General features: G+C 68.0%; 49 protein-coding genes (2 of these 49 only partly in view). 25 read left to right on the top strand and 24 right to left on the bottom strand.

Annotated features, from left to right (window positions below; all coding sequences use genetic code 11):
• A protein-coding gene (locus tag AC23D4_RS17200; protein ID WP_472886800.1) for an ABC transporter substrate-binding protein crosses the window boundary here: on the top strand, positions 1 to 28 show its 3' end. Its footprint begins 1,121 nt before the window's first position; only the last 28 of its 1,149 coding nucleotides appear in the window; the start codon falls outside the window, past its left edge; its stop codon occupies positions 26 to 28.
• A 232-nt stretch (positions 29 to 260) separates the two neighbouring features.
• Here the strand turns inward: AC23D4_RS17200 and AC23D4_RS17195 are convergent, their stop codons facing one another.
• Positions 261 to 1,352, bottom strand: a complete 1,092-nt coding sequence (locus AC23D4_RS17195) for an AbrB family transcriptional regulator (RefSeq protein WP_472886799.1) — start codon at positions 1,350 to 1,352, stop codon at positions 261 to 263.
• A gap of 76 nt (positions 1,353 to 1,428) precedes the next feature.
• On the opposite strand from AC23D4_RS17195, the gene AC23D4_RS17190 reads away from it, so the two are divergent.
• Positions 1,429 to 2,289, top strand: a complete 861-nt coding sequence (locus tag AC23D4_RS17190) for a ChaN family lipoprotein (protein ID WP_487623636.1) — start codon at positions 1,429 to 1,431, stop codon at positions 2,287 to 2,289.
• A 146-nt stretch (positions 2,290 to 2,435) separates the two neighbouring features.
• On the opposite strand, the gene AC23D4_RS17185 is transcribed toward AC23D4_RS17190, so the two are convergent.
• The 3 genes from AC23D4_RS17185 to aptA are packed head-to-tail and all read right to left on the bottom strand — an operon-like array spanning position 2,436 to position 6,002.
• Complete coding sequence (locus AC23D4_RS17185; protein WP_472886797.1) at positions 2,436 to 3,527, bottom strand: zinc ribbon domain-containing protein; 1,092 nt, start codon at positions 3,525 to 3,527, stop codon at positions 2,436 to 2,438.
• A gap of 27 nt (positions 3,528 to 3,554) precedes the next feature.
• Positions 3,555 to 4,628, bottom strand: a complete 1,074-nt coding sequence (locus tag AC23D4_RS17180; protein WP_472886796.1) for an SPFH domain-containing protein — start codon at positions 4,626 to 4,628, stop codon at positions 3,555 to 3,557.
• A 33-nt stretch (positions 4,629 to 4,661) separates the two neighbouring features.
• Positions 4,662 to 6,002, bottom strand: a complete 1,341-nt coding sequence (aptA, locus tag AC23D4_RS17175) for an omega-aminotransferase AptA (RefSeq protein ID WP_472886795.1) — start codon at positions 6,000 to 6,002, stop codon at positions 4,662 to 4,664.
• 142 nt (positions 6,003 to 6,144) lie between these two features.
• Between aptA and purU the strand changes: the two genes are divergently transcribed.
• A complete protein-coding gene (purU, locus tag AC23D4_RS17170; protein ID WP_472886794.1) occupies positions 6,145 to 6,993 on the top strand; it encodes a formyltetrahydrofolate deformylase in 849 nt (282 codons plus the stop codon).
• Between the two features lie 121 nt (positions 6,994 to 7,114).
• Positions 7,115 to 7,984, top strand: coding sequence for a LysR substrate-binding domain-containing protein (locus tag AC23D4_RS17165; RefSeq protein WP_472886793.1), 870 nt, complete (start codon positions 7,115 to 7,117; stop codon positions 7,982 to 7,984).
• Here AC23D4_RS17165 and AC23D4_RS17160 read toward each other — a convergent pair whose 3' ends face one another.
• Positions 7,985 to 8,413, bottom strand: a complete 429-nt coding sequence (locus AC23D4_RS17160; RefSeq protein ID WP_472886792.1) for an Hsp20/alpha crystallin family protein — start codon at positions 8,411 to 8,413, stop codon at positions 7,985 to 7,987.
• A gap of 197 nt (positions 8,414 to 8,610) precedes the next feature.
• On the opposite strand from AC23D4_RS17160, the gene AC23D4_RS17155 reads away from it, so the two are divergent.
• Genes AC23D4_RS17155 through AC23D4_RS17145 form a run of 3 tightly spaced genes read left to right on the top strand, consistent with a single transcriptional unit; the run spans position 8,611 to position 14,124 of the window.
• On the top strand, positions 8,611 to 10,113 hold the full coding sequence (locus tag AC23D4_RS17155) for an FAD-linked oxidase C-terminal domain-containing protein (RefSeq protein WP_472886791.1): 1,503 nt from the start codon (positions 8,611 to 8,613) through the stop codon (positions 10,111 to 10,113).
• A 52-nt stretch (positions 10,114 to 10,165) separates the two neighbouring features.
• Positions 10,166 to 13,642: a PAS domain S-box protein gene (locus tag AC23D4_RS17150; protein ID WP_472886790.1), complete on the top strand. Its 3,477-nt coding sequence runs from the start codon at positions 10,166 to 10,168 to the stop codon at positions 13,640 to 13,642.
• A complete protein-coding gene (locus AC23D4_RS17145; RefSeq protein WP_472886789.1) occupies positions 13,639 to 14,124 on the top strand; it encodes a response regulator in 486 nt (161 codons plus the stop codon). Before AC23D4_RS17150 ends, AC23D4_RS17145 begins: the two co-directional genes overlap by 4 nt.
• A 39-nt stretch (positions 14,125 to 14,163) precedes the next feature.
• Here the strand turns inward: AC23D4_RS17145 and AC23D4_RS17140 are convergent, their stop codons facing one another.
• Positions 14,164 to 15,984 carry a carboxyl transferase domain-containing protein gene (locus AC23D4_RS17140; RefSeq protein WP_472887109.1) on the bottom strand — a complete coding sequence of 607 codons (1,821 nt, stop codon included), beginning with the start codon at positions 15,982 to 15,984 and terminating at the stop codon, positions 14,164 to 14,166.
• A 73-nt stretch (positions 15,985 to 16,057) separates the two neighbouring features.
• Complete coding sequence (locus AC23D4_RS17135; protein WP_472886788.1) at positions 16,058 to 19,036, bottom strand: L-glutamate gamma-semialdehyde dehydrogenase; 2,979 nt, start codon at positions 19,034 to 19,036, stop codon at positions 16,058 to 16,060.
• A 105-nt stretch (positions 19,037 to 19,141) separates the two neighbouring features.
• Between AC23D4_RS17135 and AC23D4_RS17130 the strand changes: the two genes are divergently transcribed.
• Both AC23D4_RS17130 and AC23D4_RS17125 read left to right on the top strand, forming a co-directional pair.
• Complete coding sequence (locus tag AC23D4_RS17130) at positions 19,142 to 19,615, top strand: Lrp/AsnC ligand binding domain-containing protein (protein WP_472886787.1); 474 nt, start codon at positions 19,142 to 19,144, stop codon at positions 19,613 to 19,615.
• A 59-nt stretch (positions 19,616 to 19,674) separates the two neighbouring features.
• A complete protein-coding gene (locus AC23D4_RS17125; RefSeq protein WP_472886786.1) occupies positions 19,675 to 20,232 on the top strand; it encodes a DUF3617 domain-containing protein in 558 nt (185 codons plus the stop codon).
• Between the two features lie 70 nt (positions 20,233 to 20,302).
• Here AC23D4_RS17125 and AC23D4_RS17120 read toward each other — a convergent pair whose 3' ends face one another.
• From AC23D4_RS17120 to AC23D4_RS17110, 3 genes are all read right to left on the bottom strand, one after another.
• A complete protein-coding gene (locus AC23D4_RS17120; RefSeq protein ID WP_472886785.1) occupies positions 20,303 to 21,850 on the bottom strand; it encodes a phosphatase domain-containing protein in 1,548 nt (515 codons plus the stop codon).
• An 8-nt stretch (positions 21,851 to 21,858) separates the two neighbouring features.
• Entirely contained in the window at positions 21,859 to 22,266 is a 408-nt protein-coding gene (locus AC23D4_RS17115; protein WP_305359957.1) for a hypothetical protein, read from the bottom strand.
• A gap of 110 nt (positions 22,267 to 22,376) precedes the next feature.
• Positions 22,377 to 23,105 (bottom strand): YggS family pyridoxal phosphate-dependent enzyme, encoded by a 729-nt coding sequence (locus AC23D4_RS17110; RefSeq protein WP_472886784.1) that lies wholly within the window; start codon positions 23,103 to 23,105, stop codon positions 22,377 to 22,379.
• A 37-nt stretch (positions 23,106 to 23,142) separates the two neighbouring features.
• On the opposite strand from AC23D4_RS17110, the gene AC23D4_RS17105 reads away from it, so the two are divergent.
• From AC23D4_RS17105 to AC23D4_RS17095, 3 genes are all read left to right on the top strand, one after another.
• Positions 23,143 to 24,186, top strand: a complete 1,044-nt coding sequence (locus AC23D4_RS17105; RefSeq protein WP_472886783.1) for a type IV pilus twitching motility protein PilT — start codon at positions 23,143 to 23,145, stop codon at positions 24,184 to 24,186.
• A gap of 200 nt (positions 24,187 to 24,386) precedes the next feature.
• The gene (locus tag AC23D4_RS17100; RefSeq protein ID WP_472886782.1) at positions 24,387 to 25,523 is read left to right on the top strand and encodes a PilT/PilU family type 4a pilus ATPase; all 1,137 of its coding nucleotides are present in this window, start codon (positions 24,387 to 24,389) and stop codon (positions 25,521 to 25,523) included.
• A gap of 172 nt (positions 25,524 to 25,695) precedes the next feature.
• Positions 25,696 to 26,598, top strand: a complete 903-nt coding sequence (locus AC23D4_RS17095) for an NAD(P)-dependent oxidoreductase (RefSeq protein WP_472886781.1) — start codon at positions 25,696 to 25,698, stop codon at positions 26,596 to 26,598.
• Between the two features lie 214 nt (positions 26,599 to 26,812).
• Here AC23D4_RS17095 and AC23D4_RS17090 read toward each other — a convergent pair whose 3' ends face one another.
• Genes AC23D4_RS17090 through AC23D4_RS17080 form a run of 3 tightly spaced genes read right to left on the bottom strand, consistent with a single transcriptional unit; the run spans position 26,813 to position 28,527 of the window.
• Positions 26,813 to 27,427 (bottom strand): BON domain-containing protein, encoded by a 615-nt coding sequence (locus tag AC23D4_RS17090; protein ID WP_472886780.1) that lies wholly within the window; start codon positions 27,425 to 27,427, stop codon positions 26,813 to 26,815.
• Positions 27,424 to 28,044 (bottom strand): SIS domain-containing protein, encoded by a 621-nt coding sequence (locus AC23D4_RS17085; protein ID WP_472886779.1) that lies wholly within the window; start codon positions 28,042 to 28,044, stop codon positions 27,424 to 27,426. Before AC23D4_RS17085 ends, AC23D4_RS17090 begins: the two co-directional genes overlap by 4 nt.
• 27 nt (positions 28,045 to 28,071) lie before the next feature.
• The gene (locus tag AC23D4_RS17080) at positions 28,072 to 28,527 is read right to left on the bottom strand and encodes a YraN family protein (protein WP_472886778.1); all 456 of its coding nucleotides are present in this window, start codon (positions 28,525 to 28,527) and stop codon (positions 28,072 to 28,074) included.
• Between AC23D4_RS17080 and rsmI the strand changes: the two genes are divergently transcribed.
• A complete protein-coding gene (rsmI, locus tag AC23D4_RS17075; RefSeq protein ID WP_472886777.1) occupies positions 28,527 to 29,462 on the top strand; it encodes a 16S rRNA (cytidine(1402)-2'-O)-methyltransferase in 936 nt (311 codons plus the stop codon). The two genes, AC23D4_RS17080 and rsmI, sit on opposite strands and share 1 nt — an antisense overlap.
• A gap of 30 nt (positions 29,463 to 29,492) precedes the next feature.
• Here the strand turns inward: rsmI and AC23D4_RS17070 are convergent, their stop codons facing one another.
• Positions 29,493 to 29,846, bottom strand: coding sequence for a hypothetical protein (locus AC23D4_RS17070; protein WP_472886776.1), 354 nt, complete (start codon positions 29,844 to 29,846; stop codon positions 29,493 to 29,495).
• Positions 29,847 to 30,073: 227 nt separating this feature from the next.
• On the opposite strand from AC23D4_RS17070, the gene AC23D4_RS17065 reads away from it, so the two are divergent.
• From AC23D4_RS17065 to AC23D4_RS17045, 5 genes are all read left to right on the top strand, one after another.
• Entirely contained in the window at positions 30,074 to 30,694 is a 621-nt protein-coding gene (locus tag AC23D4_RS17065) for a DUF502 domain-containing protein (RefSeq protein WP_472886775.1), read from the top strand.
• Positions 30,691 to 33,387 (top strand): bifunctional acetate--CoA ligase family protein/GNAT family N-acetyltransferase, encoded by a 2,697-nt coding sequence (locus AC23D4_RS17060; RefSeq protein WP_472886774.1) that lies wholly within the window; start codon positions 30,691 to 30,693, stop codon positions 33,385 to 33,387. The genes AC23D4_RS17065 and AC23D4_RS17060 overlap by 4 nt, the downstream gene beginning before the upstream one ends.
• Positions 33,388 to 33,466: 79 nt before the next feature.
• Positions 33,467 to 34,105, top strand: a complete 639-nt coding sequence (locus tag AC23D4_RS17055) for a dioxygenase family protein (RefSeq protein ID WP_472886773.1) — start codon at positions 33,467 to 33,469, stop codon at positions 34,103 to 34,105.
• Positions 34,106 to 34,167: 62 nt separating this feature from the next.
• Entirely contained in the window at positions 34,168 to 35,172 is a 1,005-nt protein-coding gene (locus tag AC23D4_RS17050) for a metal-dependent hydrolase (RefSeq protein WP_472886772.1), read from the top strand.
• Between the two features lie 106 nt (positions 35,173 to 35,278).
• Entirely contained in the window at positions 35,279 to 35,599 is a 321-nt protein-coding gene (locus tag AC23D4_RS17045) for an EthD family reductase (RefSeq protein ID WP_472886771.1), read from the top strand.
• A gap of 26 nt (positions 35,600 to 35,625) precedes the next feature.
• On the opposite strand, the gene AC23D4_RS17040 is transcribed toward AC23D4_RS17045, so the two are convergent.
• Both AC23D4_RS17040 and dinG read right to left on the bottom strand, forming a co-directional pair.
• Entirely contained in the window at positions 35,626 to 36,096 is a 471-nt protein-coding gene (locus AC23D4_RS17040) for a CopD family protein (protein WP_472886770.1), read from the bottom strand.
• Positions 36,097 to 36,170: 74 nt separating this feature from the next.
• Positions 36,171 to 38,513 carry an ATP-dependent DNA helicase DinG gene (dinG, locus tag AC23D4_RS17035; RefSeq protein WP_472886769.1) on the bottom strand — a complete coding sequence of 781 codons (2,343 nt, stop codon included), beginning with the start codon at positions 38,511 to 38,513 and terminating at the stop codon, positions 36,171 to 36,173.
• Positions 38,514 to 38,623: 110 nt separating this feature from the next.
• Between dinG and AC23D4_RS17030 the strand changes: the two genes are divergently transcribed.
• The 3 genes from AC23D4_RS17030 to AC23D4_RS17020 all read left to right on the top strand — a co-directional run bounded on the left by AC23D4_RS17030 (position 38,624) and on the right by AC23D4_RS17020 (position 42,088).
• A complete protein-coding gene (locus AC23D4_RS17030) occupies positions 38,624 to 39,724 on the top strand; it encodes a patatin-like phospholipase family protein (protein WP_472886768.1) in 1,101 nt (366 codons plus the stop codon).
• 61 nt (positions 39,725 to 39,785) lie between these two features.
• On the top strand, positions 39,786 to 41,216 hold the full coding sequence (locus AC23D4_RS17025) for a GntP family permease (protein WP_472886767.1): 1,431 nt from the start codon (positions 39,786 to 39,788) through the stop codon (positions 41,214 to 41,216).
• Complete coding sequence (locus AC23D4_RS17020) at positions 41,216 to 42,088, top strand: alpha/beta hydrolase (protein ID WP_472886766.1); 873 nt, start codon at positions 41,216 to 41,218, stop codon at positions 42,086 to 42,088. Before AC23D4_RS17025 ends, AC23D4_RS17020 begins: the two co-directional genes overlap by 1 nt.
• Positions 42,089 to 42,142: 54 nt before the next feature.
• On the opposite strand, the gene AC23D4_RS17015 is transcribed toward AC23D4_RS17020, so the two are convergent.
• The 4 genes from AC23D4_RS17015 to AC23D4_RS17000 all read right to left on the bottom strand — a co-directional run bounded on the left by AC23D4_RS17015 (position 42,143) and on the right by AC23D4_RS17000 (position 50,698).
• Positions 42,143 to 42,835 carry a MarC family protein gene (locus AC23D4_RS17015; protein ID WP_472886765.1) on the bottom strand — a complete coding sequence of 231 codons (693 nt, stop codon included), beginning with the start codon at positions 42,833 to 42,835 and terminating at the stop codon, positions 42,143 to 42,145.
• 15 nt (positions 42,836 to 42,850) lie between these two features.
• Positions 42,851 to 44,380, bottom strand: a complete 1,530-nt coding sequence (locus tag AC23D4_RS17010) for a BCCT family transporter (protein WP_472886764.1) — start codon at positions 44,378 to 44,380, stop codon at positions 42,851 to 42,853.
• 382 nt (positions 44,381 to 44,762) lie between these two features.
• On the bottom strand, positions 44,763 to 46,817 hold the full coding sequence (locus tag AC23D4_RS17005) for an ATP-binding protein (protein ID WP_472886763.1): 2,055 nt from the start codon (positions 46,815 to 46,817) through the stop codon (positions 44,763 to 44,765).
• A gap of 212 nt (positions 46,818 to 47,029) precedes the next feature.
• Entirely contained in the window at positions 47,030 to 50,698 is a 3,669-nt protein-coding gene (locus tag AC23D4_RS17000) for a class I SAM-dependent DNA methyltransferase (protein ID WP_472886762.1), read from the bottom strand.
• Positions 50,699 to 50,827: 129 nt separating this feature from the next.
• On the opposite strand from AC23D4_RS17000, the gene AC23D4_RS16995 reads away from it, so the two are divergent.
• Positions 50,828 to 52,006 carry an MFS transporter gene (locus AC23D4_RS16995; RefSeq protein ID WP_472886761.1) on the top strand — a complete coding sequence of 393 codons (1,179 nt, stop codon included), beginning with the start codon at positions 50,828 to 50,830 and terminating at the stop codon, positions 52,004 to 52,006.
• 12 nt (positions 52,007 to 52,018) lie between these two features.
• On the opposite strand, the gene AC23D4_RS16990 is transcribed toward AC23D4_RS16995, so the two are convergent.
• The 4 genes from AC23D4_RS16990 to AC23D4_RS16975 all read right to left on the bottom strand — a co-directional run bounded on the left by AC23D4_RS16990 (position 52,019) and on the right by AC23D4_RS16975 (position 54,763).
• Positions 52,019 to 53,065: a DMT family transporter gene (locus AC23D4_RS16990; RefSeq protein WP_472886760.1), complete on the bottom strand. Its 1,047-nt coding sequence runs from the start codon at positions 53,063 to 53,065 to the stop codon at positions 52,019 to 52,021.
• Complete coding sequence (locus tag AC23D4_RS16985; RefSeq protein ID WP_472886759.1) at positions 53,065 to 53,415, bottom strand: DUF6488 family protein; 351 nt, start codon at positions 53,413 to 53,415, stop codon at positions 53,065 to 53,067. Before AC23D4_RS16985 ends, AC23D4_RS16990 begins: the two co-directional genes overlap by 1 nt.
• 51 nt (positions 53,416 to 53,466) lie before the next feature.
• Positions 53,467 to 54,255 (bottom strand): HupE/UreJ family protein, encoded by a 789-nt coding sequence (locus AC23D4_RS16980; RefSeq protein WP_472886758.1) that lies wholly within the window; start codon positions 54,253 to 54,255, stop codon positions 53,467 to 53,469.
• Between the two features lie 112 nt (positions 54,256 to 54,367).
• Positions 54,368 to 54,763: a hypothetical protein gene (locus AC23D4_RS16975; protein ID WP_472886757.1), complete on the bottom strand. Its 396-nt coding sequence runs from the start codon at positions 54,761 to 54,763 to the stop codon at positions 54,368 to 54,370.
• 79 nt (positions 54,764 to 54,842) lie between these two features.
• Between AC23D4_RS16975 and AC23D4_RS16970 the strand changes: the two genes are divergently transcribed.
• The 3 genes from AC23D4_RS16970 to AC23D4_RS16960 form a co-directional block, all read left to right on the top strand.
• Positions 54,843 to 55,154, top strand: coding sequence for a hypothetical protein (locus AC23D4_RS16970; RefSeq protein ID WP_472886756.1), 312 nt, complete (start codon positions 54,843 to 54,845; stop codon positions 55,152 to 55,154).
• 93 nt (positions 55,155 to 55,247) lie between these two features.
• A complete protein-coding gene (locus tag AC23D4_RS16965) occupies positions 55,248 to 56,570 on the top strand; it encodes a hemolysin family protein (protein ID WP_472886755.1) in 1,323 nt (440 codons plus the stop codon).
• A protein-coding gene (locus tag AC23D4_RS16960) for a hypothetical protein (RefSeq protein WP_472886754.1) crosses the window boundary here: on the top strand, positions 56,567 to 56,649 show its 5' portion. Its footprint extends 352 nt past the window's final position; 83 of the gene's 435 nt are visible here — the first part of the coding sequence; it begins with the start codon at positions 56,567 to 56,569; its stop codon lies beyond the right edge, outside the window. Before AC23D4_RS16965 ends, AC23D4_RS16960 begins: the two co-directional genes overlap by 4 nt.

The raw sequence follows: 56,649 nt of genomic DNA, 5'->3' as shown, positions 1-56,649 counted from the left end.
CACCCGCCAGGGGCAGTTCCGCCACTGAAAGGCAACACCCCCCGCGCCGCTTCGCGTGCCTTGCAGGCCGCGGCATCGTCGGAGCCGATGCCTCTTCGTCCCGTCCAAGCCTGCACAGGCAGGCTTGGAGCCGCGGTCCTCAGCCCCCCTCCAGGGGGGCGGCACTGGCCGTCTGGCAAAGCCAGCCCGGCGGTGCCCCTGGGAGGCGCAGTTTCATGCGTTGCGAATGGCGCTCCGGTGCCGTGAAAAACCAACGCCATTCAGCGCGCCCTCCTCTGGGCGGACCACCAGCGATACACCGGCTCGGCCAGCACCAGCACCGCCACCAGGCGGCAGACCTGAAACGCCGTCACCACAGGCACCCCGAGCTGCAGCACCTTGGCCGTGATCGCCATTTCGGCGATGCCACCGGGCGAGGTGCCCAGCACGAGGGTCGCCGGGTGCAGCCCGGTGAACCGCGCCAGCAGCCAGGCGAACGCAGCGCACAAGAGCATCATGACTCCGCTGGCCAGCGCCACCGAGGCCAGCCAGCGCGGCGCGGTGTGCACAAAAGCCGGTGTAAAACGCACGCCCAGACTGACCCCGATCACGAGCTGGGCCGCGGCCGTGAGCCAGCCCGGCAGCGCCGACAGCACCACCCCCGAGAGCGTCAGCGCCATGGTCACCAGCAACGCGCCCATGAACCACGGGTTGGCGCGCCCGAACTTTCGCATGCCCAGGGCCCCCGCCAGGCTGAGCAGTGCGAGCCAGCCCAGCCCCGGCACATGCACCTCGCGAGCGCCGGGCGTGGCCAGATCCAGCCCGCTAACGCCCCAGGCCTGCATGGCAAACGGGATGCTCAGCGTCACCAGCAGCACGCGCAGGCTGTGGGCGGCTGCCACGAGGTCGGTGCGGGCGCCGTGCCGTTCGGCGATCAGGGTCATTTCCGATGCGCCGCCTATGGCGCCCGCGAAATAGGTGGTGCCAAACAGCTGCGCAGCGCTCAGGCCCGGCAGGTGCTGCGCATGCACGCGCCGCAGCCAGACACCAAAACCCAGACCCAGTGCCAGGGCCCAGACGATGCCGAGCGCGATCGCCCACCACAGCCCGGCCACCAGCGCCCCGACCTCCGGCGTGAAGTACAACCCCAGCGCCGCCCCGATCACCCACTGCCCGGCGTTGCGAAAGGGCGTCCAGCTCGCGGTGGGCGCGCCCAGCACCGAGACCAGGGATGTCACCACCAGGGGCCCGATCATCCAGGGAATGGGGGTTTGCCACCACACGCACAGACGCGCTGCGCCGTAGGCCAGCAGCAGGGTCAGGATGGGGCGCAGCCAGGCGGACGCCTGGCGGGAACGGGAAGGGGAAATCACTCGGGTATCCAGAAAAGACGCGGACCCAGGCGGGCCGGGGCCGTAGTATCCATGCATGAACTGTCGAAGCGCTGTCATGTTCGGGGCCGGTCTGGGCCTGTGGTGCGCCGTGCTGGCGGGTGAGGCAGGGGCCCCGCCGCAGCCCACACCGACCGCGGTGTCCGAGGCGGAGGACACCGGCCAGCAGGCCGGCGCCTTGTTGACCCGCCTGATGCCCACACCGCTGCTGCTGGTGGGCGAACAGCACGACGCCCCGGAACACCAGGCGCTGCAGCGCGAGCTGGTGCAGCAGCTGGCGGCTCGCCAGCAGCTCAGCGCGCTGGTGCTGGAGATGTCGGAAGCGGGCACACACACCACCGATCTGCCCAGCCAGGCCAGCGAAACCCAGGTGCGCGAGGCTTTGCGCTGGAGCGGCGATCAGGGCGGCTGGCCCTGGCCGATCTACGCGCCGGTGGTGATGGCGGCGGTGCGCGCCGGGGTTCCCGTGCTCGGTGGCAACCTGCCCCGCGCCGACATGCGCGCGGCCATGGGCAACGAATCACTGGACCGGCTGCTGGCCACCGAAGCGCTGGAGCGCCAGCGCGTGGCGATCCGCGAGGGCCACTGCGATCTGTTGCCCGCCCCACAGATCGCGCCCATGACCCGCATCCAGATCGCCCGCGACCAGGCCATGGCCCGCACCGCCGCCGCCGCGGTACGGCCCGGGCAAACCGTGTTGCTGGTGGCCGGCAACGGCCATGTGCAGCGCGACCTGGGCGTGCCCTTGCACCTGCCGCCGGACCTGGCGCACCGGGTCGTGGTGGCGCTGGCCCGGCCAGCGGCCGATGCCCAGGAAGCGGTCGGCCAGACGCTGCCCACCGCCGACGTGGTCTGGCGCAGCCCGCCACGCGCGCCGCGGGATTACTGCGCCGACATGAAACGCAGCATGGGACGCTGAAAGGAAACACCCCCGCAGCGCTTCGCGCTACCCCCTCAAGGGGGCGGCACTGGCCGTCCGGCAAAGCCGGCCCGGCGGTGCCCTGGGTTGAACCGTTCCATGCCACCGGATGACGCTCCGGCGACATGGAGCACGAATGCCCCCGACTACTGATCGAGAGAAACAAACACCGCCAGCAGCACCAGCCCCAGCAGGACCGCCAGCGCGATCTTGACCCAGCTCTTGGGGTACTCGCCGGCCACCTGGCCCGAGTAGCCGTTGACCACCGCCTGGAAAGTCTTCGCGCCGTACTGGTAGCTCACCAGCCAGACCGGCAGCAGCACGTGCTTGAAGGTCTGTTCGTCAAAGCGGGCGTCCAGTTGCAGGTTGCGGTGGGTGTCGGCGGCGATGTCCTGTGCACAGAGCTGGCGCAGGCCCTGCAGCATGCGCTCCCGCCCCTGCTGCGCGGCGCCCGCGAGGTCGAGGGCGTAGCGCTCGACGGTCCAGCCGCTGAGGTAGCTGGCGTCGTAGGCCTGCAGCTCGCTGGTGGTGGGAAAGGGTTCGATGGCGCGCATCAGCGCCGGGTGCACGCCGCGCGAACCGCAGACCAGGGTGTCGTCGAAGCGGTGGGCCACCTGGCCGCTGACCGGGCGCCAGCGCACCTGCTGCTTGTTCTGGCTGTCGCGGTAGTAGGTGCCGGCCTCGGCGGTGTAGTGGGCCGCACCGTGCGCGTCGAACGTCCAGTACGGCAGGTAGACACCTTGCAGGGTGTCGGTCAGCGCGCGGTGCTTCAGCGCGTTCGGCGCCCAGAAGCGGCTGCCATACCACTGCCGCAGGCGGTTGCGCGCGTCGGGTTCGGCCACCTTGAAGGGCAGCAGGCTCTGCGGGCGGATCACGTCCAGCCCCTCGTCGAAGGGCAGCAGGGCCGTGGAGCCGCAGAAGTCGCAGCGCCGACCTTGCTGCTCGGCGCTGAAGAAGCTGATGGCCTGGCAGTGCTGGCAACGCACCTGGCGGCGCGCCTGCTGCAGACCGCGCGCGCTCTGCGGCACGGCCTTGAGGGCGGCCACCAGATCGTGTTCCAGGATATCGCCCGCCGCTTCGATGCGGTAGGGCGACTCGGTGCCGCAGTAGGCGCAGAGCAGTGCCTGTTTGCCCGGGTGCCACTGGGCCTCGCCGCCGCAGGCCGGGCAGACGAATTTCTGTTGCGCGCGGCGCTCGGCCTCGGGCGCTGCAGCGAGGGTATCGGGAAGACCGGTCACAGGCGGTGTCGTGCGGCGTCGGAACGCTCAGCCCTGCATGAACGTGTCCAGCGCCGGGCGGCCGATGCGCCACTGGCTGCCGATCTTGCGGCCTTTGAGGTTACCGGCTTCGAGCTCCTGCAACACGTCGGCCACCGACACCGACAAGGCCTGCGCCACCTGCTCGGGTGTGAGCAGCTCGGGCACGGCGGCCGCGGTGGCAACCGGCGCAGCCCCGGGAACGAAGCCGGGCATGGACGGCGCGGCTGCCGCGCCCATGCCGCCCTGCATCATGGACTGCCCCATGGCCAGGCCGGCCGCCAGTTCGGCGCCGATGCCGGCCGTGCCGGCCTTGCCCTCGGCCAGCGCATTGCCCATGTTGTATTTGACGTAGTCATTGAGGTTGCCGATCGCGGTCATCGCGCCGCGCTTGTCGATGGCCTGCTCCAGCTCGGGCGGCACCGACACGTTCTCGACCACGAACGACGTCATCTCCAGACCGTACTTGCTGCGCATCGCGGCGTTGAGCGGTTCCAGCAGGGCCGCACCAAGCTCACCGTAGCGCGTGGCCACGTCCAGCGCCGGCACCCTGGCCGCGGCCAGGGTTTCGCTGAACACGCTGACGATGCGCGAGCGCATCACGTCGGTGAACTCGTCGAGCCGGAACTGGTGGTCGGTGCCGGCGACTTCCTTGAGGAACAGCACCGGGTCGACGATCTTGAAATCGTAGGTGCCGAAGGCGCGCATGCGCACCACGCCGAAGTCGGCGTCGCGCATCATCACCGGGTTGGCCGTGCCCCACTTGTTGCCGGCGAAAACGCGCGTGGTGACGTAATAGACATCGGCCTTGAACGGCGTCTGGAACTTGTACTTCCAGCCCAGCAGGTCGCCCAGGATGGGGATGTTTTCGGTCTTGAGGGTGTGTTTGCCCGGGCCCAGCGTGTCGGCGAACTGGCCGACGTAGACGAACTGCGCCACCTGGCTCTCGCGCACGATGAGCTGGGCCTCGTTCTTGATTTGTTTGTCGTCGTCCGGAAAGCGGAACGACAGCGTGTCGCGCGAGTCGTCCACCCACTCGATGACGTCGATGAACTGGCGATTCAGGAAATCCATGATGGCCATGCGGGGCTCCCTTGGGTGGTGGAAAAGAAGGCGTCAGGCGTGGCGCTTGATCGCGTCGGCCAGCACGTTGACCATGGTATCGATGTGCGACTTTTCCACAATATACGGCGGCGCGAACACCAGGTTTTCGCCCGCGTTGCGCACCAGCACGCCGTGTTTGTAGCAGTCCATGAAGATGTCGAACGCGCGCTTGCCCGGCAGGCCGGGGATGGACGACAGCTCCACCGCGGCCGCCAGCCCCAGACTGCGGATGCTGATCACGTTGGGCAGGCCCTTCAAGGCGCTGTGCATCGCGTCGCCCAGCACCGGCGCCATCTCGCCCGCGCGCTCAAACAGCTTCTCTTCGCGGAACAGGTCCAGCGTGGCGATGGCCGCCGCGCAGGCCACCGGGTGGCCCGAGTAGGTGTAGCCGTGGAAGAACTCGATGGCGTGGTCCGGCGCGCTGCCGTGAGCGCCCATCATGGCGTCGTAAATGCGGTCGGTGCAGACCACACCGCCCATCGGGATCACGCCGTTGGTGACGGCCTTGGCGAAGTTCAACATATCGGGCATCACGCCGTAGTAGTCGGACGCGAAGGCCGTGCCCAGGCGGCCGAAGCCGGTGATGACCTCATCGAAGATCAGCAGGATGCCGTGCTTGTCGCAGATCTCGCGCAGGCGCTTCAGGTAACCCTGCGGCGGGATGTACCAGCCTGCGCTGCCGGCGATGGGTTCGACGATCACCGCCGCCACGTTGCTGGCGTCGTGCAGCGGCAGAAGGCGGTTTTCCAGCTCCAGCAGGATGTCTTCGTTCCAGACCGGCTCCTGGTTGTGGATGTAGGCGTGGTTCACCGGGTCGTGGATGAAACGCAGGTGGTCCACGCGCGGCAGCAGGGCCGAGCCGTACATCTTGCGGTTGGCCGGGATGCCGCCCACGCTCATGCCGCCGAAGTTGACGCCGTGGTAGCCGCGCTCGCGGCCGATGAAGAGGTTGCGATGGCCTTCGCCACGCGCGCGGTGGTAGGCCAGCGCCACCTTGAGCGAGGTGTCAGCCGCTTCACTGCCCGAGTTGCAGAACAGCACCTTGTTCAGGTCGCCCGGCGCCATGGCGGCGATCATCTCGGCGGCGCGGAAGGCCTTGTCGTTGCTGACGCTGAAGGCGGTGGCGTAGTCCAGCGTGTCGAGCTGTTTCTTGATCGCTTCGTTGATCGGTTTCCGGTTGTGGCCCGCGCCCACGCACCACAGGCTGGAGATGCCGTCGATGACCTGCTTGCCATCGTGCGTGGTGAAGTGCATGCCGTCCGCGGCGACGAAGATGCGCGGGTCTTTCTGGAAGCTGCGGTTGGGCGTGAAGGGCAACCACTGGTTGTCCATGCGGAATTCGGTGTAGGCCATGCGGGGTCTCCTGGGGCGCGCGGGATGGGCGCGGTCGGTGGTCAAGTGGCAGGATTCTGGCACCGGAATGCCCAGGCTGGAGGTTCCACTGCCGCGGCCATGGTCGGGCCCACCCCGGGCGGCCTGCGACAATGCGGGCGCCATGAACCACACCTACGTCCTCACCCTGTCCTGCCAGGATCGCCCTGGCATCGTGCACGCCGTCTCGGGCTTCCTGCTGGAGCGCGGCGGCAACATCGAAGAAGCCGCCCAGTACAACGACCACGGCACCGGCCTGTTTTTCATGCGGGTGCAGTTCACCTGCAGCCAGCTCACGCAGGACGACCTGCGCACGCACCTGAAGCTGTTTGCCGAGCCCTTTGCCATGCGCTGGAGCCTGCACCCGCTGGCCGAACCCATGAAGACCGTGATCTTCGTGAGCAAGGAAGGGCATTGCCTGAACGACCTGATGTTCCGCTGGAAGAGCGGTTTGCTGCGGCTGGACATCCGCGCCATCGTGAGCAACCACCGCGACTTCTACCAGCTCGCTGCCGGCTACAACGTGCCCTTCCACCACATCCCGGTGACGGGTGCCACCAAGGCGCAGGCCGAGGCAAAGCAACTCGAAGTGATCCGCAGCGAGGGCGCCGAGCTGGTGGTACTGGCGCGCTACATGCAGATCCTGAGCAACGACCTGTGCCGCGAACTCTCGGGCAAGGCGATCAACATCCACCACAGCTTCCTGCCCAGCTTCAAGGGTGCGAAACCCTACTACCAGGCGCATGACCGCGGCGTGAAGCTGATCGGCGCCACCGCCCACTACGTGACGGCCGACCTGGACGAAGGCCCGATCATCGAACAGGACGTGGCCCGCGTGGACCACACCGACGACGTGGAAGATCTCACCGCGCGGGGCCGCGACACCGAAAGCCAGGTGCTGGCCCGCGCGGTGAAGTGGCACAGCGAACACCGCGTGCTGCTGAACGGGCACAAGACCGTGGTATTTAGATGACCTCCTGCACAACGACTGCGCGCGGGGAAGGTCGGCCTGCCGCCGGGCCGCCCCAAGGCAGGCCAGCCCCCTCGGGGGGCAGAGAGCCACACGAAGTGGGCGAACGTGGGGGTCATGCCACATGACGATCCGCATCCCGCCGATCCAGTGCCTGCTGACCTTCGAGGCCCTGGCACGCCTGCGCAGCGTGACGCAGACCAGCGAGGAACTGTGCGTCACGCCCAGCGCGGTGAGCCACCGCATCAAGCAGCTGGAGCAGGTTCTCGGCACCAAGCTGTTCGGCCGGGCCGATTTTTCGCTGACGACCGAAGGCAGCGAATACCTGGCGCATGTGCGGGAAGGTCTGGCAACGCTGCAGAAATTTCCCAGCAACACCGTCACGCCGGGGCGGCGCAAGTTGCGGCTGGCGGTCACGCCCACGTTTGCGCGCTCCATCCTGCTGCCGCGCCTGAAGCAGTTCAGCGAGGCCTACCCCGAGATCGACCTCACGCTGCAGGTCAGCATCCCGCTGCTGGACGTGGTCGCCGAAGACGCCGACCTGATGATCCGTTTCGGCACCGGCCGCTACGCCGATGTGGAACACGTCTGCCTGATGAAGGACGACGTCACGCCGCTGGCATCACCAGCGTTTGCGCGCGAGCACGGTCCGTTCGACGCCCCCGAGGACCTGGAAGGTGTGCCCCTGTTGCGCAGCCCGCTGGAGCCCTGGCGCACCTGGTTCGCCGCGCACGATCTGGACTGGCCCGAACCGGTGGACGGGTCGCAGTTCAACGACATCGGCCTCATGTGCGACGGCGCCGCCGCCGGCATGGGCGTGGCGCTGGTGCGTATCAAGCTGGCCGCGCCCTGGCTGGAGCACGGCACGCTGGTGCCGCTGTACGAGCGCCACGTGCCCAGCCCGCACGCGCACTACCTGTGCTGGCGCACCGGCACCATGGACCGCTGGGAGTGCGTGGCGTTCGCCGAGTGGCTCAAGAAGAGCCTGAGCTGATCACTCGATATTCAAGCGCTGGCCTGCGAGCGCCACCTTCTTGGGCAGGGTCAGCGTCAGCACCCCGTTTTCGTACCGGGCCCGGGCATTCTGGTTGTCGATGTCGGTCGCCAGCTGGAGGCTGCGGGACACCGAACCGTAATAACGCTCTGTGCGCAGCACCTTCTCGTCCTGACTCTGGCTGTCTTCCTGCTTGATCTCGGCGCGCAGGGTCACCACACCGCCTTCCACGGTGACGTGAATGTCTTCCTTGGCCACGCCGGGCACCTCGGCCACCACGGTGTAGGCCGACGGCGTTTCCTTCACGTCGATCTTGATCTGGGACGGTGACGGCAAGGAATCGCCGTGCAGGGGACGGACGTAAAAACCCGGTGCGACGTCCTTGAAGAAATCGTCAAACAGTCCGGAACGGGCGATCAGATGGTTCATGGCATGTGCTCCTTTGACAATGGACTGGGTCGATGGACCCGGACTGGACGGTCACTGTGCCGTCCATGGCCGGTACATAGCGGCACACCCCGGCGGTTTCAAGACCCCGGCGTTTGAGCTGCGTCAAACCGCGGGCTCACAGGTTCTTGCAAGTTTCTTCAACCCACTGTGAGGCACGCTGTCCTAAACTGGTGCGCATGAACGCACCCACCGCCCCCGCCGAAGTCACCCGCGCCCAACGCGCCGCCCGCCAGGCCGAGGTGGTGCGCACCCTGCAGGCGTCGCTGCCGGCGCACGCCCTGCTCTGGCAGGCCGAAGACACCGTGCCTTACGAATGCGACGGCCTGACCGCCTACCGGGAACGCCCGCTGGTGGTCGCGCTGCCGGAAACCGAGGCCCAGGTGGCGGCCGTGCTCAAGGCCTGCCACGCACTGAACGTTCCGGTGGTCGCGCGCGGCGCCGGTACCGGCCTCTCGGGCGGGGCCATGCCCCACGCGCTGGGCGTCACGCTGTCCCTGGCCAAGTTCAACAAGATCCTGTCGATCGACCCGCGTTCGCGCACCGCCGTGGTTCAGTCCGGCGTGCGCAACCTGGCCATTTCCGAAGCGGCTGCGCCCCACGGCCTGTACTACGCACCCGACCCGAGCAGCCAGATCGCCTGCACCATCGGCGGCAACGTGGCCGAAAACTCGGGTGGCGTGCACTGCCTGAAATACGGCCTGACGGTGCACAACGTGCTGCAGGTGCGCGGCTTCACCATCGAAGGTGAACCCGTCAGCTTCGGCGGCGAGGCACTCGACACCCCGGGCCTGGACCTGCTCTCGCTGGTGATCGGCAGCGAAGGCATGCTGGCCGTCACCACCGAAGTCACCGTCAAACTGGTGCCCAAACCCCTGCTGGCGCGCTGCATCATGGCCAGCTTCGATGACATCCAGAAAGCCGGCGACGCCGTGGCCGCGGTGATCGCGGCCGGCATCATCCCGGCCGGGCTGGAGATGATGGACAAGCCCATGACCGCCGCGGTGGAAGACTTCGTGCACGCCGGCTACGACCTGAACGCCGCCGCCATCCTGCTCTGCGAGAGCGACGGCACGCCCGAAGAAGTCGAAGAAGAGATCGGCCGCATGAGCGCCGTGCTGCGCGATCACGGCGCCACTGCCATCGCGGTCAGCAGGGACGAAGCCGAACGCCTGCGCTTCTGGAGCGGGCGCAAGAACGCGTTCCCGGCCAGCGGGCGCATCAGCCCCGACTACATGTGCATGGACTCGACCATCCCGCGCAAGCGCCTGGCCGACATCCTGATCGCCATCGGCGAGATGGAACAGAAGTACGGCCTGCGCTGCGCCAACGTGTTCCACGCCGGCGACGGCAACCTGCATCCGCTGATCCTGTTCGATGCCAACGACCCCGACCAGCTGCACCGCTGCGAGCTGTTTGGCGCCGACATCCTGGAGACCAGCGTCGCCATGGGTGGCACGGTGACCGGAGAACACGGCGTCGGCGTGGAAAAGCTCAACAGCATGTGTGTGCAGTTTTCACCCGAGGAGAACGCGCTCATGTTCGGCGTCAAGCGGGCCTTTGATGCCAAAGAGCTGCTGAACCCGGGCAAGGTCATTCCCACGCTGCAACGCTGTGCCGAGTACGGCAAGATGCTGGTGCGCGGTGGCCGGCTTTCGTTTCCCGAACTGCCCCGGTTCTGACGGTCCAATCTCACCGTCTGCGTCCCGGACGCCTCGGGTACAGTAGCGTGCGATGAGTGCACCCCCCCCCGATTCCGGCAACGGCGCCGTGGCCGAGACCGGCCACGGGCCCCGGTCGGCACGCGAGCTCGAGTTGCTCCTGGAGATGGAGGCACTGCGCAGCGAAAACCAGCATCTGCGCCAGTTTTATGCACGGCACCTCAGCACGCCCCAGGATCCGCCCGACGGGCAGCCCGGCCTGCCACTGCCGCTGCATCCCCAAGGACACACCCTGCGCGGATCGGACGGGCCCCGCACGGCCCAGCTGGAATACGAAGCCTTGTTCGCCGCCCTGGCCAGTGCGTTCCCGATCGGCATCTTCCGCACCGACGCCACCGGCGTCCTCACCCATGTGGACGAATCCCTGCAACAGATCTTTGGTCTGCAAGCGCAGGACTTTCCCAACTTCGGCTGGCTCGAACGCGTGCACCCGGATGACCTGGAAAGGGTCCGGAACGACTGGATGACCAGCGTGCTGCACGGCGAAGCCCGCAGCGTGGAGCTGCGTCTCCTGCGCCCCGGAGCGGGGCTCGTGCACGTGCTGGTTCGCAACACACCGATGTTCGACGACGGTGGGCGGATCACGGGACAGCTCGGCTTCGTGCAGGACATCACGCCGCTGCGCGAACTGCAGGCCGACGCGCGGATCCAGGCCGAATTCAACCGGCAGATCATCGCGAGCAGCCCGGACTGCACCAAGGTGCTGGATCTCGACGGCCGCGTGGTGCAGATGACCGCCCAGGGTTGCCGGCTGGTCGAAGTGGATGACTTCGAGCAGGTGCGTGGCAGCGACTGGACGCAATGGTGGACCAGCGAGAGCGCCGTGCTGGCCCGCCAGGCCGTGACCAGCGCTGCCCGGGGCGAAAACTCGCGGTTCATGGCCTTCGGCCTGACCTTCAAGCAGACCCCCAAGTGGTGGGACACCATGGTCTCGCCGATCAACGACGAGCGTGGCCAGCCCGTGATGCTGCTGGTGGTCTCGCGCGACATCACCGAGCAGCACCAGCAGCAGGAAGAAATCCGCCAGCTCAACGCCCAGCTGGAAAGCCGTGTGCGCGAACGCACGGACGAACTGGCCCAGGCCAACGCACGGCTGCGGCAGACGCTCCAGGAAGCCCAGGCGCTCTACAACCAGGCGCCCTGTGGCTACTACTCGCTGGACCGGGATGGCACCATCCAGATGATCAACCAGACCGCCCTGAACTGGCTGGGCCGCAAGCGCGCTGACGTGGTCGGCCACCTGAACTTCCGCGATCTGGTCGATCCCTCGCAACTGGCCAAGCAGAACGTGCGACGGCTGCAGCTGGAAGCAAGCGGCCATCTCGAACCTGAAGAAGTGACACTGCGACTGTCAGACGGCCGCCCCTTCGTCGGTCTGGCCTCCAGCACCGTCGTGACGGACGAACAGGGCCGATTTGTGCGCACCAACAGCACCCTGATCGACATCACCGAGCGCAAAGCCGGCGAAGACCAGGTGAAGCGTGCCAACCTGCAGCTTCAGGAGGCGCTGGAACGGTCGCAAGACCTGTACAACCACGCACCCTGCGGCTACCACTCGCTGGACATCAACGGCATCTATGTCTCGATCAACGACACGGAGTTGAAGTGGCTGGGCTATGAGCGCGAAGAAGTGGTTGGCATCAAGAGTTTCCGCGACTTCATCCTGCCCAGCCGGATCGATCTCCTGGAAGACCGCCTGCAACGTCTGATCCAGGACGGCGTGCTGGAAGGCGTGGAATACGAGATGCGCCGCCGTGATGGCACGGTCTTCCACGCGCTGCTCTCGTCCTCGGCCGTGCGCGATGCCCGCGGCCAGTTTCTGCGCAGCAACACCACGGTGGTGGACATCACCCCGCGCAAGGCCGCCGAGATCGCCCTGCTCGAAAGCCAGCGCTTCCTGCAGACCATCACCGACCACGTGCCCGGCCTGATCGCCTACCTGGACGCGATGCTGTGCCTGCGTTTTGTCAACGCCGAGCACCAGCGCGTGTTCGGCCTCGACCCCGACAAGATCCTCGGTCTGCACTTCAGCGAGTGCCTGCCCCCGGCCGAATGGGTCGAGATCGGCCCCCGCCTGCAGGCCGCCCTGGACGGGCAGACCCAGACCTTCGAGTCCAGGCGCAAGACGGTCCATGGCGACCCTATCGTTGTCAGTACCACCTGCCTGCCCGACATCCACGAAGGCCAGGTACAGGGGGTGTTTGTACAGACCATCGACATCACGGACCACAAGCGCATCGAACAGCGCGTTAGCCAGCTCAATGACGAACTGGAGCTGCGCATCCGCGAACGCTCCCTGGAATTGCTCGAGAGCGAGCAGCGCTTCCGCCTGATGGTGGACAACCTGCGTGAATACTGCATCTTTTTCCTGGATGCACAAGGCCACATCACCGACTGGACCGACAGTGCACAGCGCCTGGAGGGCTACTCACCGTCCGAGATGCTGGGACGGCACTACGCCGTGCTGTTCCGCGACCCCGATGCCGACGCTGCCCTGGCGAGCGCCAAGCTCATGCTGCGCCTGGCCGCCTCGCGCGGGCAGCACGAACGGCACAGCTGGAACGTGCGCAAGGATGGCTCGAAGTACTGGTCGCATTCGCTTCTGATCGCCCTGCGCGATGACGGCGGCGAGCTGCGCGGTTTTGCCAAGATCAACCGCGACATGACCGACGCCAAGCGGCTGGACGACCTGATGCGCAACATCAACGACGAGCTGGAAAACCGGGTCGCCGAACGCACCGAGCAGCTGCTGGCCGCGAACAAGGACCTGGAGTCGTTCTCGTACTCGGTGTCACACGACCTGCGCTCCCCGCTGCGCCACATTTCCAGTTTTGTCAGCCTGCTGGAAGAACACCTGAGCGAAGTCAGCGACCACACCACGCAACGCTATCTGAACACCATCGGCAATTCGGCGCGCCACATGAGCCAGCTCATCGATGGGCTGCTGGCGTTTTCGCATCTCGGGCGCTCGGCGGTCAAACTCACCGCGGTGGACTTCGCCATGCTCGTGGACGCCGTGGTCAACCAGCTCGCACACGACACCGACGGACGCATGGTCGACTGGGTCATTCCGCCGGATCTGCCGGTGGTCCAGGGCGATGCCCTGTTGCTGCGCGAAGTCTGGGCCAACCTCCTGGGCAACGCATTCAAGTACACCCGCCCGCGTGAACGGGCCCGCATCGAGATCCGCTGGAGCGTCGATCCCGCCGTGGGCTACACCTTTGACGTGCATGACAACGGCGTGGGTTTCGATACCCAATACGCCCAGAAGCTGTTTGGCGTTTTCCAGCGTCTGCACCGCGCTTCCGAGTTTGAAGGCACCGGCATCGGTCTGGCGCTCACGCGCCGCATCCTGGAGCGCCACGGTGGTAGCATCTGGGCGGAGAGTCAAGTGGGGGAAGGCAGCGTGTTCCACTTCTCGCTACCGTTTGAAGGGATCGGTCCCCCAGACCTCGTGCGAGACTCCATCCCTTCCGCCCTGGAACCATGAACAAGAACGCCGAAGCCATTCTTCTCGTCGAAGACAATCCGGACGATGCCGAGCTGACCAAGCTGGCGCTGGCGCGTCATGGACTGGACGGACGTGTCACCCATGTCTCCGACGGCATGCAGGCGCTGGACTATCTCTACCGGCGCAACGGTTTCAGCGATCGTTCGGGTGGCAACCCGATTCTGGTCCTGCTCGACCTGAAGATGCCCCTGCTGGATGGCATCGGCGTGCTCAAGGAAATCAAGAGTTCCGAGCACCTTCGCAAAATTCCGGTGGTGGTGCTGACCTCATCCACCGAGCCAAGCGACCTGCAGCGCGCCTACGATGCCGGCACCAACGCCTACATCGCCAAGCCCACCGAGTTCGCGCAGTTCCTCAGCGCCATGAAACACGTGTGCGAATTCTGGATCAACATCAACCAGCCCGCGCCCCAGAGCGCTGGCGCTGGCATGCGCAACACCTCGTTCGGCGAACTCGCCTGAACAACTCCCTCGCCTGCCCCGCGGCGGGCAGTTGCGCCCTCACCAGGTATCGATGAAACGCACGGGCGCGTCTGGTGCAGCCCGGGCGCTGTCGAGTCCGCTGGCCAGCCAGTGGCGGGTGGCTGCCGGGTCGATCACGGCGTCGATCTCCAGCGTGGTGGCCATTTCGATCGCTGAACCATTGGCCACCTGACGCGCCAGCAATTCATCAAAAAGCGCCTGCCGCTGCGGCCCCTCCGGCAGGGCCTCCAGCTCCTTGCGGTAACCCAGTCGCACAGCACCCTCCAGCCCCATGGCCCCGAATTCACCGGTGGACCAGGCCACCGTGAACACCGGCGCATGAAAGCCCCCGGCCGTCATGCCCATGGCGCCCAGGCCGTAGCCCTTGCGCAGCACCACGCTGAAGAACGGCACCCGCAGGCTGGCCGCGGTCACGAACAGGCGGCTCACGTGCCGCACCTGGGCACGGGCTTCCATGGCGGGACCGACCATGAAACCCGGCGTGTCCACCAGGCTGACGATGGGCAGGCTGTGCGCATTGCACAGCTGCATGAAGCGCGCCGCCTTGTCGGCCGCATCGGCATCGATGGCGCCGCCCAGGTGCATCGGGTTGTTGGCCATCAGCCCCACCGGCCGGCCCTCGATGCGCGCCAGCGCGGTGTGGATGCCGACACCGAAACCCTCGCGCAGCACCAGCAGGCTGCCCTGATCCACCAGCCCGGCCATCACCGAACGGGTGTCGTAGACGCGCAGCCGGTTTTCCGGCACGAGGTCGCGCAGAGCGTGGGCGTCGGGGGCGATCCAGTCCTTCACCCGCCCCTGGAAGAACGACAAATAGTGGCGCGCCGCGGCCACCGCCTGCGCCTCGTCGTCCACCAGCAGGTCGATCACGCCGTTGGCGTGTTGCACGTCCGACGGACCGATATCCTCCGGCCGGAACACACCGAGGCCACCGCCTTCGACCATGGCCGGGCCACCCATGCCGATGTTGCTCTGGCGGGTGGCGATGATGACGTCGCTGCAACCCAGCAGGGCCGCGTTGCCCGCGAAACAGCGGCCCGCCGCGATGCCCACCACCGGTACCTGACCCGACAGGCGCGCAAAGGCCGCGAAGGTGCCGACGTGCAGGCCGGCCACGATGGGCATGTCGGTGTCGCCCGGACGCCCGCCGCCGCCCTCGGCGAACAGCACCACGGGCAGCTTCTGGGCCAGCGCGATGCCCAGCAGGCGGTCGGTCTTGGCGTGGTTGCGCATGCCCTGCGTGCCGGCCAGCACGGTGGCGTCGTAGGCCATGACCACGGTGCGCGACGGCTCGGCGCCGAAGATCAGGCCATTGACCGAACCGATGCCGGTCACCATGCCGTCGGCCGGCGTGTTCGCGACCAGGTCTTCTTCCGAACGGCGGCTGCGCTGCGCGGCCACCGCGAGCGCACCGTATTCGATGAAGCTGCCGTCGTCGCACAGGTCGGCAATGTTCTCGCGCGCCGTGCGCAGGCCCAGCGCGTGGCGTTTGGCCACGGCTTCGGGGCGGGCCGCGTCAAGGGTCTGGGCCGTGCGTTGGGCGAGCCGCTGCAGATCGGTCCGCTGTTGGGCGGCTGGCGGCAGCCTATCCGGTTCGGGGGTGATCGCATCGGCAGCCGGTTGCACTTGCACCATGGGCTCCAGGCGCAGCAGACCGGCGCCCTCGTCCACCGTCTCGCCTTCGCTGAAGAAACGTTCGACCACCCGCCCGGCCGCTTCGGCGCGCAGCTCGTGCTCCATCTTCATGGCTTCCAGGACCACCAGCGGATCCCCGGCACGCACCGTGTCGCCGGGGTCGACGAGCCATTGCACGAGCTGGGCCTGCAGGGGAGAGCGCACGGTGGTCATGCGCGCATTGTGGCTATCGAGAGGTCGCCCGCGGTCATGCGGGCGACACCCGGTCGGATCAAGGTCAGTGGAGAGCCGGTCCCGCAAACAAGGCCACGTTGCCACCCGCCGCGGTGGTGTTGATGGTCAGCGTCTGCTCGGCGCAGAAACGTTGCAGGTAGTTGGGTCCGCCCGCTTTCGGGCCGGTGCCGCTCAGGCCCTCGCCGCCGAAGGGCTGCACGCCCACCACAGCGCCGATCATGTTGCGGTTCACGTAGACGTTGCCCACCCGCGCGGCGGTGGCCAGCGCCTGCGCGCGGCTGTCGATGCGGGTCTGGATGCCCAGCGTGAGGCCGTAGCCCAGCGCGTTGATCTGGCGGATCACGTCCATCGGGTCGCCGCCCCAGCGCACCACCTGCAGCACCGGGCCGAAGATCTCGGCTTTGACGTCGGCGATGGCCTTCACCTCGAACATCTGCGGCGGGATCAGATTGGGCAGCGTGGTGGCGGCCGGCGCGGCGGCGGGCAGCAGCGGCCTGGCCTGTGCGTGCAAGCGCTGGAGGTGGCGGGTGATGCCTTCAAACGCTTCGGCGTCGATCACCGGGCCGAGGTCGGTCGCCAGCTCGGCAGTGTTGCCCGCCACCAGTTCTTTCGCAGCGCCCTGGATCATTTCGATCACGTGGTCGGCAATGCCTTCGTGCAGACACAGCAGTCGCAGGGCCGAGCAACGCTGGCCGGCGCTGCGGAAGGCGCTCTGCACCACCGCGTCGGCCACCTGCTCGGGCAGGGCCGTGCTGTCGACCAGCATGGCGTTGATGCCGCCGGTTTCGGCGATCAGCGGCACGATGGCGCCGTCTTTCGCGGCCAGCGCGCGCTGGATGATCTTGGCCACCTGCGTGGAACCGGTGAACACCACGCCGGCGATGCCGGCTTGTGCCACCAGCGAGGCGCCCACGGTTTCGCCCGGGCCGTGCAGCAGCTGCAAAGCGTTGGCCGGTACACCGGCGGCGTGCAGCAGCTTCACCGCTTCCAGCGCCACAGCCGGCGTCTGTTCGGCGGGCTTGGCCAGCACCGTGTTGCCGGTGGCCAGCGCGGCGGCGACCTGGCCCATGAAGATGGCGAGCGGGAAGTTCCAGGGGCTGATGCAGACCCAGGCGCCACGGCCTTCGAGGCGCAGGACGTTGCTCTCGCCGGTCGGGCCGGGCAGCGTCTGCGGGGCCATCACGCGCTCCGCGTCGTTGGCGTAGAAGCGCAGGAAGTCCACCGCCTCGCGCACCTCGGACACCGCGTCGCCCCAGGTCTTGTGCGCCTCTTTCACCAGCAGCGCGCAGAAGCGCGGCAGTTGCTGTTGCAGCGCATCGGCGGCGCGGCGCAAGGTGGCCGCGCGCTCGGCCACCGGCGTGTGGTTCCAGCCGGCGAAGGCGGCCACGGCTTTCGCGCATGCGGTCTCGGTCTCGGCCGTGCTGGCCTCGGGAATCGTGGGCACCGGGGTGCTGGCGAGCGCGGCCAGCAGGGGCTCGCGCATCGAGGCCACGGCCAGGTCCAGGCCCTGGCTGTTGGCGCGCTTCGCGCCGTACAGGTCGGCCGGCAGCGGCAACGAAGGTTGCGGCTCCAGGCGCAGCGGCGAGATGAGCAGCTCGTCCATCCCCACCGACTCGTCGGCCAGCTGGTGCACGAAGGAAGAGTTGGCGCCGTTCTCCAACAGGCGGCGCACCAGGTAGGCCAGCAGGTCGCGGTGCGCGCCCACCGGCGCATACACACGGCAGGCCACCAGCGGGTTCTTCAGCACCTCGCGGTAGATGCCTTCGCCCATGCCGTGCAGTCGTTGAAGTTCGAAAGGCACGCCTTGACGGGCTGACATCTGCAGGATCGCCGCGATGGTGCCCGCGTTGTGGGTGGCGAACTGCGGGTAGATCGCGTCGGGCGCGTCCAGCAGCGCGCGTGCGCAGGCGAGGTAGCTCACGTCGGTGTGGTGCTTGTGGGTGAACACCGGGTAGGTGGGCAGGCCCTGCTCCTGTGCGCGCTTGATCTCGGCGTCCCAGTAAGCGCCCTTGACCAGGCGGCACATGAACCGGATCTTGTATTGGCGGGCCAGCGCGGCCACATGTTCGATCAGCTCGACCGCGCGGGTCTGGTAGGCCTGCATCGCCAGGCCCAGGCCGGCCCATTGCGGGCAGTGCTCGGCCACCAGCTGCGCCAGCGCCTCGAACACGTCGAGCGAAAGTTCGAGGCGGTCCACCTCTTCGGCGTCGATGGTCAGGTTGAGGTTGGCCGCCGCCGCGGCGCGGCACAGCGTCCACACGCGAGGCACCAGTTCTTCCATCACACGCCCGTGCTGCACGGCCTCAAAGCGCGAATGCAGGGCGCTGAGCTTGATCGAGATGCCGTCGTTGTGCGCGGGCGAGCGTTTCGGGTCGGCGGTGCGCGCAATCGCAGCGATGGCGTTTTCGTAACTCGCCAGGTAGCGCAACGCATCGGCGTCGGTGCGCGCGCCCTCGCCCAGCATGTCGAAACTGAAGCGCAGCTGGTCCAGCTTCTTGCGCGCCGAGGCCGCTTCTTTCATGCCCTCTTCAATCGTCTGCCCCAGCACGAACTGGCGACCCAGCAGCTGCACCGCGCGCAGCGTGGCCGCGACCACGGTTTTGGCGCCGAGCTTGGCCATCAGACCGGTTTCACCGCCCGACTCCGGCAGAAATTTCTTGGACATCGCAATGGCTGTCGAGGACAAACGAGCCAAGGTGGAGTCGGCCGCGCCGTCAAAGTCTGCCCGGCCCAGCTGGTCCGCGGTCAAGGCGATGGCGGTCTCGGCATCGGGCACGCGCAGCAGCGCCTCGGCCAGGCGCATCAGGGCCAGGCCCTCGGCGCTGGAGATCGGGTATTCCTTGAGCAGGCTTTCCATCGCCCAGAACGGCGGCGGGTTCTCGCGCACAGCGCGCACCCAGGGCGCGGCCACGGTGGCGGCGGCGGCCCAGTCCAGCGCGCCCTGCAGCGCGGCCAGGCGCTGGGCGACGATGGCGGTCTCAGGCCGGTAGGGGAAAGGCAGGCGGTCGGTGGTGCGCGGCATGGAAGTCTCCGGAAATCACCTGATGTGGTGAATATCGAGATGATGCCCATCCACAAGGTGAGTTTTTGATTGTTTTTTAGTCTTTCACCGGATAATTCACCACCCATGACAGAAACCACCCACGAACTCGACCGCATCGACCTGCGCATCCTGAAGGTGCTGCAGGAAGACGGCCGCATCGCCAACCTGAAGCTGGCCGAGGCGGTGGCGCTCTCGCCCACCGCGGTGCTGGCGCGCACCCAGCGCCTGCAGCGCGACGGCTACATCCTGGGTTACGAGGCGCGGCTGAACCCGCTCAAGCTCGGCCGCGGGATGATGGTGTTCGTGGAAGTGCTGCTGGACCGCACCACCCACAACGTGTTTGACGAGTTCAAGGCCGCGGTGCAGGTGCACGACACCATCATGGAATGCCACATGGTGGCCGGCGGCTTCGACTACCTGCTCAAGACCCGCATGGCCGACATGGCCGCCTACCGCGACTTCGCGGGCAGCGTCCTGTGGCAGCTGCCCGGCGTGCGCGAGACGCGCACGTATGCGGTGATGGAAGAGGTCAAGAACAGCAGCCGGCTGCCGCTGTGAAGCTTTGACAAAGCCCCGCCCGCAAGGACAATGAACCCCTTATTAAATGGAGCCTGCCCATGTTGAAACCCCTCGTCACCGTTCTTTCCGCCACCCTGCTCCTGGGTTCGGGTGCTGCACTGGCCCAGACCACCCGCCCCGGCCTGTGGGACATCCAGCACAAGATGGGGGGCGACCCGGAAATCGACCGGGCGATGGCCGAGATGCAGAAGCAGCTTGCGGCCATGCCACCGGCGCAGCGCAAGCAGATGGAGGCCATGATGGGCCAGCAGGGCGTGAGCATGGCACCCGGCTCGAAGGGCGGCATGGCCCTGAAGATCTGCATCACCCCGGAAATGGCGGCGCGCCAGGAGATGCCCAGCCAGACCGAGGGCGACTGCACCACCACCATCCACTCGCGCAGCGCCAGCACGCTGAAGATGAGTTACGTCTGCAAGAACCCGCCGTCGTCCGGCGAAGGCACCTACACCTTCAGCGGTGACACCGCCTACACCATGAAGATGGTCATGAAAACGACCCGCCAGGGCAAGCCCGCGTCCATGACCATGGAAGGCCAGGGAAAATGGCTGTCGGCGGACTGCGGCACTGTCAAGCCGATGGCGCCGCCCAAGCGCTGAACCCCTTCTGTGGGGTCAGAGGCTGAGCGCTCTTCGGGCGTGCCCGGGCAACGCTCAGCCGCTCAGCCGCTCAGAGCAGCCGTCGCATCAGATCGTCTTCGAACTGCTGCAGGAAAGCCTCCTGCGCCTCGGTCTGCACGTAGGCCGGGTCGATGCGGCGCAGGCGTTCGATGGCGGTGGCCGCACTCAGGCCACCGTCGCGCACCAGCCAGGCCGCCAGCACCAGACCGGTGCGTCCCAGCCCTGCCAGGCAATGCACCGCCAGCACCTCACCCGCCTGCAGCAGGCGCTGCATGCGCACCAGCAGCATCTGCATCTGCCCGGTGGACGGGGCTTCCCGGTCAAAGATCGGCAGGTGCGTGTTGGCCAGGCCGTGTATGCGCAGCAGATCCTGTGGCAGGTCCCGCTCGGTCAGGGTGATCAGGTGGGTGACGCCCACCGCCCCCAGCAGGTCGAGGTCGTATTCGATCGGCGCCACCACGCCGGGCTGCGGACAACCCGCCAGCACACCCGGCACGATCCAGCGAAAGCGCCGGGGTCCCTGCCCCCCACTGAGGACCGCCTGCCCCACCATCGAGGCCAGTTCCACCCCCGTGGGCAAGGTCGGCGGCAGCGCAGCGAGACGACGCACCGGCTCTGCAGGCGGGTTGACCATGGCGCGCTTCGTGACAACGGGTTGCGCCATCGCCTCTGACAGGCCCGCCTGGGAGGCACGGGCCACGACCACGGTCGCCGGTTCGGGCCGCCGGGTGGCCTCTTCCTGCGAAGCCGCCACAGCGGCCAGAGCCGCAGGGGGCAGCGGGGCCGGGGCCACCGCGTCGGCGTCCAGATCTTCCGCCCGCGCGTCGGGCGAGGGCAGGTCCAGGCTGCCGCTGCGAAGGAACTGTTCAACCCATTCGTTGGCCGGATGATCGAAAAACCGCTCCGTGGGCTGGTGCGCCAGGATCCGCCCGCCACCGAGCAGGGCCACCGAGTCGGCCAGCAGGCGTGCCTGCTGCTGGTTGTGCAAGGTCACCAGCAGCTTCAGCTCCGTGCCCACCTGGCGCAACCAGTCCAGCAGACTGGCACTTTCGCGAGGGTCCAGCCCATAGGTGGGTTCGTCCACCAGGAGCATCTCCGAGCCGGCCGCCGCCAGAGCGAGCACGCGCACACGCCGCTGCTGCGACGAGGGCAAGTCCATCATGGGCTGGTCCAGCAACCCCGCCAGCTCCACCGCCTGGAACCGTTCCAGGCACTCCTGTGCCCAGGCACGCCACTGAACGCCGCTGCGATGCCCGTCTGCGGACTGCGCTTCCCGCAGCACCTCGAACACGGTGCGTGCCGGGCTGCGAACGTGCTGAGCGACCAACTGGGGTCGGTATCCCGGTTGCAACGCACGCCCCCGGAGCCAGCCGTGGCCCCAGCTGCGGTGCATGGCGTGGCCGTCGAACTGCCCCGCCAGGCTGCGCAGCAAGCTGGACTTGCCGGTCTTGACCGGCCCCATCAGCACATCAATGCCCGTGGGCGCCAGCGCCAGATCGCACTCGGCCAGGATGACCCGGGAACCGAAGGCGAGGCCAAAACCCTGCAGGCACAGGCTGGTGTTGTGCAGTGGCTGCTCCGGTGAGTCCGACGCCATGTGCCGGCTCAGACCTTGGACTCCAGCTCGGGCATGGCCATGCGCGCCTTGGTCAGCACCATGCCCAGGTTGGCGGATTTGCGGCACACGAACACCGCCACATAGTTCGAGTAGCGCTTGCCGCGCAGGAACACGTGGATCAGGTTGTCGCTGTTGACGATGATTTCCTGGAAATAGTGGTGATCGCTGCTGGCCAGTCCGCGGGACTTGTTGAACATCTGTTCGATGGCCGTCACGTTGCTGCCCGCGAACAGGTCGCCGGTGGCGGCGGCCACGAGGTCGATCACCTCGCTCGGGTGGGAGTCCACCGTCTTGATCGCCAGCAGCATGCCGGACTGAATGTCGACGTAACCCGCCGCGACGCACTCGGGGATGCCGCCGGATGCGGTGGCCAGTTGTTGATCCAATGTCGACATGAAAGAAATTCCTTGCATACAAATAAACAGAGCCCGGCAGGGTATCTGCTCACTCAGGCACGGGTTGTGCACTATTTCGGGGAACCCCCCAAAACCGATACAAGGTATAACTAAATAGATGAACGGTCCAGCCGTTCTGGCGGTGCGGCGCGGCTGCCGAACACCGCCCGCCCCACGCGCACCATCGTCGAGCCGGCGGCAATGGCGGCGTCGAGATCGTCGCTCATGCCCATGGACAGCGTGTCCAGCCCCAGACCGCGCGCATTCAGTTCGTCAAACAGTGCTCGGGCCTGAAGAAACACGGCGCGCTGGGCTTCAAAACTGTCGGCCGGCTCGGGAATGCACATCAGCCCACGCAACCGCAGGCGCGGCAATTGCGCCACGGCGATGGCCAGGCCGGGCAACTCGGCTGGCGTGACGCCCGACTTGTTGGCGCCGCCATCCACATTCACCTGCAGGCACACCTGCAACGGTGCCCGATCCACCGGCCGCTGCTCGCTCAGTCGCTGCGCGATCTTGAGCCGGTCCACCGACTGCACCCAGTCGAAGTGAGTGGCCACCTGCCGGGTCTTGTTGCTTTGCAGCGGCCCGATGCAGTGCCATTCGATGCCGGCCCCGGGAAGCAAGTCCTGCAAGGCGAGGATCTTCTCCACCCCTTCCTGGACGTAGTTCTCGCCAAAGGCACGCTGACCCGCAAGCCAGGCCTGGCTCACCGCATCCGGCCCAAAGGTCTTGGACACCGCCAGCAGCGTGACGGCGGTCACATCCCGGTCGGCCCGGGCACACGCTGTGGCGATGTGGCCTCGTACCTGTTGGAGATTGTCTTCAATCGTCGTCATAATCAGTCTGTAACACCAACACTGCACGGGACCCGGGATGGACATCACCCAACTGCTCGCTTTCAGCGTCAAGAACAAGGCATCCGATCTTCACCTCTCGGCCGGTCTCCCACCCATGATACGGGTGCACGGTGACGTGCGGCGCATCAACGTCGAGCCGCTGGATCACAAGATGGTCCACACCATGGTGTACGACATCATGAACGACAGCCAGCGCAAGCAGTACGAGGAGTTCCTGGAGTGCGACTTCTCGTTCGAGATCGAAGGTCTGTCGCGTTTTCGCGTCAACGCGTTCAACCACAACCGCGGTGCGGGTGCGGTGTTCCGGACCATTCCCAGCAAGATCCTGACGCTGGAACAGCTCAACGCACCCAAGATCTTTGGCGACCTGGCCTTGCGCCCGCGCGGCCTGGTCCTGGTGACCGGCCCCACCGGCTCGGGCAAATCCACCACGCTGGCCGGCATGGTCAACCACCTCAACGAAACCGAGTACGGCCACATCCTGACGGTGGAAGACCCGGTCGAATTCGTGCACGAGTCCAAAAAATGCCTGATCAACCAGCGTGAGGTGGGGCCCCACACCCTGAGCTTCGCCAACGCCCTGCGTTCGGCCTTGCGCGAAGACCCGGACGCCATCCTCGTGGGCGAAATGCGCGACCTGGAAACCATCCGCCTGGCCATGACCGCGGCGGAAACCGGCCACCTGGTGTTTGGCACGCTGCACACCTCCAGCGCAGCCAAGACCATCGATCGCATCATCGACGTGTTTCCGGCGGAAGAAAAAGACATGGTGCGTGCCATGCTGTCCGAATCGCTGGTGGCGGTGATTTCGCAGACGCTGTGCAAACTCAAGGACGGCAGCGGCCGCGTGGCCGCCCACGAAATCATGATCGGCACCAGCGCCATCCGCAACCTGATCCGCGAAGCCAAGGTGGCCCAGATGTATTCCGCCATCCAGACCGGCAGCGGCGTGGGCATGCAGACACTGGACCAGAACCTGTCTGAACTGGTCAAGCGCAACGTCATCAGCGCGGCCGAAGCCCGAAGCAAGGCCAAAATCCCGGAAAACTTCCCAGGGTAAACATGCTCGCCCCCGTCGCTTGCTCGCTGCGCCCCGGATTGCCGCCTCAAGCGGCATTCCGCTCAGCCGCATCGCCCCCAGGGGGCTTTGCTCCCGGCCCGGCAAAGCCGGTTCCGCCGCGTTCTGAGCTGGCGTTCCAGCTTCCAACATTCCCCGCTCTCTGGAGCGTGGACCAAGTTTTTGAAACAAGGTAGTCCCTCATGGAACGCGACCAGGCATCCAAGTTCATCAACGACCTGCTCAAGCTCATGCTGAGCCGGTCTGGCAGCGACCTGTTCATCACGGCCGACTTTCCGCCCGCGATCAAGGTGGACGGCAAGGTCGTGAAGGTGTCGCCGCAGCCGCTCAACGCGGTGCACACACTGTCGCTGGCACGCGCCATCATGAACGACAAGCAGGCGGCCGAGTTCGAGCGCACCAAGGAATGCAACTTCGCCATCTCGCCACCCGCCATCGGTCGTTTCCGGGTCAGCGCCTTCATCCAGCAGGGCAAGGTGGGCATGGTGATGCGGACCATCCCGGCGGTGCTGCCCACCATCGACAAGCTCGGTCTGCCCCAGGTGATGAAGGACGTCAGTCTGTCCAAGCGCGGCCTGTGCATCCTCGTCGGCTCCACGGGTTCGGGCAAGTCCACCTCGCTGGCCGCCATGGTGGACTGGCGCAACGAGAACACCTTCGGCCACATCATCACCATCGAAGACCCGATCGAGTTCGTGCACCCGCACAAGAACTGCGTGGTCACGCAGCGCGAAGTGGGGCTGGACACCGACAGCTGGGACGCCGCCCTCAAGAACACCCTGCGCCAGGCCCCCGACGTGATCCTCATGGGTGAGATCCGCACGCGCGAGACCATGGAACACGCGATCCAGTTCTCGGAAACCGGTCACCTGTGCATGGCCACCCTGCACGCCAGCAGCGCCAACCAGGCGCTGGACCGGATCATCAACTTTTTCCCCGAAGAGCGTCGCCCGCAGCTGCTGATGGACCTGTCGCTCAACCTGCGCGCCATGATCTCGCAGCGCCTGGTGCCGCGCCAGGACAACAAGGGCCGTTTTGCCGCGGTGGAGGTTCTGCTCAATTCACCGCTGATCTCCGACCTGATCTTCAAGGGCGATGTCGCCGAGATCAAGGAGATCATGAAGAAAAGCAACCAGATGGGCATGCAGACCTTCGATCAGGCCCTGTTCAACGCTTTCGAGGCCAACCTCATCACACTCGAAGACGCCCTGCGCAACGCCGACTCGCTCAACGACCTGCGGCTGCAGATCAAGCTCAACAGCCAGCGCGCCAAGACGGTGGACCTGGCCGCGGGCACCGAGCACATGATGATTGTGTAGAGAAACACCCCCGCGCTGGCATGGCCCACCCCCGCGCTGCGTCCAAGGGCGCGTCATCCCCTCAAGGGGGCAACGCGATGCGGCCCGGCGGAACCGGTTCCGCCGCGTTCTGGGTGGTTCATCTCGCTCCGGCTGAACCGATTTCCCGGCACCTCTGTAAAGGCATCCCCTCATGAGTTCCATCGCCTCAAAAACATACGAATCTGTTGCGCCCAAGAAGGTCGCTTTTCTCGGCCTCGGCGTCATGGGTTTCCCCATGGCAGGGCATCTGGCCCGTGCCGGTCACCCGGTGACGGTCTACAACCGCTCCCCGGCCAAGGCGCAGGCCTGGATGGCCGAGTTCGGCGGCTCGGCCAAGGCGACGCCGCGCGAAGCGGCGATGGGTGCCGACATCGTGTTTTCCTGTGTGGGCAACGACGATGATCTGCGCGCGGTGACGCTGGGGGCCGACGGCGCTTTTGCCGGCATGGCGCCGGGCGCGGTGTTGGTGGACCACACGACCGCCTCGGCCGATGTGGCGCGCGAGCTGTATGGCGCCGCGAAGAACCTGGGGCTCGCGTTTGTGGACGCGCCTGTTTCCGGTGGCCAGGCGGGCGCCCAGAACGGCCTGCTGACGGTGATGTGCGGCGGTGATGCCGCCGAGTTCGAGAAGGTCCAGCCCGTGGCCATGGCCTTCTCCCGCGCCTTCACGCTCCTGGGCGCCAGCGGTGCCGGCCAGCTCGCCAAGATGGTCAACCAGATCTGCATCGCGGGCCTGGTGCAAGGCCTGGCCGAAGCCATCGCCTTCGGCCAGAAGGCCGGCCTGAACATGCCCCAGGTGCTCGACGTGATCGGCAAGGGGGCCGCGCAAAGCTGGCAGCTCGACAACCGCGGAAAAACCATGGTCGCCGACCAGTTCGACTTCGGTTTCGCCGTGGACTGGATGCGCAAGGACCTGGGGCTGGTGCTGGATGAGGCCCGGCGCAACGGCGCGCGCCTGCCGGTGACCGCCCTGGTGGACCAGTTCTACGCCGACGTGCAGGCCATGGGCGGCAACCGCTTGGACACGTCCAGCCTGATCAAGCGCTTGAGGTAACCCCCCCGCGCCGGCTTCGCCGTCACCCCCCAGGGGGCGATGCGCGTGGCCCGGCAGAGCCGGTTCCACCGCATCCTGGGTTAAGGCACCCACGCCGGAGCTAAGGTTTGAGACGAGAGGGGGATTTGGTTCCAGGGCACCGCGGAACCGGCTTTGCCGGGCCGCCAGTGCCGCCCCCTGGGGGGTGTGACGGCGAAGCCGGCGCGGGGGGAGCCTATTTCATCCGGGCCAGCTCTTCTTCGCTGATGATTTCGAACAAACGGACCACGCGTTGCGCGCCCTTGGTCGTGCGCGCCACTTCGGTGGCCTGATCGGCTTCGCGCTGGGTCACACGGCCCATCAGGAACACCGAACCACGTTCGCTCACCACCTTGAAGGAGTTGGTCGAGAGGTTCTTGGCATCCACCAGACCGGCCTTCACACGCCCCGTCAGCAGCGTGTCTTCGGCCTTTTCCCTGAACGTGGGACTGTTGGTGATCTCCAGCTCGTTGAACACCGACGCCACATTGTCCGTCTTGCTGACAGTCTCGCTCGCCAGGGCCTTGTCGCGCTCGTTGGCGACCTCGCCGGTCAACAGCACGCGGCGGTTGTAGCTGGTCACACTGATGCGGGCGCGGCTGCCCATCTGCTCGCGCAGGTGGCTGGCGGCGCGCAGTTCAATGCCCTGATCGTCCAGTTGGGCCCCGGAGCTGCGCCGGTCGGTGGCCACGACGGCGCCGGTCAAGGCCCCACCCACCATCAATGGCGCGCAGGCGGACACGGTGGCCGCCAGCGCGGCCACACCCAGGATGCTGGCCGCCAGACGGCCGGTCGACGGGAAACGTTTCATGCGAGGTTCTCCTGTTCGTTGGTCAAGGTGTCAGGCAGGCCCAGCAACTGGGCGTCCACGCCGTCACAGATGCAGTGCAACACCAGGTGCTGCACTTCCAGAATCCGGGCCGGCAGCTCATGCGGCACGCACACGTGCACATCGGTATCGCGCAACAGCTGCGCCAGGCGCCCGCCGCGCGCGCCCGTGAGCGCCACCACCGACATGTCGCGTTCGTGAGCCGCTTCAATGGCCGCGATCATGTTGGCCGAATTGCCGGTGGTGGACAGTGCCAGCAGCACATCCCCCGCCTGACCCAGGGCCCGCACCTGACGGGCAAAGATCGCGCGGGCGTCAAAATCGTTAGCGATACCGGTCAGCACCGCCGCATCGGCCGACAGCGAAAACGCCGCCAGCTCGGGGCGCTCGCGGTCGTAACGACCCACAAAGCTGGCCGCAAAGTGCTGGGCAGCCGCGGCCGAGGGTCCGTTGCCGCAGCTCAACACCTTGCCCCCGCCGGTCACGCAGGCCAGCACCGCGCCAATGGCCGCTTCCACCACCGGTGCGAGCGACTGCGCACACTGGTATTTCAGGTCGGCGCTGTCGATGAACTGTTGTTGTATCCGTTGCAAGAGCATGAGTGGATCATAGCGGTGGGTGAAGTATCAAAAGGTTGCGCTCGCATCAAATGCCGCGCGATGCCATTCGAGGTGCACCGACGCGGCGCCGTCGCCTTCCGGGGCACCCTTGCGCCCCTGGATCAGCACCACATCGAAGCGGCATGGGGGTTCTGAGCCGAGCCGCAGCAAAAAGTGCCGCGCCGCGAAAACGATGCGGCGCTGCTTGAGCGCGGTGATGCTGCCGCCGGCCCCGCCGCGGGAGGCGCTGGCGCGCTGGCGCACCTCGACGAACACCAGCGTGCCGTCACGGTCGCGCATAATCAAATCGACCTCGCCACCGCCGCGCCCGGGTGTCCTGAAGTTGCGCTGCACCAGGCGCAGGCCGTGGCGCTGCAGATGCTCCAGTGCAGCATCTTCGGCGGCATCGCCGCGCTGTTTGGTGGTGACGGGCGGGCCGCTGTCGGCCGGACCCGATGGGCCCTGTTTTCTGGAAAACCACATTGTCTGCAAGCACTCCATCCCTGTTGGCCGCCGCGCGTGAAGCGGCCGCTCACCAGCATTATCCGCAGGGCGCGCTCTACATGGTCGCCACGCCGATCGGCAACCTGGCCGACATCGGCCTGCGCGCGCTGCAGGTGCTGTCGCTGGTCGATACCGTGGCCTGCGAGGACAAACGCCACACCGCCGCCCTGCTGCAGGGCTATGGCCTGCACAAACCGCTGCTGGCGCTGCACGAGCACAACGAGTCCGAGGCGGCGCAGACCGTGTTGCAGCGCCTGCAGGAAGGCCAGCGCGTGGCCTACGTGAGCGATGCCGGCACGCCGGGCGTGAGCGATCCCGGTGCGCGGCTCGCCGCGGCCGTGACCGCGGCGGGACTTCGCTGCGTGCCGATTCCCGGCGCCAGCAGCATCACGGCGCTGCTCAGCGTAGCGGGTTTCACCCACCAGGCGGGAGGCTGGAACGGTCGCTTCGTGTTCGCGGGTTTTCTCTCGCCCAAGGCGGCCGAGCGCCAGCGCGAGGTGCAGCAGATCGGTGCCGATGCACGCGCCTGCGTGCTGCTGGAAGCGCCGCACCGCATCGAAGCCCTGGCCAGGGACTTGGCCGTTCTCGGCGAACGCGCGCTCACCGTGGGCCGCGAGCTGACCAAACAATTCGAAGAAGTGGCGCAGTTGCCGGCGCGGGAGTTCCCTGCCTGGCTGCAGGCCGGTGCGCACCGCACCCGCGGTGAATTCGTGCTGATGGTGCACCCGCAAGCCGCTGCCAGCGGGGAAGAAACGGCCCTGGATGCCGCGGCCTTGCGCACGCTCGACCTGCTGCTGGCCGAGCTGCCGGTGAAAACCGCCGTGCGCCTGTGCGCCGAGATCACCGGTCAGCCGCGCAACGCGCTCTATGACGCGGCCCTGGCCCGGCGCAAAACCGCTCCCGAAGCCGACTGATCCCGGCCGCGGCGCATTGCCGCAGACCGTTCAGCGCAGAACGCGATCCGGTCCCGGCGATGCCACACCGCCCTGGTCTGGTGATCCGCCGGCCGCTGCCTCGGGCACCTCGGTGGCCTGCACATCGACCACATCGCCCGCCGGCGCGCCCGCCTGACCGGGCCAGACGCCGCGGGTGTAGCGTTGCGACTGCTCGCGCATGCGGCTGAACATCACCACCGGGGCCGGCTTGCGCCCGGTGATCAGCGACCACAGCGACACGCCAGCCACCACCACGAGGGCCGCCAGCAGGAAGCTCACCACAAACACCAGGGCGGCGAGCACCAGCACGAGCTTGAGGAGCCCACGCAGCACGCGCTCCAGAAAGTCAGAAAATCCATTCATGAGGGAAAGAGCCATCGGGCGGTTGGGAGTTCCGGGAGTATGAAGCGCTTCGGCGCGCGGGTCACGCCATGGCGGTGGCCATGAAACAGCTTGGCACAAGAAAATGGCAAATGGGGCTGCTTTCCGGTTTTGCAAGCCACGCCCCTCCCCGGTGACGCCCGGGCGCATCGCCGGGCGCAGACGCCTGGCGTCACACCGTTCCGCACGCCGGCTGCTATGCTGGAAACATGACGCCACCGACACCACCCGAGCCCACCCTGAAGCGCCTCTCGCAGTACTTCTTTCGCGGCCTGATCACCTTTCTGCCCCTCGCCATCACGGTGTATGTGCTGGTGCTGTTCGTCACCTGGACCGAAAGCACCGCCATGTGGCTGCTGAGCCCCTTCATCGGTGACTTTTACCTGCCCGGGCTGGGCATTGCGCTGGGGGCGGGGTTGATCATCGCGCTGGGCTTTTTCATGTCGCTGGGTACCGCCAGCAGGCTGCTCTCGTACATCGAACTGCCCTTCACCAACCTGCCGGTCATCAAGAGCATCTACTCGTCGCTGAAGAACTTCGCCGACTACTTCTCTCCGCACGAGCAGGACGCGCAGCAGGTCGTGCTGCTGAAAATGCCCGGCCATGAGCTGGGCATCGTCGGCCTGGTCACGCGCCAGAGCCTGGCGGGCCTGCCCAATGGCATCGGCGAGCTGGAGGGGCAGGTGGCCGTCTACCTGCCCATGGGCTACATGATCGGCGGCTACACCGTGTTCGTGCCGCGCGAGTGGACCTCGCCCATCGACATGAGCGTGGAAGAAGCCATGCGATCGGCCCTCATCGCCTTCATGTCATCGAGCAAAAAGCCATGAGCATCCGACACCTCGACACCCTTTTCCATCCCGCCTCGGTGGCCGTTTTCGGTGCATCCGAACGCTCGGCCAGCGTCGGCGGCACGGTGTGGCGCAACCTGCTCGCCGGGGGGTTCAAGGGAACGCTGTACCCGGTCAACCTCAAACACACCACGCTCGGCGGCGTGGAGGTCTACCGCAACGTGGCCGCCCTGCCCGAAGCCCCCGACCTGGCCGTGATCTGCACCCCGGCACACACCGTGGTCTCGCTGATCACCGAGCTGGGCGCGCGCGGCACCCGTGCGGTCATCGTCGTCACCGCCGGTCTCGACAAAGCCACCAAGCAGGCCATGCTGGACGCCGCCAGGGTGCACACGCTGCGCGTCCTCGGCCCCAACTGCATCGGCCTGCTGGTGCCGCACCTGGGGCTGAACGCGAGCTTTGCGCACATCGGCGCGTTGCCGGGGGATCTGGCTTTTGTGTCGCAGTCGGGCGCGCTGGTCACCGCCATGCTGGACTGGGCTGCCTCGCGCGGCATCGGCTTCTCGCACTTCGTCTCGCTCGGCGAACGCGCCGACGTGGACTTCGGCGACATGCTCGATTTTCTCGGCAGCGACCCGGCAACGCGCGCCATCCTGCTCTACATAGAAAGCGTGGACGAAAGCCACAAGTTCATGTCGGCCGCACGCGCCGCCGCGCGCAACAAGCCGGTCATCGTGGTCAAGGCCGGGCGCTCATCGGCGGGCCAGGCCGCCGCCGCCTCACACACCGGCGCACTGGCCGGCTCCGACGCCGTGTTCGACGCGGCCATTGCCCGCTCGGGCATGTTGCGCGTGCTCACCCTGCCCGACCTGTTCCTCGCCGCCGAGACGCTGTCGCGCTTTCGCGACGGACCATCGGGTGCGCTCACCGTGCTCACCAACGGTGGTGGCGCCGGCGTGCTGGCGGCCGACGAGGCTTCGACGCTGGGCGTGCCGCTGGCCCAGCTGGACGACGCCATGCTGGCGCGGCTCGACGCCGTGCTGCCCGCCAACTGGTCGCACGGCAACCCGGTGGACATCATTGGCGACGCGCCCGCCGAACGTTATGTCGCCGCGCTCGAAGCGCTCTCGAACGACACGGAAAACGCCGTGCTCTTCATCCACGCGCCGACCGCCATCGTGCCCAGCGCCCAGATCGCACAAATCATGCTGCCGCAGGTGACGACCGAGCCCCGGCGCGTCCTGGGCTGCTGGCTCGGTGACGGTGCCGTGGCCCAGGCGCGCCAGACCTTCCGCGATGCGGGCGTGCCCGACTACAACACACCCGAAGACGCGGTGCGCGCGTTCTCGTTCCTGCGCACCTACCGCATGCACCAGGTCGAACTGCTGCAGACACCGCCCGCGCGCAGTGCCGCGCATTCGCCCGACCTGCCCGCCATCCGCGCCATCGTGGGCGCCGTGCTCGCCGATGGCCGTGAACTGCTCACCGAGCCCGAGGCCAAGGCTTTGCTCGCCGCCGCCGGCCTGCCGGTGGTGCCCACGCGCGTGGTCGGTGCCAGCGCGGACGCAGCGCAGGCCGCGGCCGACGCCCTGGGCTACCCGGTGGTGGTCAAGATCCTGTCGCACGCCATCAGCCACAAGAGCGACGTGGGCGGCGTGCGCCTGAACATCGGCAACGCCAGCGAGCTGCGCGAGGTCTGCACTTCGATGCTGGCGCGCGTGCGCGAGCTGCGGCCCGACGCCGACGTGCAGGGCTTCACCGTGCAGCCCATGGTGCGCAAGCAACACGCGCACGAACTCATCATCGGCGCCAGCGTCGACCCGGTGTTCGGCCCGGTCATCCTGTTCGGTGCTGGCGGCACCGCGGTGGAGGTGCTGGCGGACCGCGCGCTGTCGCTGCCGCCGCTCAACACGCCGCTGGCGCTGGCGCAGATCCAGCGCACACGCATCGCGAAGCTGCTGCAAGGCTACCGCGACGAACCCGCCGCCGACATCGACGCCATCGCCCAGGTGCTGGTGAGCGTGTCGCAACTGCTGGCCGACGTGCCCGAACTCGCCGAGCTCGACATCAACCCCCTGCTCGCCAACCACGAGGGCGCGGTGGCGCTCGATGCGCGCCTGCGCGTGTCGGCGAAGAAGCCAGCCGGCGCGGCGAACTTCGCCATCCAGCCTTACCCCCAGCATCTGGAGGAAAGCTGGACCTGGCGGGGCCAGCCGGTCACGCTGCGCCCGATCCGCCCGGAAGACGAAGGGCAACACCGCAGTTTCCTGGAACAGCTCGACCCGGAAGACATCCGCCTGCGCGTGTTCTACAGCCGGCGCAGCATCGAACACAGCGAGCTCGCGCGGCTCACGCAGATCGACTACGCGCGTGAAATGGCCTTCATCGCCACACGCCACACCGAAGGCAACGGCGAAGAAACCCTGGGCACCGTGCGCGCCGCCGTGGACCCGGACAACCACACCGCCGAATTCGGCGTCATCGTGCGTTCCGACCTCAAGGGCTCGGGCCTGGGCCGCCGGCTCATGGAGAAGATGATCCTGTACTTGCGCGCGCGTGGCACGCAACGGCTGGTGGGCACGGTGCTGCGCATCAACCGCGGCATGCTGGAACTTGCGGCCGACCTGGGCTTCCAAGAAACGGACAACCCCGGCGACCCGGATGACCACGGCACCCGTTTCGTGTCGCTGGAGCTGCAACCCACCACCCGCCCCGACGCCCGCCCGGGCTGAGCCTGTCGAACCCGCGTGAAACAGGGCTTCAACAGGCTCAGCGCAAACGGAAGGCCTTTCCCCGTTCAAGGAGCCCGCCATGCTGTCGAACCGCCCACCCTCGCGCCGCGCCCTGCTCACCCGCGGCGCCGGCCTGCTCGCCGCCACCGCCGCCCCGGCCTGGCTCACACCGGCCCTCGCTCAAACGGCCCTGCGCCCCACGCCCAGCCAGACCGAAGGCCCGTTCTACCCGGTGGCCCTGCCGGTCGACACCGACTTCGACCTGCTGCGCACCGGCAACAGGGCCTACGGCAAAGGCCAGCCGGCCTGGCTCGAAGGCGTGGTGACCGACACCCGCGGTGTGCCGGTGTCGGGGGCCGTGGTCGAGATCTGGCAATGCGACCAGGCCGGCCACTACCACCACCCGGGCGACGGCGGCAAGGCCGATCCGGCTTTCCAGGGCTTCGGGCAGGTCACCGTGGGCCGCGACGGCCGCTACCGTTTCCGCACCCTCAGGCCCGCGCCCTACAGCGGGCGCACGCCGCACATCCATGTGAAAGTGAAACTCGACCGCCAGGAACTGCTGACCACGCAGATGTACGTGGCGGGCGACCCGGGCAATGAGCGCGATTTCCTGTGGCGGCGTCTGGGGGAGCCAGGCCAGGCCGCGCTGACCCGACCCTTTGTGGCCGGCACCGACGGCCTGCGCGCCGAGTTCCCCATCACCGTTCAAGCCTGAGATTGCCAACGCCCATGTCCCGATGCCGGCCGGGGACATGTCCCGGTCGCTAAGCTCCCCGCATGGACTCTTTGACCCAGATCGCCCTCGGCTCCGCCGTCGGCGTGGCCGTGATGGGCCGGCGCACCGCCGTGTGGAAGGCCGCGCTGTGGGGCGCGGTGGCCGGCACCCTGCCCGACCTCGACGCCTTCATCGACCACGGCGACCCCATCCTCAACATGACGCGCCACCGCGCCGAAAGCCACGCGCTGTTCTTCCTGACGCTGGCCGCACCGCTGCTGGCCTGGATCGTCTCGCGCCTGAACGGCGAGGCCGCCCTGTTCAAAAGGTGGTGGTTGGCGCTCTGGCTGGTGCTCATCACCCACCCGCTGCTCGACGCGATGACGGTCTACGGCACCCAGCTGCTGCAACCCTTCACCGACCACCCCTACGGCGTGGGCAGCATCTTCATCATCGACCTCGCCTACACCGTGCCGCTGATCGTGGGCGTGGTCGCGGCACTGCGGCTGAAAAACGCCCGCGGCCAGCGCTGGAACGCCGCCGGCCTGGTGCTGAGCACGCTCTACCTCGCCTGGAGCTTCGGCGCGCAGCAACACGTGGACCGCATCGCCCGCGCTTCGTTGCAGCAGGCCGGCATCGAAGCGCAAGGCCTGCTCGTCACGCCCGCGCCCTTCAACACCGTGCTCTGGCGTCTGGTGGCGACCACTCCCACGCAGTACCACGAGGGCTACTACTCGCTGCTGGACGACCAGGCCGAGGTGCGCTGGACCGCCTACCCACGCGGCGGTGATCTCATCGAGCAACACGGCCAGGCCGAACCGGTGGCGCGCATCGCTGCGTTCAGCCACGGCTTCTTCAGCCTGCACAACGGCGGCAACCGCCTGCTGCTGACCGACCTGCGCATGGGCCTGGAACCGACCTATACCTTCCGCTTCGACATCGGCTCGCCGTCGACCGTCGGCGGCGTGCCGGTGACCCAGCTGAGCATGCGGCCGGACCTGGGGCGCGCCTTGCCCTGGTTGTGGCAACGGCTGCTCGGACACGATGTTTCACCGCCCTGGCGGTGACGACCAGGTGGCCTCCCCGGTAGAGGCGCCGTGCTTGCCAGAAGCCGCATGCCGGTGCACCATGCAGCTCGCCAGCGCTTTTCCACCCCCCATCAGGAGACAAACCATGATCAAGGTCAGCGTGATGTACCCCAGCACCCCCGGCACGCACTTCAACCACGACTACTACCGCGACAAGCACATGCCACTGGTGAAAGCGCGCCTGGGGGCACCGCTCAAGTACTACACCGTGGACAAGGGTCTGGGCGGAGGAGCGCCCGGCTCGGCGCCGACCTACGCCGCCAGCGGACACCTGTTCTTCGACAGCGTCGAAGACTTCCAGACCTCGTTCGGGCCCCACACCAAAGAGATCATGGGCGACATCCCGAACTACACCGACATCACACCGGTGATCCAGGTCAGCGAAGTGGTGGTCGGCAAGCCCTGAAGCTTCAGGGCCATGGGCCCGACCATTCAGACCATCAGCAACGTCAACACGATGATCGCCACGCCGATCACGAGGTTGATGCCCACCCAGGTTCGGATCGAAGCCAGCGCTGCGCCGCCTGCCGGCCAGTCGCTCGCCGCCACGGCCTTGCCCAGGCGTTTGAACAGCGCAAAGCGGATGTGGCCAAAAATGGCCATCATCACGATGCCGAGCGTGGCCATGATGGTCCAGTCCAGCGGCATGTTGAAGCTCAGGCCGGCCTGTACCGTTTCCTTGGCCAGGCGTCCGATCATCCACAGTCCGCTGACGAGCACGACCCCGATGGACACCAGCACCGCGCTGAAGAATCGCTGCAGCGCACCGTGCATCAGGCGGATGCGTTGCGGTGGCTCCAGTTGCATGGCGGCCGGTCGCAGGAAGAAGTGGGCGAAGACCATGCCGCCGATCCACACGACGATGGCGAGGATGTGGAGCAGCTTGAGGATGGCGTAGATCATGGGCGGGGTCTCGTTGAAGGAGGACAGGTGGTGGCTGCGACAGGCTCGGCCCGAACGGAGCGTGGGCTTTGAACTCAGGCGCTCACATCGGTGAGCACCGCACCCACGCGACGCTGCAGACGGTAAGGCGGCAAGCCCTTGAGCATGCGCCGCCCGTACGACTGGCGCAGCAGCCGGGCATCGTAGCAAACCACCACCGCTTCGTCGGTCTCGCTGCGCAAGGCCCTGCCGGTCCACTGGAGAAGGCGCGCGCCGGTGGCGGGCACCACCAGTTCGCTGAACGGGTCGCGCCCCTGCGCCTTCAGCCAGTCGGCGCGCGCCTGGCCCACCGGGTCGCTGGGCGAGGCAAACGGCAGCTTGGTGATGAACACCCATTCACACAGCTCGCCCGGCAGGTCCAGCCCCTCGCCAAACGACTGCAAGCCGAACAGGATGGACGCACCGCCCGCTTCCACACGCTCGGCGTGCTGGCGCAACAACTGCGTGCGCGAGGCCTCGCCCTGCGCCAGCACCTTGTCGCGCAGCTCGCGGTGCATGCCGCGCTCCAGCAGTTCCTGCGCGCGCCGCATCAGCGCTTTCGAAGTGAACAGCACCAGCGCACCGCGCTGCACGCCGGCCAGATCGTCCATCAGCGCATCGAGCATTTCGCGGCTGTAGGCCTCGACATCTTTCGGATCGGCCTGCGTCTGCACGACGACCAGGCGGCCCTGGCGCGCGTGGTCGAACGGGCTCTGCACCTCGCGCGCCACCACGGCGTCGTCGTAGGCCAGACCGGACTCGTGCAGAAAGTGATCAAACCCGCCGCAGGTGACGAGCGAGGCCGAGGTGACCACCGCCGCGCGCACCTTGCTCCAGAGCTGGTGGCGCAGCAGGCTGCCGGGCTGCAGCGGGCAGGCATGGGCGGTGAGCGTCACCAGGCCGTGCTGGATGCCGGCTTCGAGCCACTTGGCCAGCGGCGGCTGGCCCGAGGTCGGGTCCTGCAGCCAGAGTTCGGCCGTGGCCTGCGCGTGCTGCAGGCGCGGCGCGAGCACGCCCAGGCGGCTGTAGAGCCGGGCGCAGCGCGCGGCGTCGCCGGGGTTGTCGCGCGCGTTGGCCTTGAGCTGGGTGGCCAGCGCTTCCATCACCTTGAGCAGCGCGCTGGCGCGGCTGTGCAGCAAGGCCACGGTTTCCATCCAGTCCGGCGGCAGCGCGCCGCCTTCGAAGCGATCCACCACCGGTGCGCCCGCGGCGTCGAAACCGCCACGCGCCGGCGTGCGGCTGGGCGCGCGCCCGGTGAGCGCGGCCCACGCCGGGAGCGCGCCGATGCGCGCCATCGCCAGCCGCGCCAGCTCACCCTGCGCGCTTTTCATCTCGCGCGCCAGCGTGGCCACGTCCACACCCGGCGTGTGCTGCATCGCGCCGGCCACCTCATCCACCGCGCGCGGCAGTCGGTCCAGCCACTGGCTGCGCATCAGGTCCATGCTCTCGCTGAACTGGCCCTGAGCCACCGCGCCCAGGTGGTGCGCTTCGTCGAACACGAGGTAGCAGTCTTCGGGCGCGGGCAGCGCGTGCAGGCCCAGCGTGGAGAGCAGCAGGTCGTGGTTCACCACGATCACCTGCGACTGCGCCAGCTTCGCGCGCGCCTGGTAGTAGCTGCAGCTGTTGTAGCTCGGGCAGTGGCGCGCGGTGCAGCTGTGGCGCTCGGCGGCCACCGGGCTCCAGAGTTCGCCTTCGGGCGGCTCGTCGAGCCGGTCGCGGTCGCCGTCCCAGGTGCCGCCGTCCAGTTGCCCGGTCCACTTCGCATAGACCTTGGCGCGTTCGCCCCAGCGTTCGGCGGCGCGCGCGCTGGCCGCGGCCGAGGCCACGGTGTGCGCCGCGATGCCGGCCGCCGAGCCGTCGGTGGTCTCGCTGGCGTCGTCGCTTTCAAACAGGTCGGCACTCGCCGCGTCGCCGCCGCTCAGCTGGTCGAGCTTCAGGCGGCAGACGTAGCGGCCACGCCCCTTGGCGAGCGAATAGGTGAAAGGCTCGGGCAGCGCCGCGGCCAGCGCCGGCAGGTCCTTGGCAATCAACTGCTCCTGCAGCGCCACCGTGGCGGTGGAGATGACCACGCGCTTCTGCTGCGCCAGCGCGAGCGGGATCACGGTGGACACGTACGCCGCCGATTTGCCCACGCCCGTGCCGGCCTGCACCACCGCGATGCCGCGCTCGGGCAAACCGGCTTCACCACTCACCGAGCCGTCGCCCAGGCTCACGCCGCTCAGCGTGTGCGCGATCAGCGCCGCCATCTCGCGCTGGCCGGGACGCGCGCGAAAGCCCGCCGCGTGCGACACCACGTGGTCGAAGGCGGCCAGGGCCAGCGCCTCGCGGGCGAGCGGGCCCGACGGCAGGGCCTCGGCTTCAACGGCGGGAACGTCGGGGGTATCGGAGGGAGTGGTCATGCGGGGCCGGGGTCAAAAGGCGATTGTCCCAGACGGTCTCGTGCGGGTGGTGGCAGGGCGCGCAACTTGTGCACTGCACAATGCACCACAACGACATCCAAGAGCATTCCATGGCCACCCGACGCAAGCCCGCCACCCGCCGTCCCGCCCGCCCTTCCGGCGACCACCAGCTGATCGACCTCGCCCTGCAGGGCGGCGGCTCCCACGGCGCCTTCACCTGGGGCGTGCTGGACCGCCTGCTGGACGACGCGTCGCTGGAGATCGCCGCCATCAGCGGCACCAGCGCCGGCGCCATGAACGCCGTGGCCCTGGCCGCGGGCCTGATGGAAGGCGGGCGCAAGGGCGCGCAGCGCGTGTTGCGGCGCTTCTGGCAACGCGTGGCCGAAGCCTCGCCCTTCCACCACCTGGAAAACAACCCCTTCAACGCCCTGCTGGGCAGCCACACGCCCTGGATGCAGGCGCTGCTGGCGCCCTGGCAACAGGCGGCGCAGCTGGCGGTCAGCCCGTATTCGCCCTACCAGCTCAACCCGCTGAACCTCAACCCGCTGCGCGACATCCTGGTGGAGACGGTGGACTTCGAACGCGTCTGCGCCTGCCACAAAACCCGCCTGTACATCGCCGCCACACAGGTGCGCACCGGCGCGCTGCGCGTGTTTGACCAGGCTCAACTCACCCCCGACATGGTGCTCGCCTCGGCCTGCCTGCCGCGGCTGTTCCAGGCGGTGGAGATCGACGGCGAGGCCTACTGGGACGGCGGCTACGCCGGCAACCCCTCGCTCATGCCCCTGATCACCGACAGCCCGGCCGACGATCTCCTGCTGGTTCAGATCAACCCGCGCGAACGCCCCGAACCGCCCACCCGCACCAGCGACATCCTGGACCGCATCGACGAAGTGACCTTCAACGCCAGCCTGCTGAAAGAACTGCGCTCCATCGCGCTGCTCAAGCGCCTGATTGAAGAAGAAGGCCGACCCGGCCACCAATACCGCAACCCGCTGTTCCAGCGCGCCGAGGCGCTGCGCCTGCACCTGATCGATGGCGGCGCCTCGCTCAGCACCCTGGGCGCGGGCAGCAAGACCCAGACCTCGCTGACGTTCCTGAACCGCCTGCACGACCTGGGCCATGCCGCCGCCGACCAGTGGCTCACGGCGCACCGATCAGACATCGGCCAGCGCAGCAGCCACGACATCTTTCAGGCGCTGAACCCATGAACCCCGCGCACGGCCGCCCGAAGCGCTCTCTCATCGCAGTCCGAAGGACGGAGGTTTTCGAATGACCAGCATCCTCGGCATCCTGCTCGCGCTCGTGCTGCTCATGGCGCTGGCCTACCGCGGCGTGAGCGTGCTCATCCTTGCACCGCTCATGGCCCTGCTCGCGGCGCTGTTCAGCCCCGATGCACCGCTGCTCGCCAGCTACACGCAGGTTTTCATGCCCGCGCTGGGCGGCTTCGTGATCGCCTTCTTCCCGCTGTTCCTGCTCGGCGCCGTGTTCGGCAAGCTGATGGAAGACTCGGGCGCCGCCACCGTGATCGCGCAGGCCATCGTGAAAACGCTGGGCGTGCAGCGCGCCATCCTGGCCATCGTGCTCGCCTGCGCGGTGCTCACCTACGGCGGCGTCTCGCTCTTCGTGGTCGCCTTTGCCGTGTACCCGATCGCGGCCGCGCTGTTCCGCCGCGCCGACGTGCCGCAGCGGCTCATTCCCGGCACCATCGCGCTCGGCGCCTTCACCTTCACCATGACCGCGCTGCCCGGCACGCCCGCGATCCAGAACGCCATCCCCATGCCCTTCTTCGGCACCACGCCCTTCGCCGCGCCCGGCCTGGGCCTGATCGGCGGCGCGGTGATGCTGGTGCTGGGCACGCTGTGGCTCATGCGCCGCGCGGCCAGCGCCAAGGCGCGCGGCGAAGGCTTTGGCGAGTCCTCGGCCTTGAAGGACCCGGCCAACGCCACGTCCGCACGCGCCAGCACCGCAGGCCACCCGCCGCCCGATGCCCTGAGCGGCAGCGCCTTCGCGCGCGCCATGGCCCCGGTGGTGCTGGTGATCGCGCTCAACTACCTGCTCGCCACCTGGCTGCTGCCCGCGCTCGACACCGCCTACCTCGCCGAGCCGCGCTACGGCAGCACCCGCATCGAGAACCTGCGCGGCATCTGGGCCGTGACCACCGCGCTCGCCGCGGCCATCGTGCTGCTGGTGCTGCTGCAGCGCGCGCGCCTGCCCGATCTGGGCCAGACGCTGGAGACCGGCGCCACCAGCTCGGTGCTGCCGTTGCTCAACACCGCCTCGCAGGTCGGCTTTGGCGCCGTCATCGCCTCGCTCGCCGGCTTTGCGCTGATCCGCGACGCCGTGCTCGGCATCGCGCCCGGCAACCCGCTGGTGAGCATGTCCATCGCCGTCAACATCCTGGCCGGCATCACCGGCTCCGCCTCGGGCGGCATGAGCATCGCGCTGCAGACCCTGGGCGAGACCTGGCTCGCCATGGGTCAGGCCGCCGGCATCGCGCCCGATCTGCTGCACCGCGTCACCGCCATCGCCACCGGGGGGCTCGACGCCCTGCCGCACAACGGCGCCGTCATCACCCTGCTGGGCATCTGCGGCCTCAGCCACCGCCAGGCCTATGCCGACATCTTCGTGGTCGCGGTGGCCATTCCCGTGCTATCGCTGGTGGTCGTGGTGCTGCTGGGCACGGCCTTCGGATCCTTCTGATGGTGCCGCTGCTGATCGGTCTCGGCCTGCTCGGTGCCGCCTTGTTCGGTGCCCGCCACGTGCTGCACCGCAGCCTGGCGCCCGAAGCCAGCACCGATGGCCCGACCCCGGCCGAGCTGGGCCTGCGCGCGCACGAGGTGCAGATTCCCGGCGCCGCCGGCCAGCATCTGTTTGCCTGGTACCTGCCCGCGCCCGCATCGGCCCCGCACCCCGCGCCCGCCGTGGTGCTGCTGCACGGCTGGGGCGGCAACGCCAGCACCCTGCTGCCCGCCGCGCAGGCGCTGCACGCGGCAGGCTTCGCTGTGCTGCTGCCCGAATCGCGCAACCACGGTCGCAGCAGCCGCACCGGCCACAGCTCCCTGCCCCGTTTCGCCGAAGACCTGGAGGCCGCGCTCGACTGGCTCGCCACCCAGCCCGGCGTGGACCCGCAGCGCATCGCCGCGCTCGGCCACTCGGTGGGCGCCGCCGCCGTGCTGCTGGTGGCCTCGCGCCGCCCGGGGCTGGCCGCGGCGGTGAGCGTGAGCGCCTTTGCGCACCCCGAATGGGTCATGCGCCGCTGGCTCGCGCTGCGCCGCGTGCCCTACTGGCCGCTGGGCTGGCTGGTCAATCGCTACGTAGAGTCGGTGATCGGTGCGCGTTTTGATCGCATCGCCCCGCTGGCCACGCTGGGCCAGGCCCTGTGCCCGGTGTTGCTGCTGCACGGCACTGAAGACACCACCGTGCCGCTCGCCGATGCGCAGCAGCTCATCCAGCACAAAGGCAGCGCACGCGCCACGCTGCTGGCGCTGCAGGGCACCCACGAAGGTTTTGCCGATCCGTCCACCGCGACGCAGGCCGTGCTGGCGTTTCTGGCGCAGCGTGGCGCGGCCTGACCCGCTCACCGCCCGGTGCGGCTGCGCAGCCGTCGCCGGGATGGCGAACCCGCATCAGCCGGCCGCCGCCTCCCGCAACAAGCCCAGCGCCAGCTCGCTCGCCCCGTCCCACACGATCTGCACGCCCAGGCAGAGCAGGATGAACGCCGACAGGCGCAGGAAGATCACCGTGCCCGCCTCGCCCAAGGGCCGCAGCAGGCGCTGCGCGTAGCGAAACGCCAGGTACAGCAAAACCCCCACCGCCAGCAGCGCCAGCACGCCGCCGCCCATGCGCGCGAGCGACAGCAGCAGCCGCTGGTCGTGCAGCGACACACCCACGGTGATGGCCGCTGCAATGGAACCCGGCCCGCAACTGATCGGGAACGTGAGCGGATAAAAGGCCTGCCGCCGTGCCATTTCGGGCGTGAACGACTCGGCCAGCTCGGTGCGGCTGTCCACCGTGGCGTGCGTGGCGGTGAGCAGTCGCCAGGCCGTGGCCGCCAGGATCAGACCACCCCCCACCCGCACGATGGGCAGCGAGATGCCGAAAAACTCCAGCACGAACGAACCGATCAGCATCGAGCCCAGCATCAGCCCGAACATGTTGCGCGCGATGCGCCGCGCCAGCAGCGCCCGCGTGCCGTCCGAAGCGCCCTCGGTCAAGCCGAGGAAAATCGGTGCCGTGGCCGCCGGGTTCAGGATCGGCAGCAGCGCCGCAAAGACGAACAGGAAACTCTTGCCCAGCGCGAGCAGCAGTTCGATGGTCATGGGATCAGGGCGCGTTCAGGCGGCAGGCGGACGTTCCACCATGTCGCGGATGCGCCGGCGCAACGCGCGGTCGCGCCGCTGCTCCTCGTTCCAGTCTTCGCGCACGCCGCGCCAGAGCGCCAGCGCCATGAGCAGGATCACCAGCGTGAACGGCAGCGCGAACACGATGGTTGCCGTCTGCACCGCCTTCACGCCGCCGGCCAGCAGCAGGCTGATGGCGATGCCCGAGACCAGCAGGCCCCAGACGATCTTCACCCGGGGCCCCGGGTTTTCGTCGCCGCCGGTGCTCATCATGCCCAGCACCAGCGTGGCCGAGTCTCCAGAGGTCACGAAGAACACCAGCACCAGCACGGTGGCCACGCCCGTCATCAGCCCGCCCAGCGGCAACTGGTCGAACATGGCAAACAGCGCGGTGGACACATCGGCGTTCACCGCCTCGCTGATCGGCAGGCCCTGCATGATCTGCAGGTGCAGCGCCGTGCCGCCGAACACCGAGAACCACACGAACGCCGCCAGCGTGGGCGCCAGCACCGTGCCCAGAATGAACTCACGGATGGTCCGTCCACGCGAGACGCGCGCGATGAACAGGCCCACGAAAGGCGACCAGCTCACCCACCAGGCCCAATAGAAAACCGTCCAGCCACCCACCCAGCCGCTGTCACGGAAGGGCGTCATGCGCAGGCTCATGCGCACAAACTCGCTCAGGTAGCTGCCCAGGGTGTTGGTGAAGGTGTCGATGATCGCCACCGTCGGGCCCACCACAAACACCGTCAGCGCCAGCAGGCTGGCGACGATCAGGTTGAAGGTGGACAACCACTTGATGCCCCTGGTCACACCGGTCACGGCCGAAGTCAGGAAGAGGACCGTCGTCACCACGATGATGCCCACCTGCGATGCACCGCTCACCGGCAGCCCCATCACTGCGGCCAGGCCACTGTTGATCTGCAACGCGCCCATGCCCAGCGAAGCCGCCACGCCAAACGCCGTGGCAATCACCGCCAGCACATTCACCAGCGGGCCGATCTGTTTCATCAGCGCCCAGGGCAGCGCTTCCACGGCCGTGCTCACCAGCGCCGAGCCGCCCCGCCGGAACTGGAAAAACGCGATCGCCAGCGCCACGATGCTGTACACCGCCCAGGGGTGCAGCCCCCAGTGGAAGAAGCTGTAGCGCATGGCGGCGTTGGCCGCCTCCGGTGTGTTGACCGCAATACCCGGTGGCGGCGCGCCGTAGTGGGAAATCGGCTCGGCCACGCCCCAGAACACCAGGCCGATACCCATGCCTGCGGCAAACAGCATGGCGAACCAGGCACCGATGGAAAACTCCGGCTCGTCGTCCTCGCCGCCGAGCTTCAGGTCGCCGTAGCGGCTGAACGCGAGGACCAGCGCCAGCACGACCAGGCCCAGCACCACCCACAGGTAGAACCAGCCGAAGTTGCGCGTGATGGCCGCCAGCGCGGTGTCGAACACCCCGCCCAGCGACGCCGGGGCGATGACGCCCCACAGGACGATGGCCAGGATCAAACCGGCCGAGACGATGAGTTGCATGAGATCACTCCTCCAGGAAAAGGGCCGTCCCGTCGGCCGCTGGCAAGGCACAACGGCACCAATCTACCGCACAAGCGGGCGGCCTGGGGTAGCAGATACCGGCGCAGCCGAGGGGTCGAAGCAGAAAACGGCGGCGGTTCGGTCCGATGTGTCAGTGGCTCCCGGCCCGCCGGGGCCCATGGGGGCGCTTCGGGGCGGTGGCAGCTGCGCCCGAAGGAGCGCGGTGTGCCGGGGCTGTCAGCAAGGACCGACACCGCCAGCGCAAGAAAGTGCGCCAGACCATGCCGTCATGAACGAAGCGGCGATTGTGCCCGGATCCATCCCCTCGCGTGAGCCGTCGCTCGCATACCCGCGGGTGGTGTGCGGAGGGGTCCGTGTGCCCTCATCCGGTGAACAGGGCCGCGGCCTCCGGTACCTCCTTCGGCAAGCTGAAGCAGAACACCGCCCCCTGCCCCACCGCGCCCTCACCGCGCACGCTGCCGCCGTGGCGCTGGACGACCCGGTGCACCGAGGCCAGACCAATGCCCGAGCCCTCGAACTGGTGGTGCGCGTGCAGGCGCTTGAAAGGCTGGAACAGCTGATCGGCATAGGCCATGTCAAAGCCCGCCCCGTTGTCGCGCACGCAGAACGCCACCTGCCCGTTGGCCGCCTCGCTGCGGGTGAAGTCGATCCGTGCCTGTGGCGTCTGCCCGGTGTACTTCCAGGCGTTGCCCAGCAGGTTCTGCAACACCACGCGCATGAGCGTCGGGTCCGCCTTGACGCGCAGACCCGGCTCGATGTGCCACTGCACCTGCCTGTCGGGCTCGGCACGTGTGAACTCCGCCACCAGTCCGCGCGCCATCTCGCTCAGGTCCACCGCCTCGTGGCTGATCAACGCCCGGCTGTGCTGGGCAATCGACAACAGATCGGTGATGAGCACACCCATGCGGCGGGCGCCGTCCTGGATGCGACGCAGGGAGGTGCGCCCCTCGTCCGTCAGGCGCTCGGCTTCGGACTCCTGCAGCAGGGAGGCAAAGCCGTGGATGCTGCGCAGCGGGGTGCGCAGATCGTGCGAGACGCTGTAGGTGAACGCCTCCAGTTCGCGGTTGAGCTCCACCAGCTCCTTCGTGCGCAGCTTCACCCGCTGCTCCAGATCGGCGTTCAGCCGCACCAGCGCACACTGCGTCTCGCGCAACTCGGTGATGTCCTGCACCGTGCCGTGTTGACGCACCGCCTCGCCACCCTCGCAGTCCGTCAGGCACAGCAGGCGCACATGGCGGACCTCGCCATCGGGCCGCTGGATGCGGTGCACCTCGTCCAGCGGCGTGCGCAGGCGGACCGCCTCCTTGAACGCCATGTCCAGGCGGTCCCGATCTTCCGGGTGCACGCTGGACGCATAGCACCCGACGCCCGGTGACGTGGTTGCCGGATCGCGGCCGAGGATGCGGAACACCTCGTCCGACCACAAAAGCTGGCGCTGCCGGATGTCGAACTCCCAGTGCCCCACGTGCGCCATGCGCTGCGCGGCCTTCAGGCGTTGCTCGCTGCGCGCCACCGCCGCCCGGGCGCGCTCCACGCGCCGGAGCAGCCACCCCATGCCCGCGCCGATGCCCGCCAGCGCCAGCGACAGCAAAGCCGTCAACGCCATCGCCTGCTGGCGCGAAGGCGCCAGCGGCGCCAGCTCCGACGCATCGGACAGCCCCACCACCACCACAGCCCCCGAGTCCGCCAGACGCTGCCAGCCGTAAAGGCGCGTCACCGCATCCACCGCACCCGTCTGGCGAAAGCTGCCCTGCCGCAGCTGGGGCTGCGCCAGAAACGGCCGATCCGGCGGCACCGACTGCCCCATGGCGACCTCGTTGTCCAGGCTGCGTGCGAGGAGGCGGCCACCGGGGTGCACCAGACCCACCAGATCCTGATCCGACAGCGTCAGGCGCCCGAGCTTGCGAGCGAGATAGTCGGTCGAGAGCAGCAGGTGCAACGTGCCGTCAAAACGCCCATCGCGCCACAGCGCGCGTCCTGCCACGAACAGCCAGCGCCCGTTCAGGCGCGCGAGCACCGGCTCACCCAGGACCAGCCGGTCAGGCCCCTGGCTCAGCGCCCGGAAGTGCGGCCGGTCCCCGATGAAAGTGCCGTCCGCCACCCCCAGGCTGTTGTAGACCGCGAAACCCTGGGCATTCACCACCGTCACATGCGAAACCAGCCCCGCCGGCAAAGCATCCAGCGCCTCGCGCACCCCCAGCTCAAAACCGTGGGGGTCGGCCCGCCAGAGCTCGCGCAGATCCAGCGCCGTGCGATCCACCAGGGTGAACAAGGCCTCCACCTGCCCGCCCATCGCATCGGCCAGCTGCACGCTGCGCGCCTCGGCCCGGTCGATCACCTGCTCGCGCAACTGTTCCTGCAGCCTCAGGCTCAGGCCCCAGACCACGGCCACCGCCAGGACCGTGAACAAAGCCACCGCCATCACCATCGATCGCCAACGCGAGATCACATTGCACCCCTCGTATTCATCTGTGTCCGGGCACCACCACGCACCGCAGCCTGCAGGTAGTTGTAACCGAATTGATTGACCCCCGGCTGAAGGCCACGCCAGCGCCGCCTGGCGGGCCCTGTCACCGGGTGCGGTGGCCGGGAAGGTGCCGCGTGGTCACCAGGTGTGACCACCCACGCTCACCCCCGCCAGCCGCCGCCCTCCTGGCGCGCGCGGCCCAGGGCTTCGAGGGTGTCGAGGATGCGGGGCAGGCCCTTCTTCCAGGGGCCTTTGCCTTTGAAGCTGGCTTCGATGGCCGGCAGCGGCAGCGGCGCGGGGCTGGCGCCCAGCAGCTGTGCCACGGCGCGCACCTGCTCGGGCAGCGTGGGCGGCCAGGGCTGGGTGGTGGCTGTGGCAACAGTCCTGGGTGCGGTTTCCCCGGCTGAGCCTGCGCCGGCATCCGCCTCCACGGCCTCGGCCTCGTCGGCGCGGGCTTCGGCCTCGGCTTGCGTCTCCACACCGGCGATGCCGGCTTGCCCGGGCTGCGGCGCCAGGGCCGCAACGGCGGCCGCGCGCCGCGCCGGGTCCTGGAACTCGGGGCGCAGCCAGCGCACGGTGCCGGTGGCTTCTTCGGCGGCGCGTTTGGCGTTCAGCGCCACCAGCCGCTCCAGCAGCGTCTCGGTCCACGCGGCGCGGGCCGCTTCGTCGCCCCACGGCACTGCGCCCAGGTCGCTCCAGCCGTAGGCCATCAACACCGCGGCGTCCAGCTCGTCGTGCAGGCTTTGCAGCACGCTCACCAGGCCCTGCTCGTGCAGCGCCTTGTCTTTGGCGGTGAGCGCTTCGCCGCGGCGCAGCTTGTGAAGCACGTTGTAGAGCCCCGTGAGCGTGACGGTGTCAAACACCGCCTGCCGCGCCTTGCGGTGCGCGTCCAGCTGCTCGGCGAGTGATCGGATGCGCTCGGTGAGCGCGAGCGTGAGGCCGGTGTCGTCGCTGGGGAAGGGGAAAGGCTCGAAGCAGCGCGACTTGTTGTAGCGTGGGTCGTTGCCGACACCAAGGCGACCGCCTGCGGCCAGCGCCCATTCGACGTGGACCTGGCTCGACAGCACGCCGAGGTGCAACGCATCGGCACTCGCGATGGCAATCAGCATGTGGTCGGGCAGCACCGACGCATCCAGAAATTGAAACGTGCGGTGCTTGGCGGTTTCGACGGTGGCGATGTAACGCGGCAGACCATTCAATGCGGCACGCAGCAACCGGCGTGGCTCGCCAAACAACCACCAGTAGTCGCGGATACGTGGCCGGTTGTTCTGGTCGCGGTCGGGCTTCACGCGCTCAGTGACCCATTGAAAAACCGCCGGAAAGTGCTGACGCACGTCATCGGCGCTCAAACCAAACAGGTCGATCACCATCGCGTCGCGCGGCGTGGCCATCAGGTCGCGCCCATTGCGGTACTCGCGGATGTGGCGTTCCAGTTCAGGCGTTGCTCCTAGCCCAAGTGCAGCGGCTTCTTCTCGGCTGACGATAAAGCCCGAACCCGCCAGCATGACCCCGTTGCCCGAAATGCCAGCCGGCGCCGCAAGCGCGCGTGCACCCGCTACGTTGGCGCCCACGCGCAGATCGGCGTGCAGCAGGCCCCGTTGTTCGTCGAGCCGCACCTCCACTTCTTCGCTATCTGTCGCACGCTCGTCGCTCACAGTGAGCAGGCGTCCCTCTTCTTCGGCGGCGGTACCCACGCTCATGGCGATGCGCACCGCCGCGCCCTGCGCGCTGTCCACCCACGGGTGGTCGGGCACGGCGAAGGCGAGCGTGAGCGGGTTCTTGGGCGCGCTCAGGTGCGCCTCGATCACGCGACGGTTGAAGGTCTGGCGCAGGCTGTTGGTGGTGATGAAGCCGAAGCGCCGCGCGGCGCCTGCGCGCACGAGCGATGCTGCGTGGTGCCACCAGTACATGACGAACTCGGCGCTGTCCGGCACTTCGGCAATGGTGGAGCGCAGCGCATCCACGTAGCCATCGCCCAGCGCGAGACGCAATCGCTTGTCGCCAATGAACGGCGGATTGCCGACGATGAATTCGGCCGCCGGCCACTGCGCGGGGCGTGGGTTCACATAGGCCCACTGCACCACCTGCGCAGCTTCGTCGGGCACGTCTTCGCCGGTGACGGGGTGCTTCTTGAACGTGACGCCGTCCCAGCGCGTGATGGTCTGGCCGCTCGCGTCGAGCGCGGGCACGGCGCGGTCGTAGGCGAGCACGGCATCGCGGTTTTCAATATTGCCGTAGTCGTGCACCACGGGCTCGGCCACGCTGGCGAGGCCGCGGGTGCGCACATGCCATTGCAGCCAGCCGATCCACAACACGAGCTCAGCCAGGGCGGCGGCGCGCTGGTTGAGCTCGATGCCGCGCAGCTGCTGCAGCGTGACGGTTTCGCCTTCGAGGCCGAGGCGGTCCTGCGTTTCACCGAGCGCTTCGAGCTGGTTCATCACCTCGCCTTCGAGGCGCTTCAGGTGTTCGAGCGTGACGTAGAGAAAGTTCCCGCTGCCGCAGGCTGGGTCGAGCACGCGGGTGGTGCAGAGCTGGTGGTGGAAGCGGCGCAGTTCGGCGCGGGCTTCTTCGAGTTTGGCTTCGCGCTTCTTGCCTTCGAGTTCATCGGCCTCGCGGGCGAGCACCACGGCCGCAGCCTGGGCGTTGGCCCAGTCGGCGCGCAGCGGCTCCACCACGGTGGGCAGCACGAGGCGCTCCACATAGGCGCGCGGCGTGTAGTGGGCGCCGAGGGCGTGGCGCTCGGTGGGATCGAGCGCGCGTTCCAGCAGGGTGCCGAAGATGGCGGGCTCCACCTCCTGCCAGTTGGCCCGGGCGGCGCGCAGCAGGCCGTCGATCTGCGCGGTGCTGAGCGGGAGCACGTAGCCATCGACCCCCGCGCCCTTGAAGAGCTTGCCGTTGAAACGCAGCACGTCGCGCGCTATTGCCGCGTTGAAGCCGCCCACGTCCATGCCCTGCCAGAAGACCTTGAGCATCTGCGCCAGGGTGGCGGGCTGTTCGCGGTATGCCTTGAGCAGTTGCACGAAGCTGCCGCTGCCGTCCGCATGGGCGGGCAGCAGGCCCACGTCTTCGGCAAACATGCTGAAGAGGCAGCGGGTGAGGAAGGCGGCCACGGGCTGCGGCGCGTGGCCGGCGGCCTCCAGGCTCCGGGCCAGCTCGGCCAGCTCGGCGGCGACGGCGCGTGTGACCTTGGCGCTGATGCGCGAGGGGTCGAGGCTGAGCGGGTCGGTCCACAGCGCCTTGAGCCGCGCGCGCACCGCCGGCTGCGCCAGCTGCTCCAGGCGGATGCGGTGGCTGCGCGGGTCGGGGAAGGGGGTGTAGGTGGCGCCGGAGCGGGTGAACTCGGCGTAGAGCTCGATCACGTGGCCGACATCGACCACCACCACGAAGGGCGGCCGGCCTTCGGTGGCGGGCAGCGCGCGGGCGTAGTTTTCGGCCTGGGTGCGGGCGCGCAGCAGCGCGTCGTCAAAGGCTTTGGTGGTGACGGGCGGGGTGTCGGGGGTCTGCTGCGCCTGCACGCCGGCCGTCTTGCCGAGTTTGAGCTTCTTGCTTTCCCAGACGAAGTGGCCGCGCTTGTAGCAGTCCACCCGGCCGGCGCTGGTGGAGCCGTCGCCGTGCTGGAAGGTGATGGGGCGCTCGAACATGTAGCTCTGTTCGGGCGTGGGGTGCGGCGCTTCGACGCCCAGCAGCTCACACAGCTGGATGACGAAACTCTGCGAAGTGGACAGCTCGGAAGCGGTGACGCCCTTCCAGCGGTTGATGAAGGCCTGGGCGGCGCTGTCGGTGCCGGTGTCGGCGGTGGCGGGGTTCCCTGGGGTGTTTTTGTGCGGCATGGCCCGGATGATAGAAGCCGGGCGGGGGCTGGCCGGGCTGGCTCGGTTTTCCGGCGATGGATAGGATGTGGGCATGGCCATGTCTGGTGTTGCTGCCACGCTGAAACAAACCGACCGCTCACACGCGCCATGAACAAGTCAGGCCCCTCCAAACCACGGCTGCCCACCGCCATCTGGGTGCTGGGCTTCGTGAGCCTGCTGATGGACATTTCATCCGAGATGGTGCACAGCCTGCTGCCGCTGTTCATGGTGGGCACGCTGGGCGCGAGCGCATTGGTGGTGGGTCTGATCGAGGGGCTGGCCGAGGCGACCGCACTGATCGTCAAGGTGTTCTCTGGCGTGCTGAGCGACTGGTGGGGGAAACGCAAGTGGCTGGCGGTGTTCGGCTACGCCCTGGGCGCGCTGACCAAGCCGCTGTTTGCGCTGGCGCCGGGCATCGGCACCGTGCTGACGGCGCGCCTGCTCGACCGCGTGGGCAAGGGCGTGCGCGGCGCACCGCGCGACGCGCTGGTGGCCGACATCGCGCCGCCCGACATGCGCGGCGCAGCCTTCGGCCTGCGTCAGTCGCTCGACACGGTGGGCGCCTTCATCGGCCCGCTGCTGGCGGTGGGCCTGATGCTGCTCTGGGCCGACGACTTCCGGGCGGTGTTCTGGGTGGCGGTGGTGCCGGGGGTGCTGGCGGTGGCGCTGCTGATGCTGGGCGTGCGCGAGCCCGACCGGCCGGCTGGCCAGCGGCGCAGCAACCCGATCCGGCGCGAGAACCTGCGCCGCCTGGGCAGCGCCTACTGGTGGGTGGTGGGCCTGGGCGCGGTGTTCACGCTGGCGCGCTTCAGCGAGGCCTTTCTGGTGCTGCGCGCCGCGCAGAGTGGTGTGCCGGTGGCCCTGGTCCCGCTGGTGATGGTGGCGATGAACCTGGTCTACGCAGCGTCGGCCTACCCCTTTGGTCGCTTGTCCGACCGCATGGATCACCGGACGCTGCTGGCACTGGGCCTGGCGGTGCTGATCGCGGCCGATCTGGTGCTGGCGGTCCCTGCGCACTGGGCCACGGTGCTGGCCGGTGTGGCGTTGTGGGGCCTGCACATGGGCATGACGCAGGGCCTGCTGGCGACCATGGTGGCCGACACGGCGCCGGCCGACCTGCGCGGCACGGCCTTCGGCTTCTTCAATCTGGTCAGCGGTGTGGCCCTGCTGCTGTCCAGCGCCATCGCCGGCCTGCTGTGGGACCAGCTGGGCGCCTCATTCACCTTCTACGCCGGGGCCGCGTTCAGCGGCCTGGCGTTGTTGGGGCTGGCATTGCGACGGCGCTGAACAGCGCCCCGCTCAGTGCGGGTGCCGGTGGTGCACGTCGGGCGCGTGCGGGTGGCTGTGGTGCAGCGTGCCGTGGTGGTGCGGGTGGCTGTGCGGGCCGGCGGGCATGGGGTTGTGGCTGTGCAGGTGGTGGCCATCGTCGTGGGTGTGGGCATGTTCGTGATCCATGGCCTCGTGATCGTGGTCGTGGCCGTGGTCTTCTGCCAGGTGGATCAGCACCCCGGCCACCATGAGCCCGCCGCCCGCGAGCAGCAGCCCGCTGGCCGCGCGCTCGCCCAGCGCGAACGCACCCAGGGCGCCGATGAAGGGCGCGAACGCAAACACCGAACCGGTTCGCGCGGCGCCAAAGCTGCGCTGCGCCAGCAAATAGAAGCGCAGGCTCAGGCCGTAGCCGGTGGCGCCCACGGCGAGCAGGGCCAGCGCAGCGGGCAGCGGCGGCAGCGGCTCGCCCCAAACCAGCGCGAGCGCGGTGGTGACGCTGGCGCCCAGCGCGGCTTTGACCACCACCACCTGCCCCGGGTCGCGCTCGGCCACGCCGCGCGAAAGCGTGTTGTCCACCCCCCAGGCCACGGTGGCCACGGCCACGGCGAGCAGGCCGAGCAATTGCACCTGGCCGGTCAGGCCCTGGTCCAGCACCAGCAGCGCGCCGCCGGCCAGCAGCAGCGCCACGGCGGATTTGACGCGGCCGTCCAGCACCTCGCCGTACCAGCGCCAGGCCAGCACCGCCGTGAACACGGCTTCGAGCGTGAGCAGCAGCGAGGCGCTGGCGCCACTGGTGCGCTGCAGGCCCCAGGCCAGCGCCACCGGGCCGATGACAGCACCCGCCGCCACCATGGCCAGCAGGCGCGGTGCATCGCTGCGGCGCAGCGGCGCTTCGACCCCCGCGCCCCGGCGCTGGAACAGGGCCACCAGCGCGGCGCCGGCGTAGAGCAGCGCGGCGGTGCTGAACGGGCCGAGGCCCTGACCGAAACGCTGCACCAGCGGCGTGCTCAGGCCAAACAGGGCGGCGGCCAGCAGGGCCAGCGCGCCGCCGCGCAAGACGGGCGACGCGTTTTGCATCACTGCCCGGTGTGGTTGGCGGCGATGAAGTTACCGGGCTGCGAGAAGAAGATATAGAGCGTCTGCTTGGCCACGTCGGCTACGGCAGGGTTCTTGAACGACACCTTCCACTCTTTGCCTTTCTTGCCGTCCACCAACTCGGCCTTGTCTTGCTTGACGGCTTGCCAGGAGGCGTCGAGCTTGCCAGCCTTGACCAGCGAGGCCTTGCGCTGCGATGCGCAGTCGGTGACCACGGCTTCGGAGGCGGGCTTGCTGCCGTGGAAGTGACAGCTGCTGCCTTGGTCCGCCAGCGCGGCGGGCGCGGCGAACAGGGTGGAGGCAAGGGCTGTGGCGATGGCGAGGGTTTTCATGATGGGAGCTTTCGGTGAATGTTCAAAAAGGGCGTGCAACAAGGAAAGGACTCAAAGGCCGTCGCGGCTGGTGTCGCGGGTGTCGTCCACGGCCATATCCTCGTGCGCGTGGCGGTGTTCGGCGGCGGGAAAGCGGAAGCTGTCCGGGGCCGTGTCGTGCTGGTAGCCGTGCAGCTGCGTGAACAGCAGGTAGACACCGGCGTAGAACAGGGCCATGTTGGCGATGTGGCTGAAGCGCCGGAAGGAATCCCGCCCGCGCCACACGGCCAGCAAGGCAACCATGACCGACAGCGCGGCGATCTGGCCCAGCTCGACGCCGACGTTGAAGCTGAGGATGCGACCCAGCATCTGCGCGGCATCGTCGCCCAGCGGCAACTGCTGCAGACGAGTGGACAGGCCAAAACCGTGCAGCAGGCCGAAACCGAACACCATCCACAGCAGGTTGGGCGAGGCCATCTGGAAGTGCTTCTGGAAACCGCCGTTGTTGTCGAAAGCCTTGTACATCACGCTGATGGCGATGATGGCGTCGATGAGGAAGTAGTTCCAGGTGATCTGGAGCATGGTGGCAAAGACCAACGTGATGCTGTGCCCGAGGGTGAACACGGTGACGAACTTGACCACGTCTTTGAACGAGGCCAGGAAGAACACCACGCCGAAGAGGAACAGCAGGTGGTCGTAGCCGGTGAGCATGTGGCTGGCGCCCAGGCCCACGTACTGGGCGTAGCCGCCGTCGAGCATGCGCTGTCGGTCGGCATCTGAAATGCCGTGAGCCAGCACGGCCAGCGGCGCGAGGGCGAGCGACAGCCAGATGGCGGCGCTTCGCAAACGGGAAACATGCATGGAAAAATCCTGTGGGTCTGATGGAGAAGCCGGCCGCAGTGCCTGCGGAACGGGCCACCTCGCGCAAGCAGCGCCGCGCGCGGCTGGGCGCCACGCAGGCGCCCGAAAAACATCAGACGAGGGACCTGGGAGGCCGCAGCCAGCTGTCGGGATCGGCCGAGGGTGGCTGGACCGGCGTCCATGCCCGGGGAGCGCTGCGCGGCAGCGTTGGCACAGGCAGCGCCGCCGCCACGGGCAGGCCCTGGAACTGCACGCCCTCGCTGGCGTGCGAGTGGTGGGGACCGTGGTCGTCGCCGCTGGGCGCGTCGTCCATCATCAGCGTGGGGTCGAGGTCGTGGCCCAGCGCCCCGTGTGGGTCGAGGTGCTGGTGGTGACCATGGTCAATCGCATGGGCCACCTCGTGCGCCAGCCGATCGGCCTGGCCGGCCCGCTGGGCGGGCAGCGCCCACACCACGGACTGCAACAGCAGACCGAACAACAGGACCCAGGTGGTGAGGACGGATTTCACAAGGGCGGATTCTATCGACGCATACCCGATCTGGCGCCCGGCAAGGCGATCAAAACCAACCCATTTCTATAATCGCCCCATGTTGCGCCGGCTCCTCATCGCCTTGTTTGCTCTGCATTTCCTGCTGAGCCTGGGTGGGTTCACGCTTCACATGCCCTCGCCGGCGCTCACCGAGTCCGCGCTGACGGCCGACGCGGACGGGCTGAACTCCAGCATCCAGCACGGCCTGACCGACGACGCCCCCGACATGCCCGACGGCCCGGTGCGTGTCATGCCGGTCATCAGGCTGTCCCTCGCGCCGCTGCCGGCGACACCCTGGGTTTTCAGGACCCGGGACGACCCACTCCCCGTGGGTCTGGACCGACCTCCCCAGCGCACCACGCGCGCCTGACCTCAGGCGCGGCGCCCGCCCGCCTGCCTGCCATCCCCTTTGCCTCCCTGCCCGCTTCTGTGCGGGCGCCTCCCTTTGGACCCCGTTCCCACCATGGAAATCGCCTTACTGTTCGCGCTCATCTTGCTCAATGGCCTGTTTGCCATGTCCGAGATCGCGCTGGTCACCGCCCGCAAAGTGCGCCTGCAAAAACTCATCGACGAAGGCGACCGCTCTGCAGCCGCCGCCGTCAAGCTGGGCGAAGACCCCACGCGATTCCTCTCCACCATCCAGATCGGCATCACCTCCATCGGCGTGCTCAACGGCATCGTGGGCGAGGCCGCGCTGGCCGCGCCGCTGGCCGTCTGGATGGTGACTGTGGGCGTGCCCGGGCAATACAGCCAGCTCGCCGCCACCGGCCTGGTCGTGGTGCTCATCACCTACTTCTCCATCGTGGTGGGTGAACTCGTGCCCAAGCGCATCGGCCAGTCCAACCCCGAGCTGCTCGCACGCCTCGTGGCGCGCCCCATCAACTGGCTGGCCATCGCCACCAAACCCTTCGTGGTGCTGCTCTCGCTTTCCACCAAAGGTCTGTTGCGCGTGCTCGGCATCCAGCAGGGCAACGCCAACGCCGTGACCGAGGAAGAGATCCACGCCATGCTCGCAGAGGGCACGAGCGCGGGCGTGATCGAGTCGCACGAACACACCATGGTGCGCAACGTGTTCCGGCTCGACGACCGGCAGATCGGATCCCTCATGGTGCCGCGCAGCGATGTCGTCGCGCTCGACCTGGAGCAGAGCTTTGAGGTCAACATGGCACGCGTCGAAGCCTCCGACCATGCGCGCTTTCCTGTGGTCCACGGCGGCCTCAACAACGTGGCGGGGGTGGTCAACGCCCGCAAGTGGCTCTCGCAGGCGCTGCGCGGCAGCGATCGCGAACTGGCCACACAGCCCATGGAAGAGCCGCTGTATGTGCCCGAAACCATCACCGGCATGGAGCTGCTCGGCAACTTCCGTCAGTCGGGCGGGCAGATGGCGTTCGTCATCGACGAATATGGCGAAGTCCAGGGCATCGTGACGCTGCAAGACCTGATCGAGGCCATCACCGGCGAATTCAGCCCGCGTGACCCGGAAACCTCCTGGGCGATGCAGCGCGACGACGGCTCCTGGCTGCTCGACGGCCACATCCCCGTGCCCGAACTCAAGGACCGCCTGGCGCTGGACTCGGTGCCCGACGAAGAGCGTGGCCGCTACCACACGCTCAGCGGACTCATGATGCTGCTGACCGGTCGCCTGCCCAAGGAAGGCGACAAAGTCGAATGGGAAGAGTGGCGCTTCGAAATCGTGGACATGGACGGCCGCACCATCGACAAGGTGCTCGCCACCCACCTGGACCCGAACGCGCCTGAAAGCACCGACGAGGTGACCACCCCATGACCACGCGACGACCCTTCGCGCTCGCTGCCGCGGCGGCTGCGTGGCTCACCCTGAGCGCCTGCTCCGACGGCTATTCCGG

It is taken from the genome of Hydrogenophaga sp. L76 (genome assembly GCF_057654755.1).
The sequence above is the reverse complement of the archived record's forward strand: the minus strand, read 5'-3'. Positions and strand labels throughout refer to the sequence as shown.

Excerpts from the sequence above, each read along its gene's own strand:
- AC23D4_RS17190 (WP_487623636.1), top strand. The coding sequence starts at position 1,429 with ATGTTCGGGGCCGGTCTGGGCCTGTGGTGCGCCGTGCTGGCGGGTGAG.
- AC23D4_RS17180 (WP_472886796.1), bottom strand. The coding sequence starts at position 4,628 with ATGGCCATCATGGATTTCCTGAATCGCCAGTTCATCGACGTCATCGAG.
- aptA (WP_472886795.1), bottom strand. The coding sequence starts at position 6,002 with ATGGCCTACACCGAATTCCGCATGGACAACCAGTGGTTGCCCTTCACG.
- purU (WP_472886794.1), top strand. The coding sequence starts at position 6,145 with ATGAACCACACCTACGTCCTCACCCTGTCCTGCCAGGATCGCCCTGGC.
- AC23D4_RS17165 (WP_472886793.1), top strand. The coding sequence starts at position 7,115 with ATGACGATCCGCATCCCGCCGATCCAGTGCCTGCTGACCTTCGAGGCC.
- AC23D4_RS17160 (WP_472886792.1), bottom strand. The coding sequence starts at position 8,413 with ATGAACCATCTGATCGCCCGTTCCGGACTGTTTGACGATTTCTTCAAG.
- AC23D4_RS17155 (WP_472886791.1), top strand. The coding sequence starts at position 8,611 with ATGAACGCACCCACCGCCCCCGCCGAAGTCACCCGCGCCCAACGCGCC.
- AC23D4_RS17150 (WP_472886790.1), top strand. The coding sequence starts at position 10,166 with ATGAGTGCACCCCCCCCCGATTCCGGCAACGGCGCCGTGGCCGAGACC.
- AC23D4_RS17145 (WP_472886789.1), top strand. The coding sequence starts at position 13,639 with ATGAACAAGAACGCCGAAGCCATTCTTCTCGTCGAAGACAATCCGGAC.
- AC23D4_RS17135 (WP_472886788.1), bottom strand. The coding sequence starts at position 19,036 with ATGCCGCGCACCACCGACCGCCTGCCTTTCCCCTACCGGCCTGAGACC.
- AC23D4_RS17130 (WP_472886787.1), top strand. The coding sequence starts at position 19,142 with ATGACAGAAACCACCCACGAACTCGACCGCATCGACCTGCGCATCCTG.
- AC23D4_RS17125 (WP_472886786.1), top strand. The coding sequence starts at position 19,675 with ATGTTGAAACCCCTCGTCACCGTTCTTTCCGCCACCCTGCTCCTGGGT.
- AC23D4_RS17120 (WP_472886785.1), bottom strand. The coding sequence starts at position 21,850 with ATGGCGTCGGACTCACCGGAGCAGCCACTGCACAACACCAGCCTGTGC.
- AC23D4_RS17115 (WP_305359957.1), bottom strand. The coding sequence starts at position 22,266 with ATGTCGACATTGGATCAACAACTGGCCACCGCATCCGGCGGCATCCCC.
- AC23D4_RS17110 (WP_472886784.1), bottom strand. The coding sequence starts at position 23,105 with ATGACGACGATTGAAGACAATCTCCAACAGGTACGAGGCCACATCGCC.
- AC23D4_RS17105 (WP_472886783.1), top strand. The coding sequence starts at position 23,143 with ATGGACATCACCCAACTGCTCGCTTTCAGCGTCAAGAACAAGGCATCC.
- AC23D4_RS17100 (WP_472886782.1), top strand. The coding sequence starts at position 24,387 with ATGGAACGCGACCAGGCATCCAAGTTCATCAACGACCTGCTCAAGCTC.
- AC23D4_RS17095 (WP_472886781.1), top strand. The coding sequence starts at position 25,696 with ATGAGTTCCATCGCCTCAAAAACATACGAATCTGTTGCGCCCAAGAAG.
- AC23D4_RS17090 (WP_472886780.1), bottom strand. The coding sequence starts at position 27,427 with ATGAAACGTTTCCCGTCGACCGGCCGTCTGGCGGCCAGCATCCTGGGT.
- AC23D4_RS17085 (WP_472886779.1), bottom strand. The coding sequence starts at position 28,044 with ATGCTCTTGCAACGGATACAACAACAGTTCATCGACAGCGCCGACCTG.
- AC23D4_RS17080 (WP_472886778.1), bottom strand. The coding sequence starts at position 28,527 with ATGTGGTTTTCCAGAAAACAGGGCCCATCGGGTCCGGCCGACAGCGGC.
- AC23D4_RS17070 (WP_472886776.1), bottom strand. The coding sequence starts at position 29,846 with ATGAATGGATTTTCTGACTTTCTGGAGCGCGTGCTGCGTGGGCTCCTC.
- AC23D4_RS17065 (WP_472886775.1), top strand. The coding sequence starts at position 30,074 with ATGACGCCACCGACACCACCCGAGCCCACCCTGAAGCGCCTCTCGCAG.
- AC23D4_RS17060 (WP_472886774.1), top strand. The coding sequence starts at position 30,691 with ATGAGCATCCGACACCTCGACACCCTTTTCCATCCCGCCTCGGTGGCC.
- AC23D4_RS17055 (WP_472886773.1), top strand. The coding sequence starts at position 33,467 with ATGCTGTCGAACCGCCCACCCTCGCGCCGCGCCCTGCTCACCCGCGGC.
- AC23D4_RS17050 (WP_472886772.1), top strand. The coding sequence starts at position 34,168 with ATGGACTCTTTGACCCAGATCGCCCTCGGCTCCGCCGTCGGCGTGGCC.
- AC23D4_RS17045 (WP_472886771.1), top strand. The coding sequence starts at position 35,279 with ATGATCAAGGTCAGCGTGATGTACCCCAGCACCCCCGGCACGCACTTC.
- AC23D4_RS17040 (WP_472886770.1), bottom strand. The coding sequence starts at position 36,096 with ATGATCTACGCCATCCTCAAGCTGCTCCACATCCTCGCCATCGTCGTG.
- dinG (WP_472886769.1), bottom strand. The coding sequence starts at position 38,513 with ATGACCACTCCCTCCGATACCCCCGACGTTCCCGCCGTTGAAGCCGAG.
- AC23D4_RS17030 (WP_472886768.1), top strand. The coding sequence starts at position 38,624 with ATGGCCACCCGACGCAAGCCCGCCACCCGCCGTCCCGCCCGCCCTTCC.
- AC23D4_RS17025 (WP_472886767.1), top strand. The coding sequence starts at position 39,786 with ATGACCAGCATCCTCGGCATCCTGCTCGCGCTCGTGCTGCTCATGGCG.
- AC23D4_RS17020 (WP_472886766.1), top strand. The coding sequence starts at position 41,216 with ATGGTGCCGCTGCTGATCGGTCTCGGCCTGCTCGGTGCCGCCTTGTTC.
- AC23D4_RS17015 (WP_472886765.1), bottom strand. The coding sequence starts at position 42,835 with ATGACCATCGAACTGCTGCTCGCGCTGGGCAAGAGTTTCCTGTTCGTC.
- AC23D4_RS17010 (WP_472886764.1), bottom strand. The coding sequence starts at position 44,380 with ATGCAACTCATCGTCTCGGCCGGTTTGATCCTGGCCATCGTCCTGTGG.
- AC23D4_RS17000 (WP_472886762.1), bottom strand. The coding sequence starts at position 50,698 with ATGCCGCACAAAAACACCCCAGGGAACCCCGCCACCGCCGACACCGGC.
- AC23D4_RS16995 (WP_472886761.1), top strand. The coding sequence starts at position 50,828 with ATGAACAAGTCAGGCCCCTCCAAACCACGGCTGCCCACCGCCATCTGG.
- AC23D4_RS16990 (WP_472886760.1), bottom strand. The coding sequence starts at position 53,065 with ATGCAAAACGCGTCGCCCGTCTTGCGCGGCGGCGCGCTGGCCCTGCTG.
- AC23D4_RS16985 (WP_472886759.1), bottom strand. The coding sequence starts at position 53,415 with ATGAAAACCCTCGCCATCGCCACAGCCCTTGCCTCCACCCTGTTCGCC.
- AC23D4_RS16980 (WP_472886758.1), bottom strand. The coding sequence starts at position 54,255 with ATGCATGTTTCCCGTTTGCGAAGCGCCGCCATCTGGCTGTCGCTCGCC.
- AC23D4_RS16970 (WP_472886756.1), top strand. The coding sequence starts at position 54,843 with ATGTTGCGCCGGCTCCTCATCGCCTTGTTTGCTCTGCATTTCCTGCTG.
- AC23D4_RS16965 (WP_472886755.1), top strand. The coding sequence starts at position 55,248 with ATGGAAATCGCCTTACTGTTCGCGCTCATCTTGCTCAATGGCCTGTTT.